Origin of the sequence: Brevibacillus reuszeri, from assembly GCF_001187725.1 — a bacterium.
Taxonomy (GTDB): Bacteria; Bacillota; Bacilli; order Brevibacillales; family Brevibacillaceae; genus Brevibacillus; species Brevibacillus reuszeri.
In genome coordinates this window covers 1-57,671 of the sequence record NZ_LGIQ01000011.1, presented here as the reverse complement: position 1 = coordinate 57,671, position 57,671 = coordinate 1, and the positions used below count along the sequence as shown (strand labels likewise).

General features: G+C 47.6%; 56 protein-coding genes, 1 tRNA gene and 1 riboswitch (1 of these 58 running past the window's edge). Of the genes, 39 read left to right on the top strand and 18 right to left on the bottom strand.

Annotated elements, in window-relative coordinates; genetic code table 11:
• The 9 genes from ADS79_RS25015 to ADS79_RS24975 form a co-directional block, all read left to right on the top strand.
• Window positions 1-451: the 3' portion of a helix-turn-helix transcriptional regulator gene (locus ADS79_RS25015; protein WP_049741189.1), read on the top strand. Its footprint begins 467 nt before the window's first position; only the last 451 of its 918 coding nucleotides appear in the window; the start codon falls outside the window, past its left edge; the stop codon is at window positions 449-451.
• An 82-nt stretch (window positions 452-533) separates the two neighbouring features.
• Window positions 534-1,061 carry a DinB family protein gene (locus ADS79_RS25010; RefSeq protein WP_049741188.1) on the top strand — a complete coding sequence of 176 codons (528 nt, stop codon included), beginning with the start codon at window positions 534-536 and terminating at the stop codon, window positions 1,059-1,061.
• A gap of 89 nt (window positions 1,062-1,150) precedes the next feature.
• Window positions 1,151-2,479, top strand: a complete 1,329-nt coding sequence (locus ADS79_RS25005; protein WP_049741187.1) for an SMI1/KNR4 family protein — start codon at window positions 1,151-1,153, stop codon at window positions 2,477-2,479.
• Window positions 2,480-2,645: 166 nt separating this feature from the next.
• Complete coding sequence (locus ADS79_RS25000) at window positions 2,646-3,041, top strand: VOC family protein (protein WP_049742124.1); 396 nt, start codon at window positions 2,646-2,648, stop codon at window positions 3,039-3,041.
• Between the two features lie 89 nt (window positions 3,042-3,130).
• Entirely contained in the window at window positions 3,131-3,565 is a 435-nt protein-coding gene (locus tag ADS79_RS24995) for a YciI family protein (protein WP_049741186.1), read from the top strand.
• Entirely contained in the window at window positions 3,562-4,827 is a 1,266-nt protein-coding gene (locus tag ADS79_RS24990) for an RNA polymerase sigma factor (protein ID WP_049741185.1), read from the top strand. Before ADS79_RS24995 ends, ADS79_RS24990 begins: the two co-directional genes overlap by 4 nt.
• Entirely contained in the window at window positions 4,824-5,258 is a 435-nt protein-coding gene (locus ADS79_RS24985; RefSeq protein WP_049741184.1) for a YciI family protein, read from the top strand. Before ADS79_RS24990 ends, ADS79_RS24985 begins: the two co-directional genes overlap by 4 nt.
• Window positions 5,259-5,289: 31 nt before the next feature.
• Window positions 5,290-5,628, top strand: a complete 339-nt coding sequence (locus tag ADS79_RS24980) for a DUF1801 domain-containing protein (RefSeq protein ID WP_049741183.1) — start codon at window positions 5,290-5,292, stop codon at window positions 5,626-5,628.
• Between the two features lie 120 nt (window positions 5,629-5,748).
• Window positions 5,749-6,222 (top strand): SRPBCC family protein, encoded by a 474-nt coding sequence (locus ADS79_RS24975; RefSeq protein WP_049741182.1) that lies wholly within the window; start codon window positions 5,749-5,751, stop codon window positions 6,220-6,222.
• Between the two features lie 76 nt (window positions 6,223-6,298).
• Here ADS79_RS24975 and ADS79_RS24970 read toward each other — a convergent pair whose 3' ends face one another.
• Window positions 6,299-7,492, bottom strand: a complete 1,194-nt coding sequence (locus tag ADS79_RS24970) for a saccharopine dehydrogenase family protein (protein ID WP_049741181.1) — start codon at window positions 7,490-7,492, stop codon at window positions 6,299-6,301.
• Window positions 7,493-7,906: 414 nt separating this feature from the next.
• Between ADS79_RS24970 and ADS79_RS24965 the strand changes: the two genes are divergently transcribed.
• Window positions 7,907-8,428 (top strand): MgtC/SapB family protein, encoded by a 522-nt coding sequence (locus ADS79_RS24965; RefSeq protein WP_049741180.1) that lies wholly within the window; start codon window positions 7,907-7,909, stop codon window positions 8,426-8,428.
• Window positions 8,429-8,455: 27 nt separating this feature from the next.
• Here ADS79_RS24965 and ADS79_RS24960 read toward each other — a convergent pair whose 3' ends face one another.
• Both ADS79_RS24960 and ADS79_RS24955 read right to left on the bottom strand, forming a co-directional pair.
• On the bottom strand, window positions 8,456-9,220 hold the full coding sequence (locus tag ADS79_RS24960; protein WP_049741179.1) for a response regulator transcription factor: 765 nt from the start codon (window positions 9,218-9,220) through the stop codon (window positions 8,456-8,458).
• A complete protein-coding gene (locus ADS79_RS24955) occupies window positions 9,189-10,964 on the bottom strand; it encodes a cache domain-containing sensor histidine kinase (protein ID WP_236700144.1) in 1,776 nt (591 codons plus the stop codon). The genes ADS79_RS24960 and ADS79_RS24955 overlap by 32 nt, the downstream gene beginning before the upstream one ends.
• A gap of 136 nt (window positions 10,965-11,100) precedes the next feature.
• Between ADS79_RS24955 and ADS79_RS24950 the strand changes: the two genes are divergently transcribed.
• The 11 genes from ADS79_RS24950 to ADS79_RS24900 all read left to right on the top strand — a co-directional run bounded on the left by ADS79_RS24950 (window position 11,101) and on the right by ADS79_RS24900 (window position 22,842).
• On the top strand, window positions 11,101-12,465 hold the full coding sequence (locus tag ADS79_RS24950; protein WP_049741177.1) for an ABC transporter substrate-binding protein: 1,365 nt from the start codon (window positions 11,101-11,103) through the stop codon (window positions 12,463-12,465).
• A 24-nt stretch (window positions 12,466-12,489) separates the two neighbouring features.
• Window positions 12,490-13,434, top strand: coding sequence for a carbohydrate ABC transporter permease (locus ADS79_RS24945; RefSeq protein WP_049741176.1), 945 nt, complete (start codon window positions 12,490-12,492; stop codon window positions 13,432-13,434).
• Between the two features lie 3 nt (window positions 13,435-13,437).
• The gene (locus tag ADS79_RS24940; protein WP_049741175.1) at window positions 13,438-14,274 is read left to right on the top strand and encodes a carbohydrate ABC transporter permease; all 837 of its coding nucleotides are present in this window, start codon (window positions 13,438-13,440) and stop codon (window positions 14,272-14,274) included.
• A 22-nt stretch (window positions 14,275-14,296) separates the two neighbouring features.
• The gene (locus tag ADS79_RS24935; RefSeq protein WP_049741174.1) at window positions 14,297-14,653 is read left to right on the top strand and encodes a cupin domain-containing protein; all 357 of its coding nucleotides are present in this window, start codon (window positions 14,297-14,299) and stop codon (window positions 14,651-14,653) included.
• 19 nt (window positions 14,654-14,672) lie between these two features.
• A complete protein-coding gene (locus ADS79_RS24930; protein WP_049741173.1) occupies window positions 14,673-15,755 on the top strand; it encodes a Gfo/Idh/MocA family protein in 1,083 nt (360 codons plus the stop codon).
• A 28-nt stretch (window positions 15,756-15,783) separates the two neighbouring features.
• Window positions 15,784-16,698 (top strand): sugar phosphate isomerase/epimerase family protein, encoded by a 915-nt coding sequence (locus ADS79_RS24925; protein WP_049741172.1) that lies wholly within the window; start codon window positions 15,784-15,786, stop codon window positions 16,696-16,698.
• Window positions 16,691-17,938 (top strand): Tm-1-like ATP-binding domain-containing protein, encoded by a 1,248-nt coding sequence (locus ADS79_RS24920; RefSeq protein WP_049741171.1) that lies wholly within the window; start codon window positions 16,691-16,693, stop codon window positions 17,936-17,938. The genes ADS79_RS24925 and ADS79_RS24920 overlap by 8 nt, the downstream gene beginning before the upstream one ends.
• Window positions 17,925-18,758, top strand: coding sequence for a phosphoenolpyruvate hydrolase family protein (locus ADS79_RS24915; RefSeq protein ID WP_049741170.1), 834 nt, complete (start codon window positions 17,925-17,927; stop codon window positions 18,756-18,758). Before ADS79_RS24920 ends, ADS79_RS24915 begins: the two co-directional genes overlap by 14 nt.
• Window positions 18,759-18,912: 154 nt before the next feature.
• A complete protein-coding gene (locus ADS79_RS24910) occupies window positions 18,913-21,012 on the top strand; it encodes an ATP-binding protein (protein WP_049741169.1) in 2,100 nt (699 codons plus the stop codon).
• Window positions 21,013-21,630 (top strand): response regulator transcription factor, encoded by a 618-nt coding sequence (locus tag ADS79_RS24905; protein ID WP_049741168.1) that lies wholly within the window; start codon window positions 21,013-21,015, stop codon window positions 21,628-21,630.
• Between the two features lie 99 nt (window positions 21,631-21,729).
• The gene (locus ADS79_RS24900) at window positions 21,730-22,842 is read left to right on the top strand and encodes an aminopeptidase (RefSeq protein WP_049741167.1); all 1,113 of its coding nucleotides are present in this window, start codon (window positions 21,730-21,732) and stop codon (window positions 22,840-22,842) included.
• Between the two features lie 35 nt (window positions 22,843-22,877).
• Here the strand turns inward: ADS79_RS24900 and ADS79_RS34615 are convergent, their stop codons facing one another.
• Window positions 22,878-23,018, bottom strand: a complete 141-nt coding sequence (locus tag ADS79_RS34615; protein WP_236700097.1) for a DMT family transporter — start codon at window positions 23,016-23,018, stop codon at window positions 22,878-22,880.
• Between the two features lie 412 nt (window positions 23,019-23,430).
• Between ADS79_RS34615 and ADS79_RS24890 the strand changes: the two genes are divergently transcribed.
• The 8 genes from ADS79_RS24890 (at window position 23,431) to ADS79_RS24855 (ending at window position 33,687) form a co-directional block, all read left to right on the top strand.
• Window positions 23,431-24,771 carry an MFS transporter gene (locus tag ADS79_RS24890; RefSeq protein ID WP_049741165.1) on the top strand — a complete coding sequence of 447 codons (1,341 nt, stop codon included), beginning with the start codon at window positions 23,431-23,433 and terminating at the stop codon, window positions 24,769-24,771.
• A gap of 39 nt (window positions 24,772-24,810) precedes the next feature.
• Window positions 24,811-26,025: a M20 family metallopeptidase gene (locus ADS79_RS24885; protein WP_236700096.1), complete on the top strand. Its 1,215-nt coding sequence runs from the start codon at window positions 24,811-24,813 to the stop codon at window positions 26,023-26,025.
• Between the two features lie 155 nt (window positions 26,026-26,180).
• Window positions 26,181-27,863: a sigma-54 interaction domain-containing protein gene (locus ADS79_RS24880; RefSeq protein ID WP_049741164.1), complete on the top strand. Its 1,683-nt coding sequence runs from the start codon at window positions 26,181-26,183 to the stop codon at window positions 27,861-27,863.
• 103 nt (window positions 27,864-27,966) lie between these two features.
• Window positions 27,967-28,860, top strand: coding sequence for an NAD(P)-dependent oxidoreductase (locus tag ADS79_RS24875; protein WP_049741163.1), 894 nt, complete (start codon window positions 27,967-27,969; stop codon window positions 28,858-28,860).
• Window positions 28,861-29,020: 160 nt separating this feature from the next.
• On the top strand, window positions 29,021-29,605 hold the full coding sequence (locus tag ADS79_RS24870; RefSeq protein ID WP_049741162.1) for a TetR/AcrR family transcriptional regulator: 585 nt from the start codon (window positions 29,021-29,023) through the stop codon (window positions 29,603-29,605).
• 98 nt (window positions 29,606-29,703) lie between these two features.
• Complete coding sequence (locus ADS79_RS24865) at window positions 29,704-31,011, top strand: cytosine permease (protein ID WP_049741161.1); 1,308 nt, start codon at window positions 29,704-29,706, stop codon at window positions 31,009-31,011.
• Between the two features lie 28 nt (window positions 31,012-31,039).
• Window positions 31,040-32,137, top strand: coding sequence for a DUF917 domain-containing protein (locus ADS79_RS24860; RefSeq protein WP_049741160.1), 1,098 nt, complete (start codon window positions 31,040-31,042; stop codon window positions 32,135-32,137).
• On the top strand, window positions 32,134-33,687 hold the full coding sequence (locus tag ADS79_RS24855) for a hydantoinase/oxoprolinase N-terminal domain-containing protein (RefSeq protein WP_049741159.1): 1,554 nt from the start codon (window positions 32,134-32,136) through the stop codon (window positions 33,685-33,687). The genes ADS79_RS24860 and ADS79_RS24855 overlap by 4 nt, the downstream gene beginning before the upstream one ends.
• A 149-nt stretch (window positions 33,688-33,836) precedes the next feature.
• On the opposite strand, the gene ADS79_RS24850 is transcribed toward ADS79_RS24855, so the two are convergent.
• Window positions 33,837-34,865: an AI-2E family transporter gene (locus tag ADS79_RS24850; protein WP_049741158.1), complete on the bottom strand. Its 1,029-nt coding sequence runs from the start codon at window positions 34,863-34,865 to the stop codon at window positions 33,837-33,839.
• A 204-nt stretch (window positions 34,866-35,069) separates the two neighbouring features.
• Between ADS79_RS24850 and ADS79_RS24845 the strand changes: the two genes are divergently transcribed.
• Window positions 35,070-35,750 (top strand): response regulator transcription factor, encoded by a 681-nt coding sequence (locus ADS79_RS24845; protein WP_049741157.1) that lies wholly within the window; start codon window positions 35,070-35,072, stop codon window positions 35,748-35,750.
• Window positions 35,747-37,525: a sensor histidine kinase gene (locus ADS79_RS24840; RefSeq protein WP_049741156.1), complete on the top strand. Its 1,779-nt coding sequence runs from the start codon at window positions 35,747-35,749 to the stop codon at window positions 37,523-37,525. The genes ADS79_RS24845 and ADS79_RS24840 overlap by 4 nt, the downstream gene beginning before the upstream one ends.
• A 93-nt stretch (window positions 37,526-37,618) precedes the next feature.
• Here the strand turns inward: ADS79_RS24840 and ADS79_RS24835 are convergent, their stop codons facing one another.
• Entirely contained in the window at window positions 37,619-37,819 is a 201-nt protein-coding gene (locus ADS79_RS24835) for a hypothetical protein (RefSeq protein WP_049741155.1), read from the bottom strand.
• 130 nt (window positions 37,820-37,949) lie between these two features.
• Here ADS79_RS24835 and ADS79_RS24830 point away from each other — a divergent pair, with 130 nt between their 5' ends.
• Window positions 37,950-38,369 (top strand): GNAT family N-acetyltransferase, encoded by a 420-nt coding sequence (locus ADS79_RS24830; RefSeq protein ID WP_049741154.1) that lies wholly within the window; start codon window positions 37,950-37,952, stop codon window positions 38,367-38,369.
• 69 nt (window positions 38,370-38,438) lie between these two features.
• Here ADS79_RS24830 and ADS79_RS24825 read toward each other — a convergent pair whose 3' ends face one another.
• The 5 genes from ADS79_RS24825 to ADS79_RS24805 form a co-directional block, all read right to left on the bottom strand.
• Window positions 38,439-38,957 (bottom strand): acyl-CoA thioesterase, encoded by a 519-nt coding sequence (locus ADS79_RS24825; RefSeq protein ID WP_049741153.1) that lies wholly within the window; start codon window positions 38,955-38,957, stop codon window positions 38,439-38,441.
• A gap of 116 nt (window positions 38,958-39,073) precedes the next feature.
• Window positions 39,074-39,553, bottom strand: a complete 480-nt coding sequence (locus ADS79_RS24820; RefSeq protein WP_049741152.1) for a GAF domain-containing protein — start codon at window positions 39,551-39,553, stop codon at window positions 39,074-39,076.
• Window positions 39,554-39,650: 97 nt separating this feature from the next.
• The gene (locus tag ADS79_RS24815; protein ID WP_049741151.1) at window positions 39,651-39,881 is read right to left on the bottom strand and encodes a hypothetical protein; all 231 of its coding nucleotides are present in this window, start codon (window positions 39,879-39,881) and stop codon (window positions 39,651-39,653) included.
• A 142-nt stretch (window positions 39,882-40,023) separates the two neighbouring features.
• A complete protein-coding gene (gene hfq, locus ADS79_RS24810; protein WP_049742122.1) occupies window positions 40,024-40,251 on the bottom strand; it encodes an RNA chaperone Hfq in 228 nt (75 codons plus the stop codon).
• Window positions 40,252-40,339: 88 nt separating this feature from the next.
• A complete protein-coding gene (locus ADS79_RS24805; RefSeq protein ID WP_049741150.1) occupies window positions 40,340-40,783 on the bottom strand; it encodes an NUDIX domain-containing protein in 444 nt (147 codons plus the stop codon).
• A 1,201-nt stretch (window positions 40,784-41,984) separates the two neighbouring features.
• On the opposite strand from ADS79_RS24805, the gene ADS79_RS24800 reads away from it, so the two are divergent.
• Window positions 41,985-42,425, top strand: a complete 441-nt coding sequence (locus ADS79_RS24800; RefSeq protein ID WP_049741149.1) for a hypothetical protein — start codon at window positions 41,985-41,987, stop codon at window positions 42,423-42,425.
• A gap of 1,556 nt (window positions 42,426-43,981) precedes the next feature.
• On the opposite strand, the gene ADS79_RS24795 is transcribed toward ADS79_RS24800, so the two are convergent.
• Both ADS79_RS24795 and ADS79_RS24790 read right to left on the bottom strand, forming a co-directional pair.
• A complete protein-coding gene (locus ADS79_RS24795; RefSeq protein WP_049741148.1) occupies window positions 43,982-47,062 on the bottom strand; it encodes an ATP-binding protein in 3,081 nt (1,026 codons plus the stop codon).
• A 785-nt stretch (window positions 47,063-47,847) separates the two neighbouring features.
• Complete coding sequence (locus ADS79_RS24790) at window positions 47,848-49,560, bottom strand: methyl-accepting chemotaxis protein (protein ID WP_049741147.1); 1,713 nt, start codon at window positions 49,558-49,560, stop codon at window positions 47,848-47,850.
• A gap of 203 nt (window positions 49,561-49,763) precedes the next feature.
• On the opposite strand from ADS79_RS24790, the gene ADS79_RS35475 reads away from it, so the two are divergent.
• Window positions 49,764-49,946, top strand: coding sequence for a hypothetical protein (locus ADS79_RS35475; RefSeq protein ID WP_049741146.1), 183 nt, complete (start codon window positions 49,764-49,766; stop codon window positions 49,944-49,946).
• A 212-nt stretch (window positions 49,947-50,158) separates the two neighbouring features.
• Here the strand turns inward: ADS79_RS35475 and queF are convergent, their stop codons facing one another.
• From queF to queC, 4 genes are read right to left on the bottom strand one after another with little or no spacing between them, the layout of a single operon-like run.
• Window positions 50,159-50,656, bottom strand: coding sequence for a preQ(1) synthase (gene queF / locus ADS79_RS24780; protein WP_049741145.1), 498 nt, complete (start codon window positions 50,654-50,656; stop codon window positions 50,159-50,161).
• Window positions 50,657-50,696: 40 nt separating this feature from the next.
• Window positions 50,697-51,422, bottom strand: coding sequence for a 7-carboxy-7-deazaguanine synthase QueE (queE, locus tag ADS79_RS24775; protein ID WP_049741144.1), 726 nt, complete (start codon window positions 51,420-51,422; stop codon window positions 50,697-50,699).
• A gap of 2 nt (window positions 51,423-51,424) precedes the next feature.
• The gene (gene queD / locus ADS79_RS24770; RefSeq protein ID WP_049741143.1) at window positions 51,425-51,907 is read right to left on the bottom strand and encodes a 6-carboxytetrahydropterin synthase QueD; all 483 of its coding nucleotides are present in this window, start codon (window positions 51,905-51,907) and stop codon (window positions 51,425-51,427) included.
• Window positions 51,904-52,575 (bottom strand): 7-cyano-7-deazaguanine synthase QueC, encoded by a 672-nt coding sequence (queC, locus tag ADS79_RS24765; RefSeq protein ID WP_049741142.1) that lies wholly within the window; start codon window positions 52,573-52,575, stop codon window positions 51,904-51,906. Before queC ends, queD begins: the two co-directional genes overlap by 4 nt.
• Window positions 52,576-52,671: 96 nt before the next feature.
• Window positions 52,672-52,715: riboswitch (PreQ1 riboswitch) on the bottom strand.
• Between the two features lie 322 nt (window positions 52,716-53,037).
• Here queC and ADS79_RS24760 point away from each other — a divergent pair.
• The 3 genes from ADS79_RS24760 (at window position 53,038) to ADS79_RS24750 (ending at window position 55,698) form a co-directional block, all read left to right on the top strand.
• Entirely contained in the window at window positions 53,038-54,045 is a 1,008-nt protein-coding gene (locus ADS79_RS24760; protein WP_049741141.1) for an asparaginase, read from the top strand.
• Window positions 54,046-54,122: 77 nt separating this feature from the next.
• The gene (locus ADS79_RS24755) at window positions 54,123-54,824 is read left to right on the top strand and encodes a copper homeostasis protein CutC (RefSeq protein WP_049742121.1); all 702 of its coding nucleotides are present in this window, start codon (window positions 54,123-54,125) and stop codon (window positions 54,822-54,824) included.
• A 49-nt stretch (window positions 54,825-54,873) separates the two neighbouring features.
• A complete protein-coding gene (locus ADS79_RS24750) occupies window positions 54,874-55,698 on the top strand; it encodes a serine hydrolase (RefSeq protein ID WP_049741140.1) in 825 nt (274 codons plus the stop codon).
• A gap of 74 nt (window positions 55,699-55,772) precedes the next feature.
• On the opposite strand, the gene ADS79_RS24745 is transcribed toward ADS79_RS24750, so the two are convergent.
• Window positions 55,773-56,069 (bottom strand): Fur family transcriptional regulator, encoded by a 297-nt coding sequence (locus tag ADS79_RS24745; RefSeq protein ID WP_049741139.1) that lies wholly within the window; start codon window positions 56,067-56,069, stop codon window positions 55,773-55,775.
• A gap of 275 nt (window positions 56,070-56,344) precedes the next feature.
• Between ADS79_RS24745 and ADS79_RS24740 the strand changes: the two genes are divergently transcribed.
• Together ADS79_RS24740 and ADS79_RS24735 are read left to right on the top strand one after the other, a co-directional pair.
• Window positions 56,345-57,214 (top strand): YitT family protein, encoded by an 870-nt coding sequence (locus tag ADS79_RS24740; protein ID WP_049741138.1) that lies wholly within the window; start codon window positions 56,345-56,347, stop codon window positions 57,212-57,214.
• Window positions 57,215-57,432: 218 nt separating this feature from the next.
• Window positions 57,433-57,508 (top strand) — tRNA-Thr (locus ADS79_RS24735).
• Window positions 57,509-57,671 lie beyond the last annotated feature (163 nt).

Genomic DNA, 57,671 nt, shown 5'->3' with positions numbered 1-57,671 from the left:
TGAGATGGAGCCGCTGCGGCTTCATTTTAAATATAGGAATTGGTACGTTTTGGGGTTTTGCCGAACTCGACAAGAGCCTCGGGAGTTCCGTGTATCCCGAATGCTGAACGTATTCCTGTTGCAGGAAACTTTTCTACCGGATCACAACATACTGGAAGACGCAGCTTTTTCAAACCCAAGACGGGAAGATCAGTTGGAGACGGTTGTAATCAAGGTAGGACCGGATGCTTTAGCGGAAGTGATGGATCACTTTCATCTGGCGGAAAAGCAATTTCACGTCGATGGGAGTATGACGATGCGAATTCTTGTTGATCAGCCATTGAAGGCGCGATGGCTTTGGGCTATTCTGCTTGGCTTTGGCAGCGGTGTCGAAGTCCTCGAGCCGCCTGCACTGCGAGGAATCTTAATTGAACAGCTTCAAAATACACTCAAACTTTATGAAGAAGTATGACAGCTTGTTGTCATACTTCTTTTTTTATGATGACAACAGAAACAAATTCAAATCCATTGCCAATCAAAAGGAGATGTTACGAATGAATCATCCGGTACAAATGTTCCATTACCACACCTGGGCAAATCAAGCGATTTTAGGAAGAATCAAAGAGCTCCCGTCCTCTGTGCTGAGCCAAGAAGTGAACAGCTCCTTTCCCACCATCGCCCATGCCCTTACTCATATTTATGCGGTTGATAAGATGTGGTATCTGATTTTGACAGGTACTGGCATGCGAGAGGCTCTGCAAACATGCATAGCACTGAATGAGACTATCCTGTCTTCTGTGGATGAATATGCTGCGATCTTTGACCAGCTAGGGGAACAATTCAGGGAATGGCTCCAAGGTCAAGTCGATTTGGAGCAATCCATTCTGCTCGACAATCCATTCAACGGAATTCGCCAAACACGTTTATCGGAAATGGTGCTGCATCTGGTCAATCACGGGACCTATCACAGGGGCAACATTTCTACCATGCTGCGTCAGCTAGGCCATGCATCCACGATGAACGATTATTTCCTTTTTTGGTATCAGGAACCTGCAAGTTCTCAGCGGAAAAAAACGATATGATACAATGGCAATAATCTCTAGCTGAAAATGAGTGAAGGAATCGAATCTCTATATAATGACCAGCGGAAGCCCAAAAAGGGGGATTCACGATCATGTTTTGGAAGAAAGAAACGCAAATCGATCGAATAAAAAACAAGCTCGAAGAGGCCATGCGAAAAGATGCAGATTTCTCAGTGTTTGGAGCATCCTCCCACAAATACAGGGTGAATGAAGAGCTTACGACAAAAGAGCTTACGGACTGGCAAGCAAAGCATCAGGTCACACTCCCTGAGCCTTACATGCAGTTTTTAACGAAAGTTGGTAATGGAGGCGCTGGACCGTATTACGGGATGTATCCCATTGAAGAGGCAGCTTCTTATACCGATAGAGATGCACTCACTGCAAAATGTGTTTTGCACCCCGGTATGGAAAAAGAGGAATGGAACCATCTGATCGAGCCCCTAATCAGTGATGAGGACATCTCTGACCTGGAATACGACGCCACCCGAAATCAAGTACTGGGCGGAATGTTGTGTATTGGTACGCAAGGCTGCGAATACGATATGTATCTCGTTCTTGAGGGCAAACATAGGGGGAAAATCGTTTACACTTCAGATTTTCATCCTGACCATCCTTTTTTCTTTGTCTATGAAGACAACTTTTTGGATTGGTACGAGCGCTGGCTGGACGAAATTATTCTGGACTATGATATTGGCTGGTTTGGCGGTAAAATGCCAGGCGATGAAAATGCGTTGATACAGGCTTATCAAAACGCTCCTAGCGAAGAAATCAAATCAAAAGCGCTTGAAGGAATGTTTAAATTCAAGAAAATCGTGCAGTCAACCATTGATTTCTTAAAAAATGTAGCTGAGCAAACACAAAATGATCGCATCACAGCCATTCAACTAATCTGTAAAACCTCTATTGATGTGGGAAGAGAGTTTCTTCTAGAGCTGTTGCATTCTGAAAATAATGAGGATTTTTTACATGCTTTAAAAATACTGAACTGGTACGGTAAATCTTTTGATAAAGCGGAATTTATAAAAGTGATCTTGCAAAATCTTGACAGGGTACACGATTCGGAAACGTTAAGTCATGTGGGCTATGTTCTGGAGCCCGCTGGTGTAATTTCACTGCAGAGCTTTGCCCCCTTTTTATGCCACACCGACTCGAATATACAAACGGCCGCAATTTATGCGACCCGCAGTTGCAATGACAAATCGGAAAGCTGGGAAACCATTGAACAAATGTTCATGGAGGGCAGCAAAGACGTTTTGAAAAACACGATTTTATATTGGGGTTTGATTCCTCATGAGAGGTTATTGCCTTATTACAAGGCTGCATGGCCGGAGTATAAAAATAATCAAAACTTCAGGGAAAAATTTATCGGTTGTTTGAAAGAATTACATTTGCCTGATGATTATTTTGACAAAGAATAATGGAGTGGATGTACCGCGCGCTGCGCGGTTTTTTTATGGAGAAATGCTATGCATGGAATCGCCAAAAAACTTTTTAAAAAGTTTTTTGAGAAGCTGTCGATTTTGTCGTCTGCTGTTCGTCGCCTTAATAGAAGCACAAATAATCATGATGGAAAGGGTGTTGAACATGACAGCACAACTAAACGCTTATATTCATTCTGAGGAGGCAAGAGAGCAGGCTGCATTTTATGCACAAGCATTAGGAGGGGAAATCCTATCGACAATGACTTACGGACAAACCCCTGGAACACCAGAAGAAATCAAGGATAAAGTGATGCATATGGTACTGTCCGTAGCGGGTGGGAACATTATTTTCCTCTCTGACTCTTTCGGACCGTCACAGAGGGGACGATTCATTTCGTTGGCCCTTTCCTATAAAAAGGAAGAAGAAGCCCGCCAAGCCTTTGAGAATCTTTCCAAGGACGGTACCGTAAAGTTTCCGCTCGAATTGCAGCCGTGGGGAGCCTATTATGGTGAAGTCGAAGACAAGTTCGGGGTCAATTGGCAGATTGTCACTTCATGATGATTCCGAAGACAGATAAAGGAAATGAATACAAGGCGTTGAAAAGAAACTTCATTAGATTTCACGATAAAAGAGGAGGAGCAATTCCTATGCGATTTATGATGATTGTCAAGGCGACCAAAGATTCTGAGGCAGGCTTGCCACCTAAACCGGAGCTTTTCGAAGCGATGATGCGATACAATCAGGAGCTTGCTAAGGCTGGCGTATTGGTTGCCGCTGACGGTTTGCATCCGAGTACAGGCGCTATTCGCATCTCGTATCCTGAGCCGAGTGGAAAGCCGACGATTCTTGATGGACCGTTCAGTGAGGCGAAGGAAATAATCGCTGGCTATACGCTAATCGAGGTGCGATCAAGGGAAGAAGCAATCGAGTGGGCGTTGCGCATGCCAGATCCACATGGGTTCGGAGAGGGACAAATCGAGCTTCGCCAGGTTTATGAGGGTTCGGAGCTCACGGACAATCCTGAGCTGATCGCTGACCATTCTGAAATGATGGCCCAGCTGCAAAAGCGTACCAAGTCGTGACTGATTCCGCAGCTCGTCGTACAATCGAAACCATTTGGCGCATGGAGTCGTCGAAAATCATCGCCAGTTTGACAAGAATGGTTCGTGACCTCGACCTTGCTGAAGATCTCGCGCAGGATGCGCTGGTCATCGCGCTCCGGAAGTGGCCAGAAACAGGCATACCAGAAAACCCTGGAGCTTGGCTGATGACTACAGCAAAAAGACGTGCGATTGATATGATGCGCCGTAACAAAATGCGTGACAAAAAAGTCGAGGAGCTTGGCCGCAGCAGTGAATTATCAGTGGAGGAAGAAAGCAGTGATGGGGAGATCGGGGATGATCTCCTCCGACTCATCTTTATGACATGCCATCCGATCTTGTCGCGCGAGGCACGTATCGCTCTGACACTTCGTTTGCTCGGAGGCTTGTCGACTGATGAAATTGCACATGCCTTCTTCGTGCCGGAACCAACGATTGCCCAGAGGATCGTCCGGGCAAAAAAGACGCTGCGTGAAGCACGTGCAGAGTTTGAGGTCCCGCTGGGCAATGAACTGAAAAAACGGCTTGAGACGGTGCTAGAGGTTATTTATCTTCTCTTTAATGAAGGGTATGCGGCCACCTCGGGTTCCAGCTGGCTACGCCCACTACTATGCCAAGAGGCGCTGAGATTGGGACGCATCCTTTCCGAAATTACGCCTGAAGAGCCGGAGGTGCACGGACTGGTCGCTCTCATGGAGCTGCAGTCGTCCCGCTTTAAAACGCGTGTCACATCCTCGGGGGAGCCGATTTTACTACAGGACCAGAATCGTGCACAATGGGACCATTTGCTGATCAGGCGGGGGATAGCAGCGCTTGAGCGTGCCCGATCTATTGGTCGTCCGCTTGGCCCGTATACGCTGCAGGCGTCTATTTCGGCTTGCCATGGAGTGGCGCCCTCTGCCGAAGAGACTGACTGGGTGAAGATCGCGGCTCTTTACGAAGCGTTGTCACGGGTGATGCCTTCCCCTGTAGTTGAATTGAACCGAGCGGTAGCCATCGCGATGGCGTTTGGCCCTGAATTCGGGCTTCAGCTTGTAGAGCGGCTGGAGGAAGAAGCCGCGCTGAAGAATTATCATTTGCTTCCGAGCGTAAAAGGTGATCTGCTTGAAAAGCTTGGTCGCCATGAGGATGCTCGTGACGCGTTTCGATTTGCCGCGTCGCTGACAAGAAATGAACAGGAACAGCAATTGCTGCTTAGACGTACGGAAAAATGCGAGTCGCGTAGTAAAGGAGGCACGGTATGAAGTATGTTCTGATGTCGAAAGCGACCAGACATTTGGAAGCCGGCATTCCACCAAGCCAAGCAAGCACAGATGCCTTACAGGACTTTCTTCAAGAGTTGAAAGAGGCGGGTATCCTTGTTGCAGCCGAGCAATTCTATCCCAGCTCGAGTGGATTGCGCATGTCTTTCTCCAAGCCTGGAGACCGGCCAGTGCTTACGTGGGGGCCACTTGATGAGGTGAAAGAGCTGGTATCCAGCTTTACAATCATTGAAGTAAACTCCGAAGAGGAAGCGATCGAATGGGCATTACGCATGCCGGACCCCAATGGTTATGGCGAAGGAATTATTGAACTGCGACGCATTTATGAGCAGTCATCGACCTTTGTGGATTCTCTCCAGCAAGGCTTAGAGCATGAACTGCGAAGTCAGATTGGCATGTGGAAGAATAGATAAGTGAATTAATCCAATAAAGGAGAGATGGATCATGAATCTAGAAGTAACGGAATTTATAGATGGACTCAAAGAACAATGGCAAGGGCAGCTTTGCGCCAGTTTGCGAGAGACTGTATATGAAGCAATTCCCGATGTTCAAGAACGAATGCAGTATAAAAAGCCTCATTTTCTTAAAGGCGGCAAGTACGCAGCTGTCATCTCCACCTCGAAAGATGCGGTAAGCTTCACCATCTTTAATACGGCCGGAGTCACACTGCCGGAAGGATTTGATGGACCACCGGAACGGAAAACGATCAAGCTGCGGCAAGGACATCAGATGGATAGCCAACAGTTTGTCGCCCTGGTAAGGCAAGCAGCAGCGACGCTGTAATTTGCTACAGAATGGGATTACATAATCAAATCATGCTCAAGATTGATGGTGAAATGGCAATAATGAGTTTGTAGAAGGATTGGGGCAAGTCAAAGTCTATTTCATTTTGGAGGGCTGGACATGAACCAGGATAACACAACAAACCACAGCAAAGCGCAAGTAGGGGATCGAGAGATTGTAATTAACCGTATATTTGATGTTCCGCGTGAGCTGGTGTTTGAAGCCTGGACTAGAGAGGAGTATCTGTCGAAGTGGTGGGGACCACGAGGTTTTACCATAACCTTTCAGAAGTTTGAAATGAGACCAGGCGGTACATGGCAATTTATTATGCATGGTCCTGATGGCGTGGATTTTCCCAACACCAACATCTTTGTCGAGATCACAAAACCCGAGCGAATCGTCATTAAGCATGATGTGTTTCCCCATTTTTTGGCGACAGCAACCTTCGAGGAGCTGGATGGTAAGACGAAACTGACGTATCGTACGGTTTTTGAGGAAACGGCAGAAGTATTTGATAAGGTGAAAACATATGCCGCCCCAGGTACCGAAGAGACCATGGATCGTCTGGGGGAACTTCTGGCTAGCATGTCTTAACAGGGAAGCTGGTAAAGTATGAACGGAGATAAGGACCCCATCCATAAACAGACGGGGTCCCAATGCTTTAAGAGATTTACCTGACCACTTCTACTGATTCATTCTCCGCATCCAGCTGTGTAATTTCCTCATGCATATATATGCCCCGTTTTTCCAGCTCTGCAAATACCTCTGCCGGTTCAAACGCCTCCTCTGGAATGAGGACACCCGTCTTTTTCACCATGCCCTTGGCGATCATTTCTGTGGCAATCGCCATAGGGATACCTACATTTCGTGTATACGCCCGCAATTTTTCCCAGCCCTCGACCGAACCATCAGAAGCAGGATGAGTGTGATAGAGCACATGCTGGACACGTCGTCCTTCTTTGGTTCCAATCACCTCGACATGCAAGGAATAGCCATACAGCTCCGTTTCCTGACCTTCCGTAGAGTGGAACAAATATTCACTGATACAATCGAGCACGCCGATTTCTTTGTCATTGACCGTAATCTTGTCATTGCGCATGAAGCCCCAATCATAAAGAGCACGAACGAGCTGCATGTTTTTGGCTGGCCATGTACCGCGTACTTCAATCAGTTGGACCTGCTTATCAGCGAGGGCAGTCGCCAGCGTTTTTGTTTCAGCATGTGGAATAATGTATTGAACAGTTTTTCCATAAGGTTCGGGAAGTTGGATTTCACGCGGTCTCGCAAAAGGAGGAACCTGCACAAATTCGCCGTTTTCGAAAACAACGCGGCCTGGCAGGAGAGGATCATACTCATAAGTTGTCGTTTCAGTGATAGAACGGGAAAATGCGATGGGGCGGAAAGCGCCATGGCTGACGCGAACGGTTTCGACAGTATCCAGTTGATTGGCTGCATGCATGGCCATCATTTGTGTGACACCGGGAGTCATGCCAAAGCCAGGTACGCAGGTCTTGGCGTGTTTCTTGAAGGTATCGTTATACGCATCTTCTGCTCCAAAACCGTTCAGGTTGATTCCGTGGCAGCCTGCTTCGGCAATGCAAGCAGTAGAAAGTCCATTCAAGGTAATCGTCGTACCATCCATGACGATATCATAGCCACGCATTTTGTTAACAGTATCCTCGTGATCACGCACATTGATCTGGACGAAGTCAACGCGTGGATCATTCAGTGCTTCGACGATTTTTCTGCCTTCCTCCTCATTGAAATCGGCTACTGTAATCTTCTCAAAGCTGGAGTATTGCACCAAATCCAGAATCGACTCCCGGCAAATTCGACCCGCACCGCCTAAACAAAGAACCTTCATGCGTATTCCTCCCGAAAAAGAATGTAATTTTCTGAAAAAAGGTCTGTCTGATTTAGAGTATATCATAGGGTGTGGTTTTTGTGTTGTTTTAGTTTGATGTTTTTTGTGCTTTTCATTTGTTTAACTTTTTTTGTGTTTTTGTAACAAATAAATTCATAGAAAAAACAACTAAATAAACAAATAACAAATTAAAACAACATTAATTAAGTTTGTGATGCTATAATAGATATAAAATTAAGAATATTTAATCTTTGGTTCGAGGGGTGGTCGGAAATCAAGCATCGAACGAAATTATGTCGTTGTGAAAATGTCTTCGTTTCGACCTTTGGAGGGGAATAGCTTCACCCTATACAACAGGTCTATTTTACGCAGTGGCACATATCATTTCTCTATCGCTAAAAGAGGGTGAATCACATGGAATCTCTGCAGATTTTTTATGAACAGCACGTCATCATGAATCTGGAGATGTATTTAAGAGTCGTCATTAGCGCTGTACTTGGGATGTTCATTGGCTGGGACCGCTCACACAGGAACAAGCCAGCCGGGTTAAAGACATATATGTATGTCTCTGTAGCCTGCACCTTGATTACACTTGTTTCCATCTACAGTACGAAGCTGTATAGCTCCCCGAACAGCGGCACGATGATGGACCCGATGCGTTTGGCGGCACAAATTGTTACAGGACTTGGCTTTTTGGGAGCGGGTGTCATTTTAAAGGATGGTTTGCAAGTGAAGGGGCTGACTTCAGCAGCCATGATCTTTTTTGCGGGCGGGATTGGCATCGGGATTGGTGCGGGCTTTTATGGCATCGTGATCTTTTCCGTGATCGTGGCATTTGCACTTGCCAGGGTCAGTCAGCGCTTTGAAGATGTCCAGCAAAGACGCTCCGACAGCAGTGAGAAAGCAGCGGCAGTAAAGAAGCAAGAGGTGGGATAGAGGCAAAAGAGCGGTGCGAGCAAATGCTCAGCGCCGCTTTTTTTGTTCGCTCGGATAAGAGGGAGAGCAAAGCTGTTGGCGATACTCCTTTGGTGTGAGTCCATAGCTTTGAAAGAAGACCCTGGAAAAATACTTCGGGTCGGTATACCCGATTTGGAAGCCGACCTCATACTGCTTTAATTCCGTGTTCTTCAACAATTCACAGGCTCTTTCCATGCGCATACGGGTCAAATGATTGACGAATGTATCGCCGATGACAGACTTAAAAACCTGTCCGAAATAATGGGAGGTTAAATGCACTTGGTCCGCCGCATCCTTTAAGGACAAGGGTCTGCCCAAGTTAGCGGAAATATAGGAGAGTGCGCGCTCGACAATCGTTTCATGGTAGGTTTTGGGCACTTCTTCCACTGGCTCGAGAGACACTGGGGCGAGCTGGTCCACAACCGCGAATAGCTCATCCGCATCAATCGGCTTCAAAATGTAGCCTTTGGCCTGATAGGAAAGGGCTGTTTTGGCATAGGCGAACTCTTCATACCCACTGATCACGATGACATCGATTTTGGGAGAGCGCTGGTGTAATTGGCGAAGCAGCTCCAAACCGTCCATGTCGGGCATTCGAATATCGGTTATGACCAAATCCACCTCAGTTTTATCCAGCCACGCAAGGGCTTCCCTGCCGTCAGAAGCTGTTCCGATCACTTCGATATTTCTTTCTGCCCACTCCTCCAGGGAGCTGAGGCTATCGGCAATCAGCCATTCATCATCCACAATCAACAATTTTCTCTTTTTCATCGTGTACCCTCCTTGGAAGCTTAAAGGTGACCGTCATTCCCTGTCCAAGCTCACTAGCCAGTTGAATGCCGTATGCGCTGCCAAAATGATAGCGTAGCCGTGACTGTACATTGCAAATCCCGACTTTTTTGCCGTACTTCGTTAGTTCTTCAGCCTGGTGCTCCACATGGTCGTGCAGCTCTTGCAAAGCTTGCGGCTCCATCCCTGCGCCATTATCGCTGACCTGCAAAAATACGTCATCTTCTGCTATCCACCCGCAGATGGCGATATGTCCATCCGTTTTACGCGATTCCAGGCCGTGTAAAATCGCATTTTCCACAATCGGCTGCAAGATCCACTTCACGGTATAGAGACGCCGTATTTCTTCATCAATTTCGATGGAATAGGTAAGGGATTTGGGAAAACGGTATTTGTGCAGCTCGATATAGTGACTGACATAATCCAGCTCCTGATGAATCGGAATCATTTCGTCAAACGTGCTGATCGACAGACGCATCAAACGCCCGAGATGTACGATCATTTTGCTGATCTGCGTTTCTTTATGCTTGCGAGCGAGGCTATTGATAGATTCGAGCGTGTTGTACAGAAAATGGGGATTGATTTGGGATTGCAGGGCAGCCATTTCCGCCCGTCGTTTTTGATTTTGTTCCTGATATATCTGACGCAGCAGCTCCTCGATTTTTTGCACCATCTGATTAAAGCCTCTGCCCAGCTCACCGATCTCATCTTGGCTGGTAAACGCTATCTGCTGGAAATCACCGCGTCCTGCTTTTTTCATCAAGCGCTGCAAGAGACGGACAGGGGTGGAGATGCGATGCGAGATAAACAAAGAGGCCAGCAGACAAAACACAATGCTGGGGACTACGATCCAATAGATCGAGTCGTGTATGGATTGGATCGGTTGATACAGCGTTTTTTCCTCGAAATATCCGGTCAGTGTCCAGCCAGTTTCCTGATCGAATAAGGTGACGAGCTGGTAGGTTTCGTCATTTTGCTTCACGATGCGGCTGGACTGTGAAACGAATGAGAGATCATCGCGAGAAAAAGGAGTTGGAGTACTCGGGTACAGCACCTGCCCTTTATCATTCGTGATTAAAAGTCCCGCTTCGCGATCAGAAGAGGAGTCCTTGCGAAAGTACGTATTGGGAAACAAATCGGCGAGAATGCTCTGCTTGAAATCAATAATAAGTACGCCTTTTGCCTTGGCATCCGTGCTCCAGATTCTCTTTACGTAAGAAAAAACAGGGGTATTCGGGTCGATGTAGCTGTAAGGCCGCTGGTGCAGGGGAGACAGGATCGGCTTTTCCGAGAGCTTGTTTAGCTTGGGCATCCAGTCTGTTGTATAAAATTCGATCTTATCTCGATTGATCCCGTACCCGTAGTTATACACATAGCCACGATCACTGATGAGTGTCATGCCGACATTCTCAGGGCGGATCAGCTGGATGCTGTCAAAGGATTGATCCAGGGGGAGAAAAGAGCGGAGGTACTCATTGTCATCCTTGCTTTTTAAAAACTGCGAAGCGGTCGAGCTGCGTGAAACGATTTCGCCCATTCGATTCAAGTCATTGAGGAAGATGCCGAGTACCTTTGCGTTCTGTTCCAGGATGGACGAGGTATCTTGGTTCAACTGTTTGTTTAGAAGAGAAGAGACATTATGGTTAGTGAGGATCCCTGCCATGGAGAGCGGAAGAATCGACAACAGCAAGAAGGAAAGGAACAGCTTGAAAAAAATGGAGTGCACAAAACCCAAGGATGACACCACCTTTCACCCACTTTTTTTACACCTTTTCCTACGTTTTGTCTCATTGTCTAAATACTATAAATCATCTAAATTTTAAGTCAATAAGAACGTACAAACTTCGCAAGGGGGTATAGGGATGCACAGAACAAACTTTGCACGCATCATGTTATGCGTTGCCATGCTTGCCTTTTTTATCGCCGGGTGTCAGTCTCCTGCCAGTTCAGGTGGTAGTAAAGGTAGTGAGCAGGCTAAAGCAGAGCCAGCTGCCGCAGAAAACAAGCAAGGCGATGTGCTAAAGCTGCTGATTCCCAGCTTTAACAACGAAACAGAGAAGCGCCAGTGGGACAACGTCGTGAAAAAATTCGAGGAAATGAATCCAGGTGTGAAAATCGATTTGGCAACAGGTGACACGAATACCGAATCAGGCAAACTGACTACTATGCTGCAATCAGGGGTAACGCCGCCAGATGCGATCCTGATGAATGCCGGTCCCGGACGGGTGCGAATTTTATCCGATGTTGATCTGATCAAGCCGCTGAATGACTGGTACATGCAAAACGGATGGAAGGACAAACTTCGCCCCTTTGCCTACGATCTGATTTCTGGCAATGACAATCTGTATGAGCTGCCTCACACCATGGACGCCGTCTCTGTTTACTACAACAAGGACTTGTTTGAGCAAAACGGGATTGGCGTTCCAACAACAGCAGGTGAGTTTTTAAACGCAATGAAGAAATTGCATGACAATAACATTACACCGATTATTGTCGGTGGACGAACACCGATTACGGTTGGGACACTGTTCTCACTCATTCTGCAATCCAGTGCAGGAAAAGAGGCGGTAGCCAAGCTCATCTACAGCGAAGCAAAGTGGAACGATCCGCAGTATGTGAAAGCCGCAGAGACCATGTCTGATTGGGCGAATCAGGGATATATCGGAAAAGAATCCGTTTCACTGAATCTTACGGATGCAAAATTCGCGATGCTCAACAAAAAGGCGGGAATGTTCATTTCCACGACGCACATCATTTCTGACGTAGTGGACCAAAAGCTGGAGGGAAGCATCGGTTCATTCACGATTCCATCGCTAACAGACGCAAGTAAGACCAATCCAACAGGGGGGCTTGGCTACACATGGGTCGTTCCTGCGAAGACCACGCAAACCGAGCTGGTGGAAAAATGGATGAATTATATCGTATCTGAGGAGTACGCCAAGGTCGTGCTGGGAGATCCATCGTATAATCTGATCCCTGCCTCAAAAGCTGCGATGGGCATCAAACCGGCAGGGAGCCAGCTGGCAGAGGCGATGAGCTCAATTGCGCAGGAATCAGGCTACAACCCCAGCGTGTTTATCGGCAGTGAGGCCAAGCAAGCGTATTATCAAAACCTGACAGGGTTGATCGGCGGACTCGTGAAGCCAAAAGACGCGATGGATAATATCGCGGCAGCGGCTGCCAAGGATGAGGCTGCGGGCTACAAGCTATCTCGAAAATCAAATTAACCTTCTAGGAAGGAGGGGGGTGGCATGAACGCAGTAAACCCGTCACCACTGGAAAGTGTACTGGAAGTAAAAGGAACCTATTCCATCGAGCGGTGGAAGCAAAAGGTGAAGCGATGGATCGTCATTCTCTCTTTCCTCTCCCCCGCTCTAATTTTGTATGGGATCTTTATGCTCTACCCGATGTTCAATGCGATTGTTCTTAGCTTTTTTGATTGGAATGGGTCGGCACTGACCATGAACTTCATCGGTATGGATAACTACGTTCAATTGGCAAGTGACACCGTCTTTCTCGCGTCACTTGGACACAATGTGCTATGGGTTGTGCTTAGTCTACTTCTGGTTGTGGTACCTACACTTGTGCTTGCGATTATGATCGGGCGGGTGAAGAGGGGAAAGCTCTTTTTTCGGGCAGGCTTTTATCTCCCATCGGTTTTGTCACTTGCGGTAGTCGGCGTGCTGTGGGCGAAAATCTTTGATCCGGTCATGGGTCCGATCAATGTGTTTTTAGAGAAAATCGGGTGGTCATCTCTGGCGCATAACTGGCTCGGTGAAGCATGGACGGTGCTGCCCGCCCTTGTCATCACAGGCACGTGGGCATTTTACGGATTCTACATGGTTCTGTACTTGGCAGGCTTGCAAAATATAGATTACACCGTGTATGAGGCTGCCGACATTGATGGTGCAGGGCCGATCCGAAAATTTTGGTCTATCACTATTCCCAGTCTGCGCAACACGATGAATGTTGTAATCAGCATGGTCGTCGTCCACGCATTCAAAGGCTTTGCCCTGATCTGGGTGATGACCCAGGGCGGACCGTTTTATAAAAGTGAAGTGGTTTCTACCTACGTATACAAGTCGGCATTCAGTATGAACAAGGTCAGCTATGCTACGGCAGGCGGCGTCGTATTGGGGGTTATTGTGGTCGCACTCACGCTCTTTTTCAACTATTGGCGAGAGAGAAAGGAGTAACCGATGAAATCACAGACCAATGCTTTGGGAAAATCGCAGCCGATGCTTTTGGTATTCCTGTTCCTTTTACTCACGATGGTTGTGACGCCAATCTTGTGGGTCATTCTTGGCAGCTTCAAAACAGCGTTTGAAATTGCCAACTCACCGTTCTCGCTACCGAACTCATGGAGCTTTGACAACCTCATTCAGGCGTGGCAGCTGGGAAATTTCCAGACCTACTTCTGGAATAGCGCGTTTATCACGATTGTCGGAATGGTCATCGTGTTTTTGGTTGCATGTCCTGCGGGCTACGCTTTTGCCCACATGAATTTTCGCGGCAATCAGCTGTTGTTCTATCTCTTTTTGCTGGGCATGGCATTACCCGTGCAAGCCATAATCATTCCGGTGTTTTATCAATTGAAAGCATTGGGACTGGTGGATACCTTGTCAGGTGTCACTCTCGTATCCGTTAGTCTGGCGCTGCCATTCTCGATTTTCCTGATGCGAAATACGTTTAAGGACATCCCCAAAGAGCTGCGCGAATCTGCCTTCGTGGATGGTGCAGGGGAATGGAAAACGTATTTGCGCATTATGCTGCCACTCGCGAAACCAGGGGTGGTTGCCCTCCTGGTCTTTACGTTCATGAATATTTGGAATGACTTTTTGCTGCCACTCGTCCTCTTGATCTCGGACCATAACTATACGATTCCACTTGGGTTGCTGGCTTTCCAGGGGGATAGTGGCGCGAACTACGGGCTTATTTTTGCCGGTACATTAATCAGCATGATTCCGAGCATTACGGTGTATGTGATTTTCCAACGCCAGTTTGTCGAAGGAATGTCGGCCGGGTCCGACAAGTAAACCAAAAAAGGAGTGCATAAAAATGGCAACGATTACAGACCTGAACCAGGAGCAGCATCTTTTACCAATGGAATGGGGAGCGATTCAATGGCTGTGTGGGCAAGAGATTGATCCGCAGGCAGAGATGACGTTTGGGATGGTGTATATCAATGCGGGAGAGTCCAATCCCCGACATGTGCACCCGAATTGTGAAGAAGTGATCTTCGTGCTCTCGGGCGAGTGTGACCATACATTAGGCGATGAAACCTTTCATTTGAAGCCAGGAATGATGCTGCGAATTCCGAGAAATGTACCGCATAACGCGACAGTGACAAGCTGGGAGCCGTGCCGCATGATCATCGCGTATTCAGCACCGGATCGGCAAACGATTGGAGAATAATGACTGGGGGTTGGCTTTCATGAGCGCGATCAAATTCAATTATGAGTATGAACGAAAAATCAGAGCAGGCTTTATCGGTTGTGGTGCACACGCTTTTCGCAATGTGTATCCTACCTTCGATTATACACCGATCGATTTGGTTGCTGTATGTGACCTGAATGCCGAGCGGGCAGAGATTTATCGACAGCGTTTTGGAGCAGCACACATGTACACCGATTATCAGGAAATGATTCAGAAAGAGAAGCTGGATGCTGTTTTCGTCGTTTTGAATTTTGACAGGGAAGGACGTCCCTTGTACCCCAAAATCGTACCAGATCTTCTCCGTGCCGGATTGCCCGTCTGGATGGAAAAGCCGGCAGCCTATACAGCCGAAGAGGTTGAGCAGATGCTGGAGGTCGAAGCCAAGTCGGGTCAATTTGTACTCGTAGCGAACAAGCGATACTTCTATCCAACCTTTGAGAAAGCAAAGCAAATCATTGAGCAGGAAGTATTTGGACAGCCTGTTTCCATCAATGGCCGTTATCAGCTTACGTTGAGTCCGTACCAGGAGGACATCGCGACGCGCACGGGACTACATTGGTTTTTAGACATTTGCCATCCCATGTCAGGGATTCATTATTTGATGGGTGAAGTGAAGGAAATGTGCTTCATCGATCATCAGCCAAGCGGAAATGTACAGGCGCTGTTGCAGTTCAAGTCAGGTGCCATCGGGAATTTGCAGCTGTCCTCCACACAGGCAGATACTAGTCCGCTGGAGCGGTTTGAAGTCATCGGCAACAAGCACAATCTCGTGATCGACAACGCGATGCGGCTCATTTACTACAAGGGCTCAAAAGGCAGCGGCGAATACGGAAAGACGCCTGTCTACATCGGAGACAATCCGACAGAAGGACCGGTCCTGTGGGAACCCGAGTTTTCACTTGGGCAGGTCTACAATAAAAATTTGTTCTTGCAGGGCATGGTGCAGAGCGTGAATTACTTCGCCAATGCAGTACTGGAAGGGAAAAAAATCGAGCGCTCCACCCTGCATGATTCCTGGCATTTGACCAAGATTTTTGATGCTTTCAAAAAGCGTTCTGGACAATGGATTTCCATCCAATAATCAGGCTTTGACGAAAGGGGAGCTTCACATGAAATTCAGCGTGTTTACCGATATGTTGGGAACGGAATCATTTGAGGAAGCACTGCAATTGGCATCGGGGTTGGGATTTTCTAATGTGGATGTCAGGGCCAAACTGGACGGAGATACGGTGGATACAATCAGCATGGAAAAGGCGCAGGCGTACAAGCAAATGCTGGATCAATACAAGCTCAAAGTAGCCAGTGTGAGCTCATGGGCCGTAAATACATGCACGTTTTCTGGTCCGCCCAAGTATGACAATTACGATGAGGCACATCATACCGCGATGTATGCGGTGTTGGAGAGGCTGTTCGATCTCGCTCACGTATGGGATGCTCCTTTTGTGCGCGTGTATTCGCTCTATCGACAGGAGAACTTTCTTACGCTAAGCGAGGCAGAAAGAGAAGCGCAATATCGCCATAATGCTGCGATTATGCGCAGGCATGCCGAGCATGCGCAGGAGCGAAACAAAATCATTGTAGTAGAAAATGAGCCGCCGACCTTGACCAGCAATGCGGAGGAACTGGGCAAGCTGGCAGCCTACGCCAACCATCCGCATCTCAAGATCAATTGGGATATTATCAACGGATGGCGTGCGCAAGAATATCCAACGGTGGAAGTGTATAAGCATGTGATGGGGCATGTGTGGCAAACACATCTCAAGGGTGCTTCTCGTCTCTCCAATTCCATTACGGAGCAAAATCCGCATGGGAATTTCGGAAATTTCGCAATTGCGGGAAATGATGATTACGATCACAAGCCAGTCATCCAAGCGATTGCCAAATTCGATCCGCAGGTGGTCATGACGATCGACACCCATTATCCTTCCTTTTATAAGCAGGACCAGATCGGTGAGGTGGAAGCGGTTAGACGTACAAAAGCATTCTTTGAATCTTTGGTCGAGGAGGTAGCTGCTCATGACTAAAAAGGTTGTGCTGATCGGCTCATTGGATACAAAAGGTGCGGAATTCCGATATGTCAAAGAAGTCGTGGAGTCACTTGGTGTGCAGACACTCGTCATTGACACCGGTGTTCTCGATGAGCCGGTCATCGCTCCGGACATTGCACGGGATGTGGTGGCGCTGGCTGGCGGAATGACGATTGAGGAATTACAGGCACAGCGTGATCGGGGAACAGCCGTCAGGATCATGACAAAAGGGGCGGAGGAGGTAGTACGCCGTCTGGTTGAAGAAGGAGTCGTAGGCGCTGTCTTTGGCATGGGGGGAACAGCGGGAACAACAGTAGGAGCGGCAGCAATGAGAGGGGTGCCGATCGGCATCCCGAAATTGCTCGTATCGACGGTGGCTTCAGGGAATACGAGACCTTATGTTGGTGAAAAGGATGTCATGATGATGTACTCCGTCGTGGACATCGCCGGGCTGAATAAGCTCTCGTCCCGAATTTTGCGCAATGCTGCCTATGCGATTGCAGGCATGGTTGACGGGATGAGCCAGGAAAAGATGCAGCAGGAAGAAAAGCCGATGATCGCTGCAACGATGTTTGGGGTAACGACACCGTGTGTGACAAAAGTGAGAGAGATGCTTGAACAAGAAGGCTATGATGTCCTCGTCTTTCATGCTACAGGGACAGGTGGCATGGCGATGGAGGAGTTGGTCCGAGCTGGCTTTTTCGTGGCAGTCGCTGACATTACGACTACCGAATTGGCTGATGAGCTAGTGGGCGGCATCTTTAGTGCTGGCCCGAATCGATTGCAGGCTGCTGGTCTGGCCGGGATTCCACAGGTCATATCGGTGGGAGCGTTGGACATGGTAAACTTTGGTCCGCCCGAAACGGTTCCGGCGCAATTTGCTGATCGCAAGTTCTATCAGCACAACCCGACTACCACGCTCATGAGGACAACCGTGGAGGAAAATCGCGAGCTCGGCAAAATGTTGGCTGAGAGAGTGAATCACTGCAAATCACCGACTGTCCTGGTCTTCCCAAAAGGTGGAGTATCGCTTCTCGACAAGGCTGCGCAAGCTTTTGACGGCCAAGAAGAGCGCCAGGCTTTATACGATGGGATCAAGCAGCACTTGCGCAAGGACATTCTGTTTATAGAGACGGACGAGGATATCAATGATCCCGCTGTTTCGGAATTGATCGGCAACCAACTGTTAGCCCTGGTCAACAAAGGAAAAGGAGGAGTGGATCATGTCCATCCGTAGAAAAGATATTTTGCAGAGACTGCGTAATCAGGTAGCTGACAACAGAATTATCGTAGGAGCAGGAGCTGGAACCGGGCTCTCTGCCAAATGCGCAGAAGAGGGCGGAGCCGATTTGATCATCATTTACAACTCTGGACGATATCGGATGGCGGGAAGAGGCTCACTTGCCGGTCTGATGCCATATGGAGACGCGAATCAGATTGTCGTAGAGATGGGCGGAGAAGTACTGCCAATCGTGAGGAACACCCCCGTTTTGGCAGGTGTATGCGGGACGGACCCCTTTCGAATCATGCCGGTGTATTTGAAGCAGCTGAAGGAAATGGGCTTTTCGGGTGTACAAAACTTCCCGACAGTAGGTCTTTGCGATGGGGTTTTCCGGCAAAACCTGGAAGAGACGGGTATGGGGTACGATTTGGAAGTGGATATGATCCGCAGCGCGCATGAGCTGGATCTTTTGACGACTCCTTATGTCTTTAATGAAGAGGATGCTATGAAGATGGCAGATGCAGGAGCAGATGTACTGGTTGCACATGTTGGTTTGACGACAAAAGGAACCATTGGTGCACAAACGGCCCTCACGCTAGATGAATCAGTCAAGCTCGTACAGCGCATTCATGATGCAGGGAAGTCCGTAAATCCGGATATCTTGGTCATTTGCCATGGCGGACCTATTTCAGAGCCAGAGGATGTCGAATATGTCCTCTCCAAAACGGCTGGAGTCGCAGGATTCTTTGGGGCATCCAGTATCGAGCGATTGCCTACCGAAAAAGCGATTGCCGAGCAGGTTCGTACGTTCAAAGGAGTAAAGTCGGAAGCATAACTTTTTCGCCAATATACAAGAGTAGATGAGGCGAGGTCTTTTGATCTCGCCTCTTTGTTTTTTCAGTTTTTTTCTTGGCGGGTCTTTTCTTTCATAGTCTTTTCGAACTATGCTAGAGAAAGCAAATCGTCTTTTAAACAGGGGGACAGCAGGAATGCGGCAGCCAATGATCAGAAAAACAGGGATCTTCGCCGTTTTTGTCATGATCATGCTGATTTTTGCTTCTGGTGTTATGGCTTACGATACAGAGCCAATCGCCAGGCAAGGCGTGATCGATTTGCGCGGGGTGAACTGGGAAGAAAAGCAGTCCGTGCAGTTAAATGGCGATTGGACCTTTTATTGGAATCAGCTGCAAACCCCAGCTAGCATACACGAAGCAGCACCACCCACTTCCTCCGGCTACAAGCAGGTTCCGTCAACCTGGAAGGACGGAGACGCTATTCACCAATCTTACCCCAATCATGGCTACGCTACTTATCGTCTCCTGCTGCAACTGCGCGAGGAAGACGTAAATAAACGTTTTGCCATCTATATGCCGAGTGTCGCTACCGCTTATCAACTGTGGATCAATGGTGAGCTGATGGAAAGCAACGGTGTTGTTGGCACAAGCAGAGAGCAGATGGTCCCCAAAAATTACGCAAAGCTTATTCCCTTTCAATCCGATCGCTCAGAAGTCGAACTGGTTGTCCAGGTATCGAATTTCGTCCAGCGAAAAGGCGGCTTATGGGAGTCTATCTCGCTAGGGCCAGTTGAAGAAATCATGCTCCAACGCGATACAAAGGTCCTCTATGAAACCTTGATAGCAGGCTGTTTGTGTCTCATGGGAATCTATCATTTTGTTTTGTACTTGGCGAGAAAACGAGAGAAATCAGGTCTCTATTTTTCGATGATGAGTATTGGCATCAGTATACGACTGCTTTTTTGGGGAGAGACGCTGGCTGTCCGTTATTTCCCCCAGATTCCGTGGGAGATCGGGGTCAAGCTGGAGTACTTATGCGCTGTCATCTGTATGATGTTTTTAGCTTTGTTCGTCCACTCACAGTATCCTCTCGAGTTCAATCGAACGGTCCGCAATTGGATGATCAGAATTGGGAGTGTTTTTGCTCTCGTAATCTTTGCTACTCCTGCCGTGTTTTTTACCGAAGGAATTCTGATCAAGGAAATCTATTTAATCCTTTGTTATTGCTATGTGCTGTACGTCTATGTACGTGCAGTGATGAAAAAAAGGCATGGCTCCCTATTAAACGGGTTAGGCTTGATGCTGTTGTTCCTTGCATCGATTAACGAAATTTTGTTTTACGCGAACCTGTCTACTTTTGAAAATGGCGTAGCCTTTAGTGTCCTCGTCTTTTTGTTTACCCAAATGATCAATCTGTCGATGGCTTTTGCCAGATCCTTCGATCATGTTGAGAGGCTGTCGGAGGAGCTGCGAAAAACGAATGAATCTCTGGAGCAAAAAGTGCAGCAGCGTACGCAAGCATTGGAAGGAAAAAACAAGGAGCTGCAATTGATGGAGGAATCCCGGCGCAGACTCCTCTCCAATATTGCCCATGAGCTGGGGACACCACTCACGTCGATCCAGGGCTTTATTAAAGCAATGATAGACGGTGTGGTAAAGCCGAATGATCCGAAGTACCTCACGATTTTATATGAAAAGACGATTTATTTACATCAGATTATCAAGGACCTGTTTGAGCTCTCGAAAATAGAATCAAGGCAAATTCGCTTTCATTTTCAACCGCTCCCGCTCATCTCCTTTTTTCACAGCTTGTATGAAAAGTATTTGCTGGACATCGAAAAAAAAGACCTGCACTTTGTCTGGGAAGTAGGCATGAGGAAGGTCCCAGATGACAGGCTGGTGATTGTAGCTGATCCGCTTCGTGTCGAGCAAGTCGTCGTCAACTTATTGACAAATGCACAAAGGTACACCTCATCTGGAGGAACGATCAGTCTGCGGATTGACTGGGAGCTCGGAGCTGACGGAACGGGACAAGCCTATATAGAAGTGAGAGATACCGGGATTGGAATCGATGCAGATTCATTGCCGTTTGTGTTCGAGCGCTTTTTTAAAGGCAGTGATGTACGCAAGCTTGGAGGTGGAGTCGGATTAGGGCTGCCGATTTCAAAGGAAATTATCCAGTACCATCAAGGGAGCATCTGGGTAGAAAGCGTAGTGGGAGAAGGAACGACGTTTTCATTTTCCTTGCCTGTCAGACTGGCGCAAACAAACGACGAAGAATGGAGGGTATCGTAAATGGGGTCCCCCATGATATTGCTGGTGGAAGATGACGAGAATATACGGGAGCTTGTTCGGCTCTATTTGGAAGCCAATCAATTTGATGTATGGGAGGCAGAAAGCATTCAACAGGCTTTCATGTCACTTGACGAGAAGCAGCCTGATCTGATCGTGCTGGATATTTTGTTGCCGGATGGTTCGGGGCTTGAGCTATGCCAGACGTTGCGAGACTCAGGTAGTGAAGTCCCCGTCCTTTTTTTGAGCTGCAAGGATGATTCCGAGGATATGATTACTGGCCTTGATTTGGGCGGAGATGATTATGTGACCAAGCCCTTTGATCCGAATATTTTGATATCACGCGTAAAGGCAATCCTGCGCAGACGAGCCGTTCAGGAAAAAAGGGACAGTGCGAAGACTACACGGGAGGAATTGATTGAGCGACTTACGAAACGAGAGATTGAAATGCTTGCCCTGATCAAGGAGGGCTTCACCAATCAGGAGATTGCCCTGCATTATCAAATCTCCATTGGGACGGTCAAAGGCTATAATAATCAGCTGTTTGGCAAGCTGGGGGCAAAAAATCGCACCCATGCCATTATGTTGGCAAGCGAAATTGGCATCCTCAGCAGGTCCTGATGTTATGTGCAAAAAAGTATTCGTCGATACGCTCTTTTGATATTCCTCTGACATTCCAGCGATAAGATGGATACAAACAAGGAAAAGGAGCGAGGACAGATGAGAGATGAGCGACTCGGGAGAATTGCGGACAATTTGATTTCCTACAGCTTGGATGTACAAGCAGGAGAGCATATCATGATCATGGTTGTGGACGAAGGGGAGTTATTGGCTGCAGAGCTCGTAAAAAAGCTGTATGCCAAAGGGGCATACCCGCATCTTCGTTTTATACGACCAAAGGTTCAGCGTGAATGGATGAAGGGATTGTCCGAGGATCAGCTTGTCCAGATGTTTCAGTGGGAGCAAGAAATGTGGTACGGCATCCATGGGTATATCGGAATCCACGGGGAAACGAATGACAGTGAGATGAAGGATGTACCAGAGGAAAAGAATCGCTTGTACGCCCAGCATTTTCATGCGATTGCCCAGCATGTCGACAACCGGATAAAAGGAATACGAATCAATTATCCAACCGCCGCATTAGCCCAAAAGGCCAAGATGCCTACAGAGGAATTTGAGGACTTTTATTACAAGGTTTGCTCGCTCGATTATCGCAAAATGTCGGTAGCATGTGAACCGCTCTATCAGCTCATGGATCAAACAGAAAACGTGCGCATCGTAGGTCCGGGAACCGAGCTTTCCTTTTCTATTAAAGGAATTGGCACACGAGTAGCAGCTGGCAAACGGAATATGCCCGATGGGGAAGTGTATACATCGCCTGTCAAAGATTCGATTAATGGCACTATCTCATATAATGTTGCCAGTCAATATAAAGGAACGACCTTTGAGGATATCCGGCTTACTTTCCGAGAAGGGAAGATCGTCGAAGCAACGGCCAATCATACAGCCAGGCTAAACGAGATTTTGGATACAGACGAGGGAGCACGCTACATCGGAGAATTCGCGATTGCCTTTAATCCGGCGATTTTGCATCCGATGGGAGATACCTTGTTTGATGAAAAGATTGCAGGTAGCTTTCATCTTACGCCAGGTCAAGCCTATATTCAGGCGGATAATGGAAACCGTAGCACGATTCATTGGGATTTGGTCAATATCCAGCGTCCGGAGTATGGTGGAGGGGAAATCTGGTTCGATGACGTGCTGATCAGACGTGACGGGGTGTTTGTCCATCCAGCACTTCTCGGATTGAATCCGCAGCAGCTGCTTTTGTAGCAAAAGAAAAGGATCGGAGGGCATGGGTGCCCTCCTTATTTTAATTTGAATACCAAAACACCCGCGATCATGATGAGAATGCCCATTACCTTGCTTGTGGTCAATGGGACTTTTTCGACTCCAAACAGCCCCAGGGAATCAATGATGAGGGCAACCAGCAATTGGGCGACGAGCATCATGTGACCTCCCGCAGCTTTTCGGAAAACTTACCCTTATTAAAAAGCATTTTCCAAAACAAAAAAAGGACATATGTCCTTTTTGGGAAGAATTCATCGTTATGCATTTGTGCAAGAAAACCATGCATGATTGCATAAAGCTTATTCTTTCGTGATAGGTGACTTGAAAAGCTATACAAGATAGCGTGGTTTGGACAGGCTATTATGTAAATGTGCATAAAATTCTTTATTCCCTAGGCAGTCTCGTTTGTCTAGTGAAAGAGCGAAAACGTGGGAGAAACAGGGAAGTGACGACGAAAGATGATAGAATGCTCTCAAGCTGGCACACTATGTGCTCTAGTGATTGGGCAGCGACGATGAAAGCGCTTTGATATAAGAAAAAAGCTAGTATAGTGATTAGGGGGGCAGATGGATGAATGCCGTTGTAAAAAAAGTATGGGGTTATCGTCACATCGTTTTAGTCGTTCTGTGGCTGCTGTACATCATCAATTATTTTGACCGGATGGCGGTACTGACCTTTCTTCCATTCATTCAGAAGGATCTGGATCTGACTCCGGTTGAGCTGGGACAGCTCGCTTCTGTCTTTTTCTTCGCCTATTCACTGGCACAGGTGACAGCAGGGTTTCTTGCGGATAAGATCGGTCCAAAGAAAGTCATGAACATTGCTATCATCGTATTTACGGCGGTAACAGCTCTGACAGGAGTGGTCAAAACATTCGGTCAATTTTTGGCGCTGCGCATCGGACTGGGTCTTGGGGAAGGTCATCATTTTGCCCCTGCCTGTCGGACGATCAACAACTGGTTTCCTATGGCTGAGCGCGGAAGATCGGTATCCTTCTTTGCGACCTCCTGGGCAGTAGCACCTGCGATTGTTCCCGTGCTTGTTACGTCTCTGTCGTTTTATTTTTTCGGCGGGGAGTGGAGACCTGTTTTTTATGTGCTCGCCATACCAGGACTCATCGGAATTTTTGCCCTCTGGTACTTCATCGCGAATACGCCAAAAGAGATGCTGGATAGAGGGCGTCTGGACAAAGCGGAATACGCGTACATCACGAGTGAGCAGACGGAGCAAGGCGAAGCTGTCGCCACGGACAAGGAAGCGAAGAAGAAAGACATCGGTATCTTTTTGAAGGACGGCTATTTCTACGTCTACACGCTGCTTTTGTTCTGCCAGCTGGCAGTGTATTGGGGCACAACGACATGGCTGACGACATTCTTGGTCAAGCAGCATGGACTTGATTTGAAGCAGATGGGATTTTTTGCCTCCGTTCCTTATATCGTCGCGTTTTTTGCCATGATGCTGGGTGGCTGGCTGATGGATAAAGTCATGCATCGGATGAAGCCGGTAGCGATTATCGCGTATCTGGGGTGTATCCCGGTTCTGTGGATGCTGGGAGCTGTGGAAAAAGGACAGACTGGCATGCTGCTTACTGCTTTATTACTGGTCGGTTTCTTTATCAACTTAAACTTTGGAACTGTGTATGCATACGTCCAGAAGCGTTATCCCCAAGAGGTAGTAGGAAGTGCTACCGGATTGTCCAATGGGATCGGACAGATGGGCTCCTTTGTCTCTCCACTCGTTGCAGGTTATTTGGTTAAAGTCGGAACAGATGGTTCGCAGGACTTCAGCAATGTGTTCATCTTTTTTGCAATAGCGGCAGCAGTTGCAGCGCTGTGTGCAATCATTTTGAAAGAAAACACGGTAAAGGAAACAAACGAAGTCGCAGCAGATGAAAAACAGGCCGTTATCTAACAAAGAATATTGCAAACAGAAAGCGAGAGTGGATGATCCGTGAAAGCTGTCATGACAAACCCGAGAGTCCAAAAGGCAATCGAAATGATTAACGAACAAGAAGCGATCGCGTTTTTGCGAGAATTAATTGCGATCAATAGCGTCAATCCTCCTGGAGCCGAGACGGCAGTGGCTGAGGCTATCCAAAGCCATCTGGCTCAGGCGGGAATTCGGGCTGAGGTGGATGAGGTGGAGCCAGGGCGCAGCAATGTTTTGGCCAAGCTGAAAGGTACGGCTGCGTCCAATGAAGAGCAGCGTATACTCGTCTTTAGCGGACACCTGGATACAGTCCCGACAGGCAATATTCCGTGGCAGCATGATCCTTTCGGCGGGGAGCGCGTAGGGAACAAGCTGTACGGCAGAGGAACGACCGATATGAAGGGCGGCGTAGCGGCGATGGTTCTCGCCATGGAGTATTTGCATCGTGCAGGAATCAAGCTGCAGGGAACGCTTCGTTTTGCCGGAACCCTGGGGGAAGAAGTGGATTGTTTGGGGGCAAAAGCGGTCGCTACGAAAAGACAGATTGACGATGCAACCGCAATGGTCATCTCCGAGCCAAGTGCCAATCGTCCCTTCATCGCGCACAAGGGAGCGCTTTGGCTGGAAATCGTCACCTACGGTAAAACCGCCCACGGCTCGATGCCTGATCAGGGCATCAATGCGATTACAGCGATGGCTCGTTACATTCATGAGCTGGAGTCGTATAGCTTTACTTATGAGGAGCATTCCTTGCTGGGAGGTCCGACGATGAATGTCGGGGTTATCCAGGGTGGCGTCAAAACGAATGTCGTGCCGGACCAATGCACACTCATGCTCGATATTCGTACGGTACCAGGACAAGTCCATGCAGCGATCATCGATGAATTGAACGAGCTGCTTGCAAGTGTATGTCAGCCACTTGGCGCATGCTGCGAAATTCGGGTGACCAATGATTTGCCAGCGGTGACGACGGCTGCTGAGCATCCTTTCATAGCCCTATCCCAGGAAACGATCAAGCATCTGTGGGGAACAGAAGTGACCGTAAGCGGCGTGAACTACTATACGGATGGCTCGATTTACGGGCCTCATCTCCAGGTGCCGATTCTCATCTGCGGGCCGGGAGAACCGACTTTGGCCCATCAGCCGGATGAATGGATCGAAATTGATCGTTATCTGGATTCAATTCGGTTTTATCTCACTCTAGCCGTTGCCTATTTAGGGATGGTGGATGAATAGACGGAAACAGAAAGAAAATTGAAAAAAATAAACATTCCCTCTATAATGGGACAAATACGCTAGCACTCTTTTGCGAAAATAAAGCTCCTCCCGTAACAGCCAGCACGACGTTATGGGGGGATTTTCAACGTACAGACATGGAGAGGGTGGAACCTATGACATCAGTGGACTTCTTGGATGATTCTTTTGCCTTCTGTTTCCAGTCTGATTGGCAGGACATGGCTCGCCAGATGAACACCGATGCGCTTTTCATCATGGACAAAGGCCAGACTATCACAGGCGTCGTATTGCGAGAATGTCCAGAAGAGCTTCAGACGATCGGTATATGTACCACAGAAGAAATCGAGACACGAGATGCAGAGTGGGATCAATACGAGCAGTGGGCAATGGTAAATCAGCAAGGAGTGGTACTCGGATGGGTCAAAACGTCAGAGCTTTACCGCCATTTTTTTCGCGTCTACAAAGAAAGGCAGGCTAACTATTCCCTGGAGCTGGAGGCTGTTTTCAATACGAGCTACGACATGTTCTACATCTCGGATGGAAAAGGAATGACGCAACGGGTAAGCCGATCCTCCGAGCGCTTATACGGCTACAGTCCCGAGGATTTGGTCGGCAAAAGCATCTATGATTTGGAGCAATCTGGTGTGTTTCAGCCGTCCATTACAAGACTCGTACTGGAGCGAAATGAAAAAGTGCAGGTCATTCAATCCACCCGGATGGGCGGCAGATTAATGGTGATCGGAACTCCAGTGAAGGACGAGCATGGAAACATCGTGCGCGTCATCAATTTCAGCCGTGATATTACGGAGGAAAAAAGGCTACAGGAAGAGCTGGAAAACGCGCGCGGTCTCTTGGAGGGCTACCGACAGGAGCTGCGCAAATGGAGTGAGCTGACAGAGCAGGATGGAGAATTTATTACCAAGAGCGAGCAGATCAGGCAAGTGGTCATTCTCGCAGGCAAGCTGGCAGAAGTCGATTCTACGGTCCTGATTTTAGGAGAATCTGGTGTCGGTAAAGAGGTAGTTGCCTCGTATATTCACAATAACAGCCAGCGTAAGGAAAAGCCGTTCATCAAAATCAACTGCTCGGCCATTCCGGAGCATTTGCTAGAGTCGGAGCTGTTTGGATATGAAAAGGGAGCGTTTACGGGAGCGACCAAAGAGGGCAAGCCAGGGCTTTTTGAACTGGCAAATGAAGGGACGCTCGTTCTCGATGAAATCGGGGAGCTGCCCTTGAGCCTGCAGGCAAAGCTGTTGCGAGTGCTGCAGGAGCATGAGTTGGTCCGTATTGGCGGAACCAAGCCGATCAAGATTGATGTACGGATCATTGCGGCGACCAATCGAAATCTCCAGGAAGAGACGAGACTGGGACGCTTCCGCGAGGATTTGTACTATCGCCTGAATGTCGTGCCAGTCAATATCCCGCCGCTGCGAGAGCGCAAGGATGATATTTTGCCCTTGCTGTTATTTTTCAAAGACAAGTTCAACAGCAAGTATAAAAAAACAAAAACCTTTTCACAGGAAGCGTTGGAATGCTTGCAGGCATACAAGTGGCCGGGAAATGTTCGGGAGCTGCAAAATATAGTGGAGCGGTTAATTGTAATTACAGATCAGGAGGTGATCGAGGTCGCTCATTTGCCAGAAATGGTGCACCCCATCCCGCATGCTCACGCCAGGCTGAGTGTGAATGAAATCCTTCCATTAAAAGAAGCGATTGCCATTCTGGAAAAGCAATTGCTGAAGATGGCCCGAGATAAATACAAAACGACGACGAGAATAGCAGAAGCTCTGCAAGTGGATCAATCGACGATCAGTCGAAAGCTTAGCAGAATCAAATAACCCAAACATTCCTAATGATGCATGAATAAGAGTGGAGGATTTCAGCTACACGAAAGAGAAGTGTATGAGGGATGAATAGAGAAGAACGATTGGAGTGGTATTCTTGTCATTACATGCAGAAAATACAGTAATCGGTTTCGTTGGGACAGGTGTGATGGGAAAAAGCATGGCGTCTCATTTCCTGAATGCCGGCTACCAAGTGCAGGTATATACGCGTACCAAGGAAAAAGCGGAAGAACTGCTGGTACGTGGAGCTATGTGGAAGGAACGGATTTCTGAGCTGGCAGCCTCAGCCGATGTCATTATTACGATGGTTGGCTATCCAAGTGACGTAGAAGAGGTGTACCTAGGAGCAGAAGGAATCGTTTCCCATGCGAAGCCAGGTACTTTCTTGCTGGATATGACGACATCCAAACCGTCTCTTGCCAAAAAGATATATGAGGAAGCCAAAAAGCGCTCCCTGTATTCGCTCGATGCGCCTGTATCTGGCGGGGATGTAGGGGCACGCGAGGCGCGGCTAACGATCATGGTAGGTGGCGATCAGGAAGCGTTTGACCGTGTAGAGCCACTGCTGCAAATTATGGGCAAAAACGTTGTTCTCCAAGGTGGGCCTGGAGCGGGACAGCACACAAAAATGTGTAACCAAATCTGTATCGCGACCAATATGATCGGTGTGTGTGAAGCCATCGCCTACGCGAAAAAAGCAGGTCTTGATCCAACTCGAGTTCTGACGAGCATTGAAGCAGGGGCAGCAGGCAGCTGGTCCTTGTCCAATCTGGCTCCGCGCATGATCGCAGGCAATTACGAGCCGGGCTTTTACATCAAGCATTTTATCAAGGATATGGGAGTTGCCCTGGAGGCGGCCAAAGAAATGGGCTTGCTCACACCGGGTCTTGAGCTGTCCAAATCGCTGTATGAGGAGCTCGCAGCCAAAGGCGAGCAGGACAGTGGAACACAAGCGTTGATCAAATGGTTCGAGGGAAAATTGGAAAAATAAGCAAGAAAGATGATGACCTCCTTTATCGACGAGCTCGATGAGGAGGTCTTTTTCGTGGGCGAATTCAAAAAGGATTGACTTGTCAGTTAATTCGCTATAGAATTTCACTTAATTAACGCTCATTAAGTAAATGAATGGGTGAAGAATGAAGGGGGTATCCATGACTACGAGAGATAAAATCAAGGCAGTCGCTCTGACCCACTTTGCAAAAGGCGGGTATGAGGGGACTCCATTGTCAGCCATCACCAAGGAAGTAGGGGTTACGACCCCGGCGGTGTACGCCTTCTTTGGCAGTAAAGAAGAGCTGTTTCTTTCCATTTTCGAGGACGTTTTGAAGAATCACTACATCTCAGTCAAAGCGGCCGTTGAGGAAGCGAAAAGCGGTACAGTCGAGCAAAGGCTGTATCAAATATTGCGTGGAGCCTTCACCTACCATGTGAGTCATGAAGAGGAGACTGTTTTTTACAAGCGTGCTATGATGTTTCCGCCCGCTCCACTTGAGGACAAGCTGAAGGAGCGCTTCGGGGAAACAGAAGGAATGCTGACCCGTGAGATTCTTTCGTTGCTACAGGAGGGCATCGAAGAAGGCGTCATCGAAAACCGTCCGATTGAAGACTTGCTCGATGGATTTTTGTGCCTGATGGACGGGCTGTTTTTGCAAATGTTCTACTATGACGAGAAGAAATACGAACAAAAGCTGCGAAATATTTGGAAGCTGTTCTGGAGCGGGATAGCTGGAGCATAGCCTCTCGCTTCGGGACTGAACACGCGGAGAGTACGACTTGACGACTCTGTAGATACGTAACGTAAAAAAAGACAGATACAACTCGGGGGGTTATTGGCATGGAAGAGGCGAACAGCAAGAATAATGACTACGAACGCGAACCGGTACCGTCCTCTTTGCGCAAGGGATGGATTCCGCTCAGTCTCGTCTGGATTGCGATTGGGATTGATATTTCTTCCATGCTGCTGGGAGCGCAGCTTGGCGGGGGCATGAATTTTTGGGATGCCATCGGGGCTGTCATGCTCGGCTCGCTGTTGCTCGGGATTATGGGGGCAATCTGTGCGTACATCGGAGCAGCTACTGGATTGTCGACTGCGATGATTACCCGCTTTGCCTTTGGTGAATACGGTGCGCGACTCATCTCCGCGATCATCGGTATTTCGCTATTAGGCTGGTTCGGGGTACAAGCAGGCTTTTTTGCTCAGAATGTTCAGACTGCTCTGGACTCTGTACTCGGCATCAAGCTGGATACGTCGATACTATCGGTGCTTGGCGGCTTGCTGATGATGTCTACGGCGATTTATGGCTATCGGGCATTGGAAAAGCTCAGCTCCTGGGCGGTTCCGCTGATGGTCCTCCTGATCGGGATTTCGATTTTTTTAACGCTGCACGCGCATCCACTCGCTGAAATTTCCCATATGAATGCGACTGGTGAGCCTATGTCCTTTGGGATGGCGGTGTCTTTGGTCATCGGTATTTTTGTCGTCGGGACCATCATTACCCCGGATGTCTCCAGATGGGCACGGACGCGCAAGGATGCGGTTCTCGCTTCCTTTTTTGGATTCTTTATTGGCAACAGCTTCATGATCGTTGTGGCGATCATTTTGTCAAAAGCGATGGGAACGAGTGATTTGACGACGATTTTCCTCGGTCTAGGTTTGGGGATTCCGGCGATTCTCGTGATTACGCTGGCACAATGGACGACCAATACCAGTAATCTGTACTCATCCTCACTAGGTTTTTCTGTCGTATTTAGCAAGGTCCCAAAAACTCTGATCACTGTGGTAGCTGGCTTGATTGCGACTGGACTGGCGTATCTGGGCATCTACGACCGTTTTATTACCTTCCTGTCGTTCATCACAATGCTGATTGCACCGGTTGGGGGGATATGCATCGCGGAGTATTATGTGGTCAACCGGGCGGCTTTTGCTTTTGAAAAAGGCCACAGGCAGCTCATCGCCCGTTCACTGGTCTCATGGCTCCTCGCCTCTTTTATTGCCTACTGCACGACAGGAGCACCAGATGGTCTCGGTTTGTTTCATTTGACGACAGTTCCCGCTCTCGATGGATTTTTGAGCGGTGTGCTCCTCCAAATCGTGCTGGGCAAGGTTTCGGGGAAAAGGGAAGCTGCTAAACAGGCAGCGTAAATGACAACTAAGAAGAAAGGAAGATACGATGAGATACATTGACGCACAAGCGATTGAAGACATTGCGGCAGGCGCTGCGGTTCTCGGCACAGGAGGAGGGGGAGACCCGTATATCGGCAAAATGATGGCATTGCAGGCGATCGAAAAGTACGGCCCGATTCCACTGTTGACCCTGGATGAGCTGGAGGACGATACACTGGTTGTGCCCTCCAGCATGATTGGCGCACCGACTGTCATGGTAGAAAAGGTGCCCGCTGAAGGTATGGTCACCCAGGCACTCAATCTGATTGAACAGGCACTAGGGAAAAAGGCAGCGGCTACGATGCCGATTGAGGTTGGGGGAGTCAACTCGATTATTCCGCTCGTCGTTGCGGCAGAAAAAGGAATTCCTGTCGTCGACGCGGATGCGATGGGCAGAGCGTTTCCAGAAGCGCAAATGGTCACCTTTTATCTGGACGGGCATGCGGCGGCTCCAACTTCCATGACAGACGAACGTGGCAACGGCGTCGTTATGTATCCGGTAGATGGAGTCATGTCAGAGCGATTGGCCCGCAGTGTGACGATTCAAATGGGCGGCTCGGCTTCCATGTGTGATTATCCGCTCTCGGGCAAGCAAGTAAAGCAAAGCGCCATCCCGGGTACGCTCACGCTGGCACAGGAGATTGGTGCATTGCTGCGCACGGCACGCAATCAGGAGACGAGTCCGGTACGGATGCTTTTGGACAAGCTCGGCGGTTTTGAACTGTTCACTGGTAAGACTGTCGATATTAGCCGCCGCACAGAAAGCGGCTTTACGAAGGGGCAGGCGACCTTTGACGGAATCGATGAATACCGGGAGCGCAGAATGACCCTCGGCTTTCAGAACGAGCATCTCGTCGCTCTTGAAAATGGTGAGCCGCTCGCAACCACGCCTGACCTGCTCGCTGTACTGGACAAGGAGACGGGCATGCCAATTACAACAGAAGGCTTGAAATACGGTACGCGTGTCTCAGTTGTTGCATTCCCGTGCCACCCGAAATGGCGTACGGAAAAAGGCATCGAGACAGTAGGGCCCCGTTATTTCGGGTACGATTTTGAATATGTGCCTGTTGAGCAGCTGGTGAGAAGGAGAGGGGAGAAGGCATGAGCTACCGGATCGGGATTGACGTGGGAGGCACCAATACGGATGCAGTCTTATTAGATGAACAGTTAAAAGTGGTATACGAGGTGAAATCGCCAACGACAGCGGATGTCAGCTCTGGCATTTATGAAGCCCTCAGGCGTGTCGTGCAGGACAGCGGAGTAAACCCGCGTGAAGTCCGTTACGCAATGCTCGGCACGACACATTGCACCAACGCAATCGTGGAGAGAAAGCGTCTGAATCGCGTCGGCACGATCCGTGTGGGAAAACCGGCAACAACCGCTGTCCGTCCGATGATGGGCTGGCCTGAGGATTTGAGAGCGGCTGTGGGAGAAAACTGGCATATCGTCTCCGGCGGGTATGAGTATGACGGTCGTACTATTGTTCCGCTCGATGAAGAGGAAATCCGCCAGATTTGTCGGGGCATGAAGGGCAACATCGAAACAGTCGCCATCTCAGGGGTTTTCTCTCCTGCAAACGCTGATCAGGAAAAGCGGACCGCCGAAATTGTTCGCGAGGAGCTGGGGGAGTCGATCTCCATCTCGGTCTCCCATGAGATCGGCAGCATCGGGCTGTTGGAACGGGAAAACGCGACTATCCTCAATGCGGCACTGATTCAAACGGCCAAAATGGTTGCAGAAGGCTTTAGAGAAGCATTGCGAAATAACGGGATCGAAAATGCTGGGATTTACTTTGGACAAAATGATGGCACCTTGATGTCACTGGACTACGCCATGCGTTATCCGATTTTGACCATTGCCTGCGGTCCTACCAACTCCATTCGAGGCGCAGCGCATCTCTCTGGTCGCAAAGACGGACTGGTGGTGGACGTGGGCGGAACGACGACAGATATCGGCGTTCTGGTGAACGGCTTTCCGCGTCAATCGTCCCTCGCTGTCGATATCGGCGGAATTCGTACCAACTTCCGCATGCCCGACATTCTCTCTGTTGCCATCGGCGGTGGTACGATTGTTCGGCGCGATGGCGATACGATCAAGCTCGGACCAGACAGTGTCGGCTATCAGCTGCACAAGAGGGCATTGATTGTCGGTGGAGACACGATGACAGCGACAGATGTAGCGGTAATGATGGGGCGTTTTCAGTGGCCAGGTGCAATAGTGGACGGAATCGATCATGCGTTCTGTGAACAAGTCGATAAAAAGCTGGTCGCTGACGTGGAGGATGCGATCGATCGGATGAAAACGAGCCCGACTCCTGTACCGGTCATTCTCGTAGGCGGAGGAAGCGTACTGCTTCCTGATCAAATGAAAGGCGTATCAGAGGTCATCCGTCCCGAGCATTTTGGTGCAGCCAATGCGATTGGCGCTGCATTGGGGCAGGTAAGCGGTCAGCTGGAAAAGATTTATGCTCTCGACGAAATGACGCGCGAAGAGGCGCTGGAGGACGCAAAGAACGGAGCGGTACGGGAAGCCGCAGAGGCAGGAGCAAATCCTGATACCATCGAGATTGTTCACTTGGAGGACATTCCGCTTGCTTATTTGCCAGGGAATGCGATTTTGATTCGGGTAAAGGCAGCAGGTGTACTTTCGGCATAAAGAGTATTTTCAATAAATCGAGTGGTTATAGTTGAGGTTGTCGATGTGAAATCGGCAGCCTTTTTTATGTATGCAAAAAAGCTTTCCTGGCAGCGATATGAATCATGCATCGCATACCAGAAAAGCTTATCTTCCGTAAAAAGAGTTTTTTACTGTGTAGAAACTGCATTGGGAAGTGGCTGCCCCATCTTTTTCACTTCGAGAATATCGAGCAGGAATACGAACGATGGGATTCCGACGATCAAGCCCCAGACGCCAAAGAAATGCTCCGAGAAGATGAGAACCACAAACGTATAGAAAATTGGCAGATGTGTCTTGGATGCCATCAATCTCGGGTTGAGCACATATGCTTCCAGAGCGTGAATGAGCGCAACGAAGATGAGCAGGTACACAACCATATGAATTCCGCCAATACTAAATGCGATTGCACTCAATGGAATGAGCGAGATTACCACGCCAGCTACCGGGATGAGTCCCAATACGAAGATCAACAGAGCCAGACCAATCAGATTCGGGAAGCCCATGAACCAGAGCGCGATGGTGGTGAGAATGGTGTTAATCAACGCAATCAGCAATTGGGTTTCGATAACTTTTCCAAACGTGAGAATGAACTTTTTGCTGAAGTACTCAATCTCGTTATACAGCCAGGAAAGCTTGCTTTCCTTGAACTGTGCGGTGAACGCGATGACATTTGCCTTTCCTAAAAGGAAGAACAAGCTTAGAATTAGGGCTAAAAACATGTTGAATCCCCAATTCTTTACGACCGACAGAAAATCAAGACTGCTTTTCACGATCCCTTGCATATCCACTTTTTCCAAGGCAGGCATCACGTATTGCATAAACTCATTACCCTGCTGATTCCGAAAGACATGCTCAATGACATGAATCAGTTGGGCACTCTGATGGATGAGGGCAGGAAATACTTTGAACCCTCCAACAACCAGCAAGGTGGTCAGCACAACATATTGCGTGACGAGAACAAGCTTTGGACTGATTGGAATCACTTTATGAATCAGCTTGGTGACATGAAAATGCAACCGATCCATTAAAAAGGTAACCAGGAAGGTCAATAGTACGACATTCATCATGCTTCCCAGAGAATAGAGCAGCAAGCAGAATAATGCTAGAATCCCAAAGCGTCTGACATCTGGTTTTTTCAGGAAGGTGAGCAGATTCATGGGAACATCCTTTCCAATTTACAAACGTTCTATTCTATTAAAACAGATTACATGATTCTTGTGTACTTCTTGTGTCCTTTTCCCTATTTCGCACAAATTAATCATGGGACAGAATGGAACACACAGAAAACACAATTTTCATCTATACTGAAGGCGCAGGATTCTCCAGAGCGAGAAAGATGGGCCGAAGGGGGACATCAACAGATGAAACGACAAGTGCTCCTCATTGAAGATGAAAGTCGGATTCGTGAAATCGTCGCCGACTATTTTGAGCAGGAGCAATGGACTGTATATGAAGCGGAAAACGGAAAGCAAGCAATCGAAATGCTAGAGACGCAAAGAGTCGATCTGATCATTCTCGATATCCTCATGCCAGAAATGGACGGCTGGGCTGTGTGCAAATACATCAGGGCAAGATCAGACGTGCCCATCATCATGCTAACGGCCAAATCTGAGGATGACGATAAAATGCTCGGCTTTGAGCTGGGCGCAGATGATTATGTCACCAAGCCATTCAGCCCAAAAGTGCTCGTCGCCCGTGCCAACACACTCATGAAGCGGGTGGAGGGAACTGTCGGCAAAGCTGATCATTTGTTGTGCTTTGGTCATGTAGTGATCAATAAACGAGCGCGACGCATGGAGATTATGGGAGAAGAAGTAGATCTGACACCCAAGGAATACGAGTTGCTCGTGTATTTGATCAAAAACGCAGGTATCGTCCTGTCCCGCGAAACCATCATGGATCATGTCTGGGGCTTCGATTACTTCGGCGATTTGCGTGTCGTTGATACGCATATCAAGAAGCTTCGCAGCAAGCTAGGCGGCGAAGCGCGTCACATCCGAACGGTTATCAAGGCAGGCTATACCTTCGAGGAAGAACGATGAAGCGGCGGGGGGTAACGTTCAAGCTGTTCGCCATCACGTCATCGCTTTTCCTGTTGTTATATACGATCATCATGCTCGGTCAGTTACTTTTTTTTGAACAATTTTATCAATCGAAAAAACTGGGAGATCTGGAAAATAAGCTGAAGACATTTGCCGAGCATTACGTCTCCAAGCAATGGGACGAGGAAAGCATGGCGAACGAGGTGTCTTTGTTTATCAGTCGGAATAAAGCGCAGATCGCGATTGTCAGCACGGATGGAAAAGTAAAAGTGGATAACCCGTTTGGTATTGTTGTCCGCAATGCGGCAGGGGAAAAAGTGAAAATCTCCCTGTCCATGTTTCCAGACGTCTACCGAAAAGATTTGATCAATGCGAATTTGCATATCGGCGATCATATCGAAGCAACCGGTGTATTTGAGGAAGGTATTCCTCAGACTCTATTTTATCCATTGGTGATTCACAAGGCCGGTGAAAAGCCAATCGGCAGCTTGAAAACAAGTGGAACGGCAGAACCGCTGGAGCGATTATCCGGTGAGATAACAGGGATGCTGCTTCCTTCGCCGAATCAATGGAACTCCCGTCAAGGAATCTTAGTTCTCGTCATCAAAGACTGGTTCCCGCTATCGGAAGCACGCAAGGCGAATTTGGAGAGCGGCAATATAATTGAGGAGGAGTGGGTCGAGCCGTGGAGCGGAGTCCGCAGTCTCGTCGTCATTCAACCAGCGATGAAGGATGGCAAAGTAACGGATCTCATTATCGCTTCGACATCGCTTCAGCAAATCAGTGAGGCAAACGATGCCCTGCGCCTGTTTTACATCTATATCGGAATCGGCGGATTTGCTCTGATTCTCCTGCTTTCACTCATTTTTTCCAAAGTGGTTTCAAAGCCGCTGTTGTCCTTGAATCGAAGCGCCTTGCAGATGGCCAAGCTGGACTTTTCGGTCAAATCCCCCATCATGAGAAACGATGAATTCGGGAGTCTGGCGAGAAGCTTGAATACGATGGCGGAAAAGCTCGATGTGACCTTAAAGGAATTGCAGCAAGCTAACGAGCAGCTTCGTGCTGAGATGGAGCAGAAGCAGCGCATGGAGCTGATCCAGAAGGAGTTCGTATCCAACGTCTCCCATGAGCTGAAAACGCCGATCAGTATCGTCAAAAGCTTTGCCGAAGGATTAAAGGATGGCGTGGGAGAGAACAAGCACGACCGATACATCGAGGTCATTTTGGATGAGACTGAGAAGATGGAAGAGCTGGTCAGAGACATGTTGGAGCTGACGAAGCTGGAGTCGAAAACGATCAAGCTGAAAAAAAGCTCCTTCTTTGTCAGTGAACTGATGGAAGAAGTCGTGGATAAACTGCTGCATCATTTTAATGAAAAGGATTTGCGGGTTGTCACGATTTTGGCGAATGAAGAAGCTCTTTTCGCGGATCAAGTAAAGATTGAGCAGATTTTATTCAATATCTTGGTCAATGCGATCCGCCATGCACGAGTGGGCAGTGAGATTACGGTTCGGATCGAAGGTAGAGACAATCGGGAATTGTTTGTGGCGATCGAAAATGAAGGAGAGCACATCCCGGAGGATCAGCTTGAGCATATCTGGGATCGTTTTTACCGGATCGAGCGATCACGGAATCGCAAGACTGGGGGAACCGGACTTGGACTAGCCATCGTCAAGCACATCATCGAATTGCACGAAGGGACGTACGGTGTGCGCAATACGGATCGAGGGGTTACTTTTTACTTTGTGCTGCCCTGTCACCTGTCTACTGAGTAATGGCGAGAGTTAACCTTGCCGGGCGTAACACACTGCAAATGATGAGTGGGTTACGCCTTTTGTGCAGGCTTGGGAAGAATGCCTGACATACGCCTAATGAACGGGCCAGTATTGCTGCACCAAAAGATAGAAAACGACAGCCAATACAGCGGTAGAGACCAAGCAAATCACGAGGGTAACCAAAGAGATTTGACTAAGCTTGTAAGCTACCAGGAAAAAAATCGTAAAAGCGAAATAGGCAATCAGCGTAGTTTCTTCTATATAAGCCACATTCGTCACCTCGTCATCTATCATAGCCGATTCCTGTCCAGGAGATCAAAAGAAATGCATAGAGAAGAAGCGTGCAGAAAACAGTTAAAATATGGTAAGTTAAATGAGAGTGAACTGTGAAGCCAGATGCTTTTGAAATGAGGAGTGGAGAAGGATGGAGCTTTTTATCACGAATGAAGGAAAGAGCGAGGACAAGCAGTGCGTCAGAAACAAACTGGTTGCCTACAATTACGCGCACTTTCCAGATGAATTAAAAAGCAAGTACCAAGAAGTGAACCTGTTTGTTAAAGATGCGGCAGGTCAAACGTTCGGTGGACTTGTCGGAGAAATATGCTGGAACTGGCTAGAGGTGCACTATCTGATTGTCGATGAAAGAGCTCGGGGAAAAGGCTACGGCAAAAAGCTGCTGGCGGCAGCAGAAGAGCTGGCGAGAGAAAAAGGCTGTGATTTTATCAAGCTGGACACGTTAAGCTTTCAGGCGCTCGATTTTTATAAAATGCAAGCGTACGAAGTATACGGTGTGATTGAAAATGCGGGAGGATTTACCCACTATTATTTGAAGAAAGATTTGTAGGGAAGCCATGCAGAAAAACCCTTTCTACTTTGGAAAGGGTTTTTGCTCGTACAAAGCTCGTGAGTGGAATTAAGGCTCCCACGGTCGACGGGTTCCGAGCAAGTCAGCGAGATGCTTGCTGCGTGTACGGCGTAGCTTACGTGCTTCTGCCCGTTCGGCTGCGCCATCATGGAGGAAAATTTCCTCGGATGTCTCGGGTACAACCTGTGGAACTGTTGTCGGCCGCCCATCTTCCCCAATCGCGACGAAGGTCAAAAACGAGGTAGCGCATACGGTGCGGATTCCGGTAAGCAGATCCTCCGCAACAATTTTGACGAATACTTCCATCGAGGTTTTGTGCGACCAGGTGACAAAGGCTTCGAGAGAGACTTCATTATCGACCCGTATCGGCTGCAGGAAGTCGACGGAATCTGTTGAGGCTGTAACGACAGGTCCCCGTGCGTGCTTCATAGCTGAGATCGCGGCGACATCGTCAATATGCGCCATCAATCTGCCGCCAAATAAAGTGTTGTGATTGTTCGTGTCTGGAGGGAGTACGTGGCTTGCTTTAAATGTGCGAGACTCTCGAACAAAACGCTCAACGGTCATGGGGACGACTTCCTTTCTCAAAAACAATTCATTAGAAATCATTTTAATATTCTTACTTTTATTATGCCACTCCATTTTATTATTAATCACCAAAATGAAAATGGAGTGAATTTCGTTTAAAGATATCGTGTTAAGGTTGCAATAAATTGCTCGAGGTAGTGTTGGTCCACTTCATCAAAACGATTCTTAATCGGGCTGTCGATATCGAGTACACCGATCAGTGCATCGTTCTTGATGATCGGCACGACGATTTCGGACTCCGAAGCTGCATCGCATGCGATATGACCCGGGAACAGATGAACATCCTCAACAAGAACGGTTTCCCGTTTGCTAGCTGCTGTCCCGCATACACCTTTGCCAAATGGGATACGGACGCACGCAGGCAGTCCTTGGAATGGCCCCAGAACAAGTCCTTCCCCCTCGGTTAGGTAAAAACCGACCCAGTTTATACCATGCAGAAATTGATTTAAGAGTGCAGACGCATTGGCTAGATTTGCAATCTGATTTGTTTCTCCATCAACCAAGGCTTGCAGCTGCATGATGACCAGCTCGTAGCCTTCTTTTCGATCTCCCGAGTAATTCTCGACTTGAAACATGAAAACGTACCTCCCCAATTAAGCTATGCCTCACTTATTCACTCATTATAAAGTATTCTGATAGGAAATGAACGATGGAATGCTTGATTCGGCACTTCTACTTGTCTCCCCGGATTTCAGCCACAATTAAATAGATAATGCCAGTGAGCAGAAATATCCCTGCAAAAACAGGAAGCAGCCAAGCGAAGGTTTCCTCGACAATCCAACTAAATATCACGGGATCAAAACCGTATTGTCTGGCGCTGAAAATGGATGCTCCGAGATAATAGGTCATAAATAAAAGTGCCGCGCAAAAGCAAAAACCAAACCCAATCAAGCGACGAGACAAGTCATGCCATCCTTGTACGTTTTTTTAAGAAAACGATACCAGATTAGGGGGAATAGAACAAATCATAGAAATCGTGACGCAAATAACAAGGCAGCCCTATCAGATAAAAGATAGGGCTGTTGGCTGACGTATTATGGAAGGCTTACTTCAAGATTTCCGGCAGTGGTACGGGTTTAACCGGAGTAATTGTCGAGATTGCCGCTTTGAAAAAGAGACTTTGCTTGCCTTGTGATTGCATCGTGACCGTATACGCGTCAGAGTAGGCAATCGTGCCTTTAAGTGGAACTCCATTTTTTGTGATCAGCGTAACGGGAATTTCCTTTGTAATCAGGTAATGCAAATAAGAGTCTTGCACATTTATTGGCTTCATGGCAAACATCCCTTTCTCTCTATAGTCGGATTCTCTACCATAGTAACATTTTTTGTAAAGAGAAGCATGTTGGGGAAACCTGTCCTTGCTAGAATATTTGCCCTAAATAAATTGGTGCTTGCTTATTGCCTACATGGCCTAGAATGATTTCACGCAGCATGGCGGGATGGAGCGGTTGCTCGAGCAAATCACAGATAGGCAGCCACTCTATTCCGATCTGTTTGTCGTCCAAAGCAATAGCGGATTGCTCCCGTGCTTGATCAGGCTGAAGCTGACAGGCAAACATAAGCTCGACTCGATGAATATCTGCTTGCATAAAACATTCTCGGATGAATAACAACTCGTCTGGAATGACCGTTAATCCGGTTTCTTCCAGGCATTCCCGTATCAATGCTTGATGAAGTGTCTCACCAGGATTTTGTCCACCGCCGGGCAAGAGATAATAAATGCCCTCGCTCTCATCCTCGTACTTTGAAACGAGTAGCTTTCCTTGCTCGATGAGTATTGCTTTTACAGAGTTTCTGATGTTCATGTGCATTACCTCGTTTTCTCAGAGATAGTAAGCTGGACAAGAAAATCCCCCGGGTTAAACCGATTCTCATACGTAGGAATAGCACCGATTTAGCACGATAGGAAAAGAAAAGCTCCGGCAAAAGGACTGCAAGAGCCAAGCTCACAAGGTGTAGAAAAGCGACTTAATCTATTATAAACGAGCAGAGACTTATTACTTCTATCGAATATCCACTTTCTCCGGGTAAATACTATATGTCTCAAATTATTGATATATAAGAGTTTTAATGCACTGAAATATGTGTACAACCCTAGGTTTGTGAGAATTTTGTGAGAACCACTTGATATTCTGAATAAGCCCATTGTAAGTTTTCATCTTATTACCTGTTGATGGAACGCCGTGTGCGATGAAAGTCGCCCGCATGGTGTAGGCTCGTTATAAAACCGAGATAGATAGAGGTATAAGACGAGAATAGCGGACCACCTGCAAATGTTACTTTTCCTCGACGTTGGGGAAATGGTGCCATTTTAGCTACAGAAAATAATTCCGGAATCGGGAGTAATCTACTTGAATTTGTCGACGGTTACGGAGGCACAGTAACCATATCTAATTTAACCAGTAGTGATTCCACGAAAGTTTACATGTCGATTCACGAAGATGACTTCGATCGAACTCTAATGATTTGGAGAATAGCCAGCGGCACCGTGACAGTTTCTTATGTTATTACCGATAGCCGAGGCGGGAAAAGTACAATCACTTACACCATAATCGAGCCATAGGATACCGGGAAATTAAAATGACTCTCTTACCTCACCTGCATAGGTGAGGTATCTATTTAACTGGTTTGACAACGCCACAAGTACAATTCAGCATGTTCTTTCCTCCCTAACTATTGTAGTAAATGAAAGGTAAACTACTAAAGGTTGTGATTTCTTGAACAGTGGATTTTTAAAACAATGGTGCCTCGAACATAATGTTGAAGCCAGAATGATCAATGGGATGAAAACTCAACTTAAGCAATCTCACACGAATTTGATTATGTGGTCCCCTATATCCCGATTGTGTTTAAAGGCAAGAAACTTGGCTGGTATAAACTTTTCTTTACTCTTGAAGGTGAAACTTTTGATGACTTCAATCATTTCTTCAAACCAAATCCCCTTGAAAGTTCCTTCTGACAAAAGGTATATTTAAAATAATCCAAAAAAAGTAAGGAGATGAAAAAATGAGTAGTTATACTATAAACATCTTGCTCAATAATGAAACATTAAACCAAGGAAAAAAACTGGTTATATACCAGCAATCACCTACTCTTTCACCGCAGACCTTAGCTTGGGTAGTAGCATCACCCCTTGAGAAAAATATAATAACTTGGAACTTAGAATACTCGGTGTTTGTTCCTACTGAACATAACGTTCCACTTAATAATGCCAGCACATTTGATGCAGGTGCTCTGGTTAACGGAAACATAGTTACCTGCTCTTCTGTACTTGAAAGTTCTTTGCCAGAAAGTATGGAAAGCAGCAATAAATTGGTGATACTTTTAGAAAGTGAACACAATTTAGGAGACCAAGAAAATGCTCTTGAAATATATTTAGACCATGAAATTAAAGAACATACTATCAGATATGACCCTGAAAATAGGGTTTTCAAAATTGAAAATTGAGTTTGAAGTCCAATGGATGAATAATCTTATTGGACTTTTCTATTTACTCCCATATCTACTTGGTACGGAATGAATAGACGCCTTTTTTCAAGACTAGAATCACTAGCAGGTCTTGTATACAGGAATACCGAAACCATCAGTATCGATCGTTTCATGCCGTTTCTGACTAAGATAAGAGAAGATTCTTCCGTAGTAGTGATCAAGCTTGATGGCGAACGATCAGAAGATATTTACATTCTCTTGATTTCCGGAGAAAAGGTAGACTCGAATGGATTAATCAGAATAGATACTTCTGATCTGGAAAGTGGGCTGTCGTTTATTTGTGTCAAGTACGCTACTAAAGTCTGGGGCATTGAATTATGAAACCTTGCTATTTAGCATAATTGAGATTCAAGTAATACGGAGTCGCTCCATTAACCTATTCCTTAATTACTTTTTTTGTCCCAAAGGTATTTGTTAAGCTTCACAAAAGGAGTGCGAGGCGAATGGAAAGGTCGTTTTATTATAGTGTTAGTTGGACAGACGCACATGAATAATGAATAGATTCTCCACGTTGGGTATTCCCTTCTCAATTGATTCTGGAGATTTGGCAATAGTCTTTCCTGACTTATATGTACGTGACTATAACGATGTTAGGAGTTTATTTTGAAAGGTAGGAAAAGCATACCGGCGTTTGTAATCTGTAGGTCTGTTGGCAGTAAAATAGAAAAGTGATGCCATCCGCTCTCAACATCTTTCTTGGGAATAACATATCTTATGTGGTACACGAAACCCGTTTCAACTTACTCGGAGACGGGTTTTGACTTATATGATTGTACCAGCAGTGCCATGATACATTATTGACGAAAAGCGTCAACAACCACATGGAAAGACTATGATTCACCAAAGTGTAAAAAGAAAAACCCTTATTAAATAAGGGTCAGGCTGTCGAGAAAGTCTCGGCAACCATTAGGTACTAACTTGCCGATTCTACAATCTGGAATCGAAATGCTATCTAAATCTTGGATAAGTTCAAACCAATCAAAGCGGCAAGGGTATTATTTACCAAAAAAGAGTTTGATGCTCTTTTGAGTGAAGAGATTAAGCTCATAGAAGAAAAATTAGTAAGAATTGACATGTACCATGCTATTCACTTACATAATTTACCGCAAAAAAATGAATATCTGTTAGACTATTGATACATCAGGAACAGTGGCATCACGCGGGGACTTGTTCCAGGAGCAGATATACACAATTAGAAGTGGACTCTGTTGCAAAAAGGACATATGGCGAAGATCTTCACCTGAGAGTGTCTCAGGGAATATTCCGTCAAAGTCTCCTCGGTGAATAGATCAGCACCCGGTCCTCCCGGCCCAGTCCGGACTTCAAGTCTTCAACCGTCACCAGAAGACGATCCTTGCCTCTCTCGACAAACGTTCTGGCTTTCGATCGCGATTAATCTCTACCAGTGCAAGTACACGGTCCAGCAAAATCCGATAACGACGAGGTGCCCGACATTAAAGACGGGCTCCAAAAACGATGCTACCGGCTCGCTCCCAAGCTAGCGCTTTGGAAGGTTACTTGGGAACGACAAAGGAGATTATCGTTCCCTCTCCGGGATGGCTGCGAACGAGCAAACCTTTCCCGTATATTTGCTTCAGGCGACGGTCGGTATTGGTCAAGCCTATTCCCGAATGACGGGCGACTGGTTCGGCCCGATGCAGCGTTTGCGACAGCATATCGGGCTCAAAGCCGACACCGTTGTCTTCGATCGATATTTTCACCCCATCCCCCAAATCCTGAATCCGAATCCGGACGGTACCGCCCTTGGATCGTTTGAGTATACCGTGCCGGAGGGCGTTTTCCACTAGGGGCTGGACGGACAACGGCGGAACTTGCAGCTCAAGATGTTCGACTACCTCCCACACGACCTGAATCCGGTCTCCGAACCGTTCCTTCTCGATATATAGGAAAGCTCGCACAAGATCCAACTCCTTCCGCAGTGGCACCAACTGATCCGAATTGGCGGAGTCGAAGCTGGCCCGCAGGTAATCACCGAAGGCAATTAGAAGGTCACGCATGCGGGTGGCGTCGACATCCACGAGCGCGGCGATGGAACTAAGCGTATTGAACAGAAAATGCGGCTCAATTTGCGCCTGCAGCCACGCAGCCTCCAGACGCTTCTGTTCGCGGGCGGCTCGAGCCACGTCCGTCAACGCCTTTACTCGCATTCTCAGCTCTTGCGCGTTGACGGGCTTAACGATGTAGTCGTTGGCCCCCGCTTTGAAGCCCGATTCGATATCTTCCGCCCTATGGCGAGCCGTGAGCAGGAGAATCGGCAGTTCAGAAGGAGAGAAGATGGTACGGACGGTGCGGGCGACTTCGTAGCCGGACATATCGGGCATCATGACGTCCGCGACCAACAAATCCCAAGATCCCGAATTCAGAAGGGACAGTGCTTCTAAGCCGCTTGTCGTCGTCGTGATCTCGTATAGATCCGAGGAGAGCACGTGCTTCAGGATGCGCAGATTCACCGGATCGTCGTCAATTGTGAGGATTCGGGCACGGTCCTCGCGCGCAGGGGCTTTTGACAAAGGATCGGACGCAGTTCCTGCGCTCGCGAGAACCTCATCCTCTTCAACCAGCCTTGTCGCGGTGACCTCATTCGTCGCTGGATCCACGACGGCCGCCCCCGCCGCGGGCAGTGTAAACCGGATGACGGAGCCGACGTTTGGAGTTGAGCTGACCGTCAATTGTCCACCATGAAGCTCTACCAGACGCTTGCTGATCGCAAGGCCCAGCCCGAATCCCGCCGCGTTCGTCTCCGCCTGAATCTCGCCTTGTTCATAAGGCTGCATAATTCGGCTCGCAGTCTTCTCGTCCATCCCGATCCCGGTGTCCACAACACGGACGACGACCTTGTCGCCTTCGGCTTCCGCTTCGATCGAGACCTGTCCTTCATTCGTAAACTTGACCGCGTTGTGGAGAAGGTTGAACAAAATCTGCACCAGCCGGTTCTCGTCCGCCAGCACCGCCGGCAGCGAATCTGGAACCCGGTTCTCGAGCCGAATAGGCTTGCCATCCGTCATGAACCGGACCATGTCCAGCACACCCGCAACCTCCGTTTGCAGCCGGAGAGGCCTTGGATTCAGTCGTAGGCGATTCTCCCTCAGCCGATTCAGATCAATGAGGTCATTCAGCAGGAAGGACATGCGTTTGCCCACCGAAATGAGCAACGCAAGGCGCTCCCGGTTGGCTTCCTTGTCGGAACCTTCGGGGCTGTCGAGCACGGCTTGGGCCATGTTCAGAATGCCGTGAAGCGGATTCCTTAGCTCGTGCGAGGTGTGAACCAGGAATTCGTCCTTGTGTTTATCGGCCGCTTGAAGCCGTTCCGCCAATCGAACGGTCTCGGCGGCATTGCGGATATATCGCTTAAACCAATAAAGTGCGAAAGCGATAAAGAAAGCAAGCATATCGAAAGGATAGTAGCCGATATCAAGAGAAAACGTGTAATTAAAGAGCCCCCAGAACATGTTCGAAACGATGGCCATCACTCCAAGCAGCAGGTAGATCGCGTCTGGAGCACCTCTGCGGACCGCCCGATATAGGAAGATAGGGGCAGCTACGTACGACACCAGCAACAGAGCCGTATGGAGCCCGTCTGCCAAGGAAAACAACTTGGGCGGTAGCGCCAACACGAACAGTCCGAAGAGACCACATGCGGCGAAGTGCCAGCGGGAATGGCGAAGGATTGGTAATTCGGGCAACAGGCTTCTTACGTAATGCAGCAACAGCGCCGCCACGCCCAAGTAGGATAAATAGGAGACTTTATAGAGCGCTTCGTAACTAACCCCGAACCATGCGGAAAGGATGTAGTCCACATCGCAGAGGACGGCCACCGCCCCGCAAATCCCCATAAGGGAAAAGAAAAGAAGTGGCTTCTGCCTGGCGCCGATGAAATACAGGACGAAGGCGTACAAGGCATGCATGACCATCAGCAGACTGAGCGCCGCTTGCGATCCGGCGGAGAACCAGTAAGCCCGGTTCATCGCTTTGGTCGTTCCGAACTTGACTGGCTCCGTCAGACCTCCCCTGACGCGGTCGTCGAAGTTGGCCACTTGCAGAACGATGTCCAGAACGTCGCGATCAGCTGCGAACGTGACGGAATAAGGAGCGGCGCTCGGTGTATAGGAAGATGCGCTGTCCGCCGTACGACCAGCGCTGCCTAGCAAGCGCCCGTTCACGTACAAAGCCGAAGAGGCAGAGATCCCCGGCACTCGAACGGTCAACTCCGGCAAGCTTCCGGTCGGCAACATGACATGCAGCCGGTAGGTTCCGTATCCTATGGTAGATCCCTGCGACGGTGAGAGATTCCTTTGCCAGCTCCCGGGGACCGTCGCCGATTCAGCAACACCGCGTTCCGATTCGAAGGTACCATCCGGGGAGGGCGTCGCCAGCTGAAACGGATAAAATTCCCATTGTCCGAAGAAAGATAAGATAGGTTTGGATGAGGGGTCCCAATGGCTTAGATCAAGGAGCCCGTCTTCGGCATCGACCCTCGTGGATGTTGTCTGTACGTCGATCCAGGCAAAGCGAATCCCCGTCAGAATGAGAAGGAACAGTCCAATTATGGCTACGATTTTTTTTCTTTTCATCATATTGATTCGTTTTCGACAAAAACTCTGAAATTCCTTGCTAATTTGCGGGTAGTGTCAGTGACGCTGGTACTACCCCATTAGGAGTTACCATTTGAGTGCTAATAAAAAAGCGAGTTAGTTTCCCTATACGCTCCATGAGTTCCAGCAAATCCTTATAGAATACTTGGAAGACGAACATAGGAAATCAGCCAGCTAGGGAACGGGTGACTTCTCCCGGTCCTTCTTATGTCTTTCCGCTCCCGCTGTAATGTCCAAGCGTCAAGAGCATCCGCTTCTTATTGCCCATTTTTTGCCCATGTAAAATGAAAAAATTAGCGAGAAAATAGAGTAAACCATATTAATCGAATCGCTCATAAACTGCATAAATAAAGGGAAAATGAGATTTTAAGAAAATGTGTTGAAATCCAAGATAATGAAAAAATAATCAAATTTGAAATGGAGGGAAGCATCAGTTAACCCTTACACTACGAGGGTTTCCGGGCTTTAAAATGGGCCTGCTCCATTTTACTCCCTACATTTTGACGTATCGCTCGTAGAGGGATAAAGATTCGTCTTCAATTTTCTTAGTAACATGTAAATACGTGTCTGCAGTGACTTTGACGCTTGTATATCAAGTCGCACGGACACGTTAATCGCAAGACAGGCAACTACCTTGCCATTATATAAGCTTTTTCGCACGTGGCTAGACAACTTGTTTGAAAAAACGAGAGAGATCAAAAATAGATCAGCATCGAAAAATCCTCGCTATCTGTGCAGATACGAGGATTTCCATTTATATCGTTATGCTATGTTACCTTAAATGTACCTGTAATTTCCTGAAGCTCCTGTGCCAGTAAATTTAGAGATTGAGTTGAAGCGGAAATCTCCTCCATTGTAGCCAACTGCTCCTCAGAGGAAGCGGCAACCAACTGTGAGTTCCCAGCTGTTTCTTTGGAAATCCGCTCAAACTCAGAAACAGTAGCAGAAATTTCTTCGGAACTGGCTGACATCTCTTCTGCCAAAGCTGATACCTCTTGAATTTGATCGGTGACTTCCTGAATTTTGTTTACTATTTTCTGGAATGATTCTCCTGCCTCGTGGACGACACCGATCCCGGATTGAACATTTTGGTTTACTTTACTCATCGTTCCTACGGCATGCTTCGTATTGTTTTGAATTTCGTGAACCAAGTCTGCAATCTGTTTTGCTGATTCTTCCGATTGTTCAGCAAGCTTCCTTACTTCATCAGCCACAACAGCAAAACCTCTTCCATTCTCTCCCGCTCTGGCAGCTTCAATCGCTGCGTTTAACGCCAATAAGTTGGTTTGCGAGGCGATGCCGGCGATCACATCTACGATTTTGACAATCTCTTCAGAGCGTTCACCCAAAAATTTTATGACATTGGTTGAGGTATCTACAGCCTTCTTGATTGAGTCCATCTGCTCGACAGCTTCGCGAATAGAAGTATTCCCCTGTATCGCTTCCTCCGAAGCCTCTGTGGAGGAGACAGACACTGTATAGGCTGATTCAGCAATTTTTTGGATGCCTACTGCCATTTCTTCCACGGATCGCGCACTCTCCTCCGACCCGTGAAGCTGTTGCTCCGCACCATTAGCTACTTCCTGAATCGCCGTTGTAATGACAGTAGTGGCTTCCGCTGTTTGTTCCGCGCTAGCTGCCAACTCTTCCGAGCTCCCTGCCAAGGAAAGGGCATTGTCGTTAATTTTGCTGACAACGGTACGCAGCCCAGCGATCATTTGATTAAAATCTTTGGTAAGTGTCCCAATTTCGTCCCTGGATTGATATTCTCCAAATACGGTTAGATCGCCAGCTTGGGCCAGGCTCATCAGTTCCTGTATTTTTTTTACCGGTTTTGTAATCATATTGCTAATGACAACACCGATTGCCGCTAGTAGAATAACAAACACAATGACAGCAACAAGCATGAAGGTAGCCTCAGTTTCGGCATTTTGCTTGTTTTCTGCATTGACCTTCCTCGTATCTTCGCTCATGTAGTCCGAGAATTCCTTCATTACATCGAAGGTCTCTTGCTGCACAGCACGGACTTTTGTTAGGTAATACTGATACGCGTCCGCGTTCCTGTTCGTCGTAGCAAGTTCTATTGTTTTATTTCGTTCAGTATCGTAAGTGGCATACAATCCCTTGAATTTTTTGAGCAGCTCGCCTTTCTTCTGATCGAAAGCGATGTTGTCTAGATCGGCTTTTACTTTTGCGTTTTCGTTTCTCACGTGTTCAATATTGTCTTTTAATTCTTTATTCCTTGTCTGGTCTGTGGTAACCATTAGTTCCATAAAATAAGAGGCATTGGTCTGCATATTGGTGCGGATCTTACTGATCAACTCGACAGCATAAACGTTTTCGTTATACAACGTTTCCGAGCTTTCTGCCACATCTTTTGTGGAAATGTACCCAATCCCTCCGACTGCGAACAACATCATTAATGATAGCACAATAAGCGTGAAGATCTTGTAATACAGCTTTAAGTTTCGAAAGAACATCTGCTTTCACCTTTTCCTTATGAAAATACGATATGCTTGTTGTTTACCGCTATTTTTGTGACTTTAAACATTTTTCGTAGACTGAATTCTGGAAAATAAAACTTGATATAACTTTCCTTCGATCACTGCTAAAGTCGATAATACCGACAGCAGACCAAGGAGGGCATTTTTTTACCTGAGTAGTTTGGGGGATGTTAGATTAAGTGTATGGATGGATCACAGAACTAGATTCGAGGACGAGGCTGGTTCACCTGATTGTTGAAAAGAAAATGGAGGGTGTAGTCGCCAAGCTGAAAGACGGACGCTATCATGCTGGTAAGCGTACAGACGATTTCGTAAAGATCCTCAACTACTTGTACGCAGATGTCAGTATTGCGGGATACTGAGACTGAAAAGACTAAGCAGGGTTGGACGGTCAATGCAGATATCGAAACGAGTTTTACTGAAGTGGTTAAAGGGACAATGATGTGTTGGGAATGGGGACGAACAGGGGACAAAAACCGTCAACAACTAACTTTTTTGACCAATATCGAACAATATAAGAACAAGAAAAACCCTTGATATTCAAGGGTTATCTCATTCTAACCAACACCAACAACTAGCGATTATCTACTTTCTCCGGGTACATATCATGATTCATCAAGCGGTAGCTGGCCATCTCTTCGTATTTCGTTCCTGGCTTTCCATAGTTGCAGTACGGATCAATCGAAATGCCGCCACGCGGGGTGAATTTGCCCCATACCTCGATATATTTCGGGTCCATGAGCTTGATCAGGTCATTCATGATGACATTGACACAATCCTCGTGGAAGTCGCCATGGTTGCGAAAGCTGAATAGGTACAGCTTGAGTGATTTACTCTCAACCATTTTGATGTCCGGGATGTAGCTGATGTAAATCGTAGCAAAGTCAGGCTGGCCAGTAATCGGGCACAGGCTGGTGAATTCCGGGCAATTGAATTTTACGAAGTAATCCCGGTACGGATGCTTGTTGTCAAACGACTCCAGTACACCCGGATCGTACGAATAATTGTAGGTAGTTCCTTGGTTACCCAAGAGGGTGAGTGAAGACAAATCACGTTCTTGATGGTTTGACATTTTTACATTAACCTCGCTTCATCTCTATTTTTCAATCGGCTTATACGCCGCGTTTATTTCCCCAGACGAGTGCATGCAGCTGTGGAAGTACTTTGACGTCATTCATGTCGGGGGCTTCCATCGCTCGCTCAATCAACCATTCAAAGCTTTCCAACAGCTTGTCGCGAAGTTTGGAGGTGTTCGCTGCAGTAAGATCGTCATTGCCTGGCTGTAAATAAAACGGAATAGAAGGATAACGTCCATGAATGCTTTGTGCATAGGCAAAGTCATCCTCGTTAAAGACAACTACTTTTAGGCTGAGTCCCTGGTGATTACGTGTCACGAGGGCATGGATGATCTGATCGAGTGCATCCAAATCCGTGGACATTCCTGAGCTTGGCGGCTTGGGAGAAATCGTGACGTCATCGATATCATGCAGCCAGCTTTGCCACCTGCTGCCCTGTGTTTCCACAGCGGTACGAATGTCGTTCGCTTTTAGCAGCTGGACGAGCTCGCCGATGCTAGCGAGCAGCGCCGGATTCCCTCCCGAAATGGTTACATGGGAAAAGCGGTCATGGCCCAGACGGTTAAGCTCCTGGTAAACGTCTTCTGCTGTCATTTGCTGGATTTCATCACGAGCCGAGCCGTCCCAGGTAAAGGCAGAATCACACCAGCTGCAGCGGTAATCACAACCTGCCGTACGAACAAACATCGTTTTTTGTCCGATGACCATGCCCTCTCCCTGAATCGTAGGACCGAAGATTTCCAAAACAGGAATGGTGCTCATGCTCACATCCACTCCCGTCTTGCTTCTGCATAGCTTGTCGGCGTTTCAAACAGGCGCACGAATTCCACGCGAGCCTCGTTATAGCGATTGCGGTAAGTATCGGATTGCAGCTGGTTATCCATTTGTTCGAAAATCCAGACGACCATATTCTCGGCAGTGGTATTCATCAGAGGGAGCATTTCATTCAAATAGCGATGATCCAGGTAGACCTCGATATGCTCCTTCCAAATTTGCTTGATGTCACCAAAGTCAATGACGAGACCAATCTCATCAGGGAAACCGCTGATGCCAAATACGACCTTGTACGTATGTCCGTGCAGGTTTTTGCATTTGCCTTCGTACGCGTGCAGATGGTGCGCAGCGTCGAACGTAAACTCTTTGCTGACCAGAATTCGCTTGTTATGGTAGCGAAGCTCTGATTTTTGAATATGAGTGCCCAAGGCTTGCATGCGGTCGATAATGCGGAAATCAAAGTTCGCACTCATATGGCACGCTCTCCTGATTGCTCGCGTTCGGAAAGATAGGTGTCCAGTCCGGCTTTTCGCAGCTGGCAGGCGGGACATTCGCCGCAGCCATCTCCTTTGATGCCGTTATAGCAGGTGAGGGTATTTTCTCGGATATAAGGGAAGGCACCCAGTTCGTCTGCCAGCTTCCACGTTTGTGCTTTGGTCAGCCACATCAATGGCGTATGAATCACAAATGGATAGTCCATCGACAGGTTCAGCGTCACATTGAGTGATTTAATGAACGAATCGCGGCAATCCGGATAGCCGCTAAAATCTGTTTCACATACACCTGTTACCAGATGTCGTGCTCCACGCTGCTTGGCAAATACGCCGGCAAACGAGAGAAATAACAAATTGCGTCCATCCACGAACGTAGAAGGCAGCTGTCCTTTCTCCTGGGTGATGTCAATATCTGTGCGGGTGAGGGCATTGGGAGCAAGTTGATTCAACAGGCTCATATCCAATACCGTGTTTGGGACGCCTAATTCACGGGCGATTTGCTGAGCACATTCAATCTCCAGCTTATGACGCTGCCCGTAATCAAACGTGAGGGTTTCGACTTCACCGAATTGCTGCTTGGCCCAAAACAGGCATGTCGTGCTATCCTGTCCTCCGCTGAAAACAACAATGGCTTTTTCTTTTTTCATGCTCTCCATCTCCTTCAGTAATGTAATGGAAGAAAGAGAGTTCTTGAACTTGCTCCTGCAAAAAAACAAAACAATACCAAGGGTAAGGTACTGTTATCCACCTTAGTTTTTTATAGAGGGAGTTCGCGAACCTCTCCCATGCACCACCTGCATGGATTTCGTATGCGATTGGGCATCCAGTTGGAAGCCTAGCGTCATTATACTACAAACACGCTGGAGAATGGATGGAAGATCACGACTCCTTGATATTGGAAAAAATAATTTGACGGGAGCGGGAATGGACTGCTAGTATTTTTTAGTAACATCATTGGAGAAATTCAATTGTAAACTTATGTAACGTTCGGAAATCGAAGGGTTTTGTAGCATGTTTTATGTGAATATTTCATATTTTTATACCATCAGTGGAGTAGCGTTGGAAGAAGATGACACGCTTGCCCATCTTATGTAGAGTTGGTGATCAGAATGAATGACAGTCTATTAGTTGAAGAATATCGTGGGAAAGTACTTGAAAATGTACATTATGGCGTTGTGTGCGGCGTCAATGAGCACGGCGAGGTTATTTATTCTGCTGGAGACGAGCTGCATGTGACCTATTTGCGCTCCGCAGCCAAGCCGTTTCAGGCGATCCCTGTAGCCAAGCAAAATATTGATGGAAAATTTGGTTTAACGAGCAGGGAAGCCGCGTTGTTTACCGCTTCTCATCGTGGTGAGTCGTACCATATAGAAGGACTGGAGTCGATCCTCGCCAAAACAGGGATTTCAGAAGAAGAGCTGCTGACATGCCCTACCTACCCGCTCAACGATGAGCCGAAGCTTGCTTGCGTAGCGCAAGGCACGCCAAAGCGCAGGCTTTTTCACAATTGCGCTGGAAAGCACCTCGGTTTTCTCGCCTTGTCCAGGGAGCGCGGTTTTTCTACGAATGATTACTACGAGCATACTCATCCTGCGCAGCAAGAGGCTTTGGAGGCCTTTGCTTATTTGGCTGAGTATCCCAAAGACCAAATACAGCTCGGCGTAGATGGCTGTGGGTTCCCCGTTTTTGCTGCACCTCTGAAGCACCTGGCGATCGCTTATTTGAAGCTGGGCTGCCCAGATTTGATTGAGGATGAGAAAACGCGCGAGGCCGTTGTGAAAATTACTGGATGGATGACTGCTAATCCTGACATTATCGCCAGTCATAACTTTATTTGCACGGCATTGTTGACTGACCCGAATATTATCGCCAAAGGTGGAGCGATGGGGGTATACGGGTTTGCGCTGAAAAAGGAAAGGATCAGCTTTGCCCTCAAAGTGCTCGATGGCTCTGAGCTTGTTTGGCCGCTGGTCATTGCTTCGATTCTGGAGCAGATAAACTATGAGAATAAGGAAACGATAGCAAGACTGCATGCATTGACGCCACGCGAGATTAAAAATGATAACCAGCTGATTGTCGGCGAAAAGAGAGCCGTTTTTACGATGAAACAGAAATAAACGGTAGGCTTGTTTTCTTGCATCTGGAATAAAAAGGGTATACGATGTCCACAGATCAAGAGGACGGAGGAAAAACAATGATAATTGAAGTGATTGCGACTTCCGTGGAGGATGCCAAAAGGGCCGAGCAGGGAGGAGCAGACCGACTCGAGCTGATATCAGGAATACTGGAGGGGGGAATAACTCCGAGCTGGGGCTTGATTGATGCTGTTGTGAAAGCTGTCCGTATTCCAGTAAACGTCATGGTGCGACCACACAGCCAATCCTTTTGCTATACGCAGGATGAGCTATTTGTCATGCGAGAGGATGTGCGAGTCATTCGCGAGCTGGGAGCAGCCGGGGTCGTCGTCGGCATGCTTACCGAGCAAAAAAAGCTGGATACAAATGGGCTTGAGCTGGTGCTTAGCGAAGCGGATGAGCTGGATGTGACTTTTCATCGCGCATTCGACGAGGCAGACGATCAGCTGGAAGCAGCACGGATTTTGCTACATTATCCGCAAGTGCGCCGCATTCTTACTTCTGGTGGTCAGAAGAGTGCGGTGGAGGGAATGGATTGCATTGCACAGCTGATGCAGCTCACGGATAAAACCCAGCTAAATATGTTGGCAGGCAGTGGCCTGTCCCTTTCCAATATTACTGATTTCCTTCAGAAAACAGGTGTGAGGGAAATTCACTTTGGGACAGGCGTTCGCGAGGATGGGCAGGCACTGCGCTATGTCGATCCAGAAAAAGTAGCAGCATTAAAAGGAATCTGCGAACCTTTTTCGAAACAAGTATGATCAGGAAATTTTTTGAATCGTACAGGTTTGATGGGAAAGGGTGACACCAGTGGAGATTGAAAAACGATTGGGCGAAATTATTGCGGAAGCCGAGGGAACCTGGGGCGTAGTTGTAGAAGAGCTGGGATCAGGTCATGATCAAAAATTATGCTTCAAGCATTTGCCTGATGAGCTGTTCATTGCTGAAAGTGTCATTAAGGTTCCGATCATGGCTGCCGTTTATGAAGCAGCAGACAAAGGGCAGTTTTCCGTGGAGGATCATCTTACGCTACGCAAAGAGGATCTTGTAGGAGGCTCCGGCTTTTTGTACAGGCTATCGCCTGGCCTTAGGCTGACGATCCGTGATTTGATTACGATGATGATCATTCAAAGCGACAATACGGCGACCAATATGCTGATCGATTTGGTTGGTGAGGAACAGATCAAGCAAACGATGTGCAATCTGGGCATGAGCCAAAGTCGGTATTCGCGCAAGCTGATGATCTATCCGGTGGATGTGGCTGAAAACAATCTGATTACAGCAGGGGATGTAGCCAGCATGCTAGGAAAAATCGCGTCAGGCACGTTTTTATCCCAACGTGCTTGTGCAGAGATGATAGCGATTATGAACAAGCAGCAGGTAGTGAACGGCCTACCTTCTTTGCTGCCAGATCGGGCTGACGCTGGTGAAAATCATGAGTGGACCCTGCCGTGCAAATCAGGGTGGGACACAGGCAGGCAGCATGATGTAGGTGTACTCTATACGGCGGGACGGCGAATCACTATTACGGCATTATCCCAGGACGTGCAGCCTGGTGCAGCCCTCCGCACGCTGGGATTGCTCGGTAAGGCAGTCTATGACTATGCGACGGCAAGCGAGTCCTGCTCCGTCTAGTCTAATGCTCAAAAAAGAAGAGGTAACCCAGTGCTTGACGGGTTACCTCTTCTTTCTTTATAGGAAATGGCAGGCTACATAACCTGCTTCAGCTCGAGAGCATCAAGTGTGACAAGACTTTCAAACTGATTCGGCGAATCGTGATGGACATGCTCTTTTAAAATCCCCATTTTGACGAAGAATCGCAAGGATGTATACACCGTTGAGAGTGTGATATTTGGCATCTCGTTTTTCAAGGCGTGATAGACGTCTTTCGCATTCAAACGTTGGTTCGAGGTCAGCATATGAAGAAGTACTGCTCTCCTTTGGACAGTCAAGCGTTTCCCTAGATGCTTTACCTGCTGTGTGACATTGGCAATGCGTTCATCCATGACATCTCACCTCTTTCTTGACGGAATAAGGAAGCTAAACGATAATCACTTCCTGCTATAAAAGCTGATGCTCATTCATAATGAACTGTCTTTTATTAAAATAATTATTATCTGATTCTAATTATCGTTTTGTTTTGAGCTTTCGTCAATCTCTTTCTTCTATAAGGAAGGGAAATAAAGCGGTGATGCTTTAACGTGAAGGGTTTCCTTTTTTGCTAAATCATGATAGTGTATGTGCGTCTTTTGTCTATGTGAAAATGTCAGGAGTGGACTGTGTGGCGAGAAAAAGACGAACACCAGGGCAATTGAATAGTCCTCTGCGAAAAGCAATGGAGTATGGCATGCTGCTAATTGGCTCGCTGGTGCTGGCGACCAGCTTTAACCTATTTTTAAATCCCAATCAGATTGCTTCAGGTGGTGTCTCAGGACTGTCGACCATCCTGCATAATTTGTTTGGATTTTCACCAGCGCTTGTGCAGTGGGCATGCAATATTCCTTTATTTCTGCTTGGGTTAAAGCTTTTAGACAAGCAATATAGTCTAAAGGCTGCAGTTGGTTCGATTATTTTACCTTTATGTGTGATGCTGACGAGCAATTTGCAGCCGTTAACCACCAACCCTTTGCTAGCGAGTATATATGGAGGAATTGGTGTCGGTCTCGGGATCGGAATCGTATTTCGGGGAAGAGGCTCAACAGGAGGCTTTGCAATTGCGTCGCAGATTTTACATAAATTTTCGGGTCTTAGCTTGGGAGTTTGTGTAGCTGTTTTTGATGGTTTGGTTATCTTGTTTGCCGGAATTGTTTTTGACCCGGAAAAGGCACTCTTTGCTCTGATCGCTCTTTTTGTAACCAGTAAAACGATTGATATTGTCCAAATGGGTTGGAATACGTCGAAGGTGGCGTACATCATCTCGAATGAGACGGATGTTTTGCGCGAAACGATCTTGTACGATCTGGACCGGGGCGTAACGCTTTTGGATGGCGCGGGAGGATATACAGGCGATGTACGGAAGGTGCTTATGGCTGTCGTCAGCCAGGGCGAGGTGAGCAAGCTGAAAATCATGGTGCGTTCTGTTGATCCCGATGCGTTTATTATTTTATGCCCTGCGCAAGAGGTGCTGGGAGAAGGATTTCGTGTGGGGTAAGGTCCCAATCTTTTAGGAATAGGGGAGTAGAGAAGAGCCGTGGGGAATACTGATACGGCTCTTTTTTTATGGGTAAGAGAAATCCGATGATGGAGTTTTTTAATTTAAAATGAAATTTTTCCAGATTTTCTATTGCATTTAAAAATCAGACATGCTATATTAAATCTCGTGAGCGGGACACACACCAAAAACACTCGCACAAAACGAATAACCACCATGCCGGTGTAGCTCAATTGGTAGAGCACCTGACTTGTAATCAGGGGGTTGTGGGTTCAAGTCCTATCGCCGGCACCACTACATATCATAAATGCTTTTCCTGCCACGTAATTTGAGGTTGATGAATTGGTTTTGATATGCTAGAGTGAAAACTCACACTTTTAAAGCGTGAGTGAAAAATGCTCCTTGAAAACTGAACAGCGAAAGCGTTAATGAGTCTATCATTAAATGATTTGCCAGC

Coding starts and splice junctions, on each gene's coding strand:
- ADS79_RS25010 (WP_049741188.1), top strand. CDS start 534: ATGAATCATCCGGTACAAATGTTCCATTACCACACCTGGGCAAATCAA.
- ADS79_RS25000 (WP_049742124.1), top strand. CDS start 2,646: ATGACAGCACAACTAAACGCTTATATTCATTCTGAGGAGGCAAGAGAG.
- ADS79_RS24995 (WP_049741186.1), top strand. CDS start 3,131: ATGCGATTTATGATGATTGTCAAGGCGACCAAAGATTCTGAGGCAGGC.
- ADS79_RS24985 (WP_049741184.1), top strand. CDS start 4,824: ATGAAGTATGTTCTGATGTCGAAAGCGACCAGACATTTGGAAGCCGGC.
- ADS79_RS24980 (WP_049741183.1), top strand. CDS start 5,290: ATGAATCTAGAAGTAACGGAATTTATAGATGGACTCAAAGAACAATGG.
- ADS79_RS24975 (WP_049741182.1), top strand. CDS start 5,749: ATGAACCAGGATAACACAACAAACCACAGCAAAGCGCAAGTAGGGGAT.
- ADS79_RS24970 (WP_049741181.1), bottom strand. CDS start 7,492: ATGAAGGTTCTTTGTTTAGGCGGTGCGGGTCGAATTTGCCGGGAGTCG.
- ADS79_RS24965 (WP_049741180.1), top strand. CDS start 7,907: ATGGAATCTCTGCAGATTTTTTATGAACAGCACGTCATCATGAATCTG.
- ADS79_RS24960 (WP_049741179.1), bottom strand. CDS start 9,220: ATGAAAAAGAGAAAATTGTTGATTGTGGATGATGAATGGCTGATTGCC.
- ADS79_RS24950 (WP_049741177.1), top strand. CDS start 11,101: ATGCACAGAACAAACTTTGCACGCATCATGTTATGCGTTGCCATGCTT.
- ADS79_RS24945 (WP_049741176.1), top strand. CDS start 12,490: ATGAACGCAGTAAACCCGTCACCACTGGAAAGTGTACTGGAAGTAAAA.
- ADS79_RS24940 (WP_049741175.1), top strand. CDS start 13,438: ATGAAATCACAGACCAATGCTTTGGGAAAATCGCAGCCGATGCTTTTG.
- ADS79_RS24935 (WP_049741174.1), top strand. CDS start 14,297: ATGGCAACGATTACAGACCTGAACCAGGAGCAGCATCTTTTACCAATG.
- ADS79_RS24930 (WP_049741173.1), top strand. CDS start 14,673: ATGAGCGCGATCAAATTCAATTATGAGTATGAACGAAAAATCAGAGCA.
- ADS79_RS24925 (WP_049741172.1), top strand. CDS start 15,784: ATGAAATTCAGCGTGTTTACCGATATGTTGGGAACGGAATCATTTGAG.
- ADS79_RS24920 (WP_049741171.1), top strand. CDS start 16,691: ATGACTAAAAAGGTTGTGCTGATCGGCTCATTGGATACAAAAGGTGCG.
- ADS79_RS24915 (WP_049741170.1), top strand. CDS start 17,925: ATGTCCATCCGTAGAAAAGATATTTTGCAGAGACTGCGTAATCAGGTA.
- ADS79_RS24910 (WP_049741169.1), top strand. CDS start 18,913: ATGCGGCAGCCAATGATCAGAAAAACAGGGATCTTCGCCGTTTTTGTC.
- ADS79_RS24905 (WP_049741168.1), top strand. CDS start 21,013: ATGGGGTCCCCCATGATATTGCTGGTGGAAGATGACGAGAATATACGG.
- ADS79_RS24900 (WP_049741167.1), top strand. CDS start 21,730: ATGAGAGATGAGCGACTCGGGAGAATTGCGGACAATTTGATTTCCTAC.
- ADS79_RS34615 (WP_236700097.1), bottom strand. CDS start 23,018: ATGCTCGTCGCCCAATTGCTGGTTGCCCTCATCATTGATTCCCTGGGG.
- ADS79_RS24890 (WP_049741165.1), top strand. CDS start 23,431: ATGAATGCCGTTGTAAAAAAAGTATGGGGTTATCGTCACATCGTTTTA.
- ADS79_RS24880 (WP_049741164.1), top strand. CDS start 26,181: ATGACATCAGTGGACTTCTTGGATGATTCTTTTGCCTTCTGTTTCCAG.
- ADS79_RS24870 (WP_049741162.1), top strand. CDS start 29,021: ATGACTACGAGAGATAAAATCAAGGCAGTCGCTCTGACCCACTTTGCA.
- ADS79_RS24865 (WP_049741161.1), top strand. CDS start 29,704: ATGGAAGAGGCGAACAGCAAGAATAATGACTACGAACGCGAACCGGTA.
- ADS79_RS24860 (WP_049741160.1), top strand. CDS start 31,040: ATGAGATACATTGACGCACAAGCGATTGAAGACATTGCGGCAGGCGCT.
- ADS79_RS24855 (WP_049741159.1), top strand. CDS start 32,134: ATGAGCTACCGGATCGGGATTGACGTGGGAGGCACCAATACGGATGCA.
- ADS79_RS24850 (WP_049741158.1), bottom strand. CDS start 34,865: ATGAATCTGCTCACCTTCCTGAAAAAACCAGATGTCAGACGCTTTGGG.
- ADS79_RS24845 (WP_049741157.1), top strand. CDS start 35,070: ATGAAACGACAAGTGCTCCTCATTGAAGATGAAAGTCGGATTCGTGAA.
- ADS79_RS24840 (WP_049741156.1), top strand. CDS start 35,747: ATGAAGCGGCGGGGGGTAACGTTCAAGCTGTTCGCCATCACGTCATCG.
- ADS79_RS24835 (WP_049741155.1), bottom strand. CDS start 37,819: ATGATAGATGACGAGGTGACGAATGTGGCTTATATAGAAGAAACTACG.
- ADS79_RS24830 (WP_049741154.1), top strand. CDS start 37,950: ATGGAGCTTTTTATCACGAATGAAGGAAAGAGCGAGGACAAGCAGTGC.
- ADS79_RS24825 (WP_049741153.1), bottom strand. CDS start 38,957: ATGACCGTTGAGCGTTTTGTTCGAGAGTCTCGCACATTTAAAGCAAGC.
- ADS79_RS24820 (WP_049741152.1), bottom strand. CDS start 39,553: ATGTTTCAAGTCGAGAATTACTCGGGAGATCGAAAAGAAGGCTACGAG.
- hfq (WP_049742122.1), bottom strand. CDS start 40,251: ATGAAGCCAATAAATGTGCAAGACTCTTATTTGCATTACCTGATTACA.
- ADS79_RS24805 (WP_049741150.1), bottom strand. CDS start 40,783: ATGAACATCAGAAACTCTGTAAAAGCAATACTCATCGAGCAAGGAAAG.
- ADS79_RS24800 (WP_049741149.1), top strand. CDS start 41,985: ATGAGTAGTTATACTATAAACATCTTGCTCAATAATGAAACATTAAAC.
- ADS79_RS24795 (WP_049741148.1), bottom strand. CDS start 47,062: ATGATGAAAAGAAAAAAAATCGTAGCCATAATTGGACTGTTCCTTCTC.
- ADS79_RS24790 (WP_049741147.1), bottom strand. CDS start 49,560: ATGTTCTTTCGAAACTTAAAGCTGTATTACAAGATCTTCACGCTTATT.
- queF (WP_049741145.1), bottom strand. CDS start 50,656: ATGTCAAACCATCAAGAACGTGATTTGTCTTCACTCACCCTCTTGGGT.
- queE (WP_049741144.1), bottom strand. CDS start 51,422: ATGAGCACCATTCCTGTTTTGGAAATCTTCGGTCCTACGATTCAGGGA.
- queD (WP_049741143.1), bottom strand. CDS start 51,907: ATGAGTGCGAACTTTGATTTCCGCATTATCGACCGCATGCAAGCCTTG.
- queC (WP_049741142.1), bottom strand. CDS start 52,575: ATGAAAAAAGAAAAAGCCATTGTTGTTTTCAGCGGAGGACAGGATAGC.
- ADS79_RS24760 (WP_049741141.1), top strand. CDS start 53,038: ATGAATGACAGTCTATTAGTTGAAGAATATCGTGGGAAAGTACTTGAA.
- ADS79_RS24755 (WP_049742121.1), top strand. CDS start 54,123: ATGATAATTGAAGTGATTGCGACTTCCGTGGAGGATGCCAAAAGGGCC.
- ADS79_RS24745 (WP_049741139.1), bottom strand. CDS start 56,069: ATGGATGAACGCATTGCCAATGTCACACAGCAGGTAAAGCATCTAGGG.